Annotated in this window: 58 protein-coding genes, 1 tRNA gene and 1 riboswitch (1 of these 60 cut by a window edge); of the genes, 42 read left to right on the forward strand and 17 right to left on the reverse strand. The window is 66.8% G+C overall.

Features of this window, described 5'->3' with window-relative positions; genetic code table 11:
- Together Q7V45_RS13040 and Q7V45_RS13045 are read right to left on the reverse strand one after the other, a co-directional pair.
- Positions 1 to 1,368: hydantoinase/oxoprolinase family protein (locus Q7V45_RS13040; protein WP_304852578.1), on the reverse strand; the 1,368-nt coding region annotated here is incomplete at its 3' end.
- Positions 1,369 to 1,482: 114 nt separating this feature from the next.
- A complete protein-coding gene (locus tag Q7V45_RS13045; protein WP_304852581.1) occupies positions 1,483 to 1,740 on the reverse strand; it encodes an accessory factor UbiK family protein in 258 nt (85 codons plus the stop codon).
- Between the two features lie 69 nt (positions 1,741 to 1,809).
- Between Q7V45_RS13045 and Q7V45_RS13050 the strand changes: the two genes are divergently transcribed.
- The 5 genes from Q7V45_RS13050 to Q7V45_RS13070 all read left to right on the forward strand — a co-directional run bounded on the left by Q7V45_RS13050 (position 1,810) and on the right by Q7V45_RS13070 (position 5,000).
- The gene (locus tag Q7V45_RS13050; RefSeq protein WP_304852584.1) at positions 1,810 to 2,544 is read left to right on the forward strand and encodes an enoyl-CoA hydratase/isomerase family protein; all 735 of its coding nucleotides are present in this window, start codon (positions 1,810 to 1,812) and stop codon (positions 2,542 to 2,544) included.
- A gap of 4 nt (positions 2,545 to 2,548) precedes the next feature.
- The gene (gene proC / locus Q7V45_RS13055; protein WP_304852586.1) at positions 2,549 to 3,346 is read left to right on the forward strand and encodes a pyrroline-5-carboxylate reductase; all 798 of its coding nucleotides are present in this window, start codon (positions 2,549 to 2,551) and stop codon (positions 3,344 to 3,346) included.
- Entirely contained in the window at positions 3,343 to 3,978 is a 636-nt protein-coding gene (locus tag Q7V45_RS13060; protein WP_304852588.1) for a TetR/AcrR family transcriptional regulator, read from the forward strand. Before proC ends, Q7V45_RS13060 begins: the two co-directional genes overlap by 4 nt.
- Positions 3,979 to 4,106: 128 nt before the next feature.
- Positions 4,107 to 4,541: a phasin family protein gene (locus Q7V45_RS13065; protein ID WP_304852590.1), complete on the forward strand. Its 435-nt coding sequence runs from the start codon at positions 4,107 to 4,109 to the stop codon at positions 4,539 to 4,541.
- 120 nt (positions 4,542 to 4,661) lie between these two features.
- Positions 4,662 to 5,000: a tRNA-binding protein gene (locus Q7V45_RS13070; RefSeq protein WP_304852592.1), complete on the forward strand. Its 339-nt coding sequence runs from the start codon at positions 4,662 to 4,664 to the stop codon at positions 4,998 to 5,000.
- A 181-nt stretch (positions 5,001 to 5,181) separates the two neighbouring features.
- Here Q7V45_RS13070 and Q7V45_RS13075 read toward each other — a convergent pair whose 3' ends face one another.
- The 4 genes from Q7V45_RS13075 to Q7V45_RS13090 form a co-directional block, all read right to left on the reverse strand.
- Positions 5,182 to 6,285, reverse strand: a complete 1,104-nt coding sequence (locus tag Q7V45_RS13075; RefSeq protein WP_304852594.1) for a branched-chain amino acid aminotransferase — start codon at positions 6,283 to 6,285, stop codon at positions 5,182 to 5,184.
- A gap of 64 nt (positions 6,286 to 6,349) precedes the next feature.
- A complete protein-coding gene (locus tag Q7V45_RS13080; RefSeq protein ID WP_304852596.1) occupies positions 6,350 to 7,705 on the reverse strand; it encodes an ATP-binding protein in 1,356 nt (451 codons plus the stop codon).
- Positions 7,702 to 8,406, reverse strand: coding sequence for a response regulator (locus Q7V45_RS13085; protein WP_304852598.1), 705 nt, complete (start codon positions 8,404 to 8,406; stop codon positions 7,702 to 7,704). The genes Q7V45_RS13080 and Q7V45_RS13085 overlap by 4 nt, the downstream gene beginning before the upstream one ends.
- A 6-nt stretch (positions 8,407 to 8,412) precedes the next feature.
- Positions 8,413 to 8,910, reverse strand: a complete 498-nt coding sequence (locus Q7V45_RS13090; RefSeq protein ID WP_304852600.1) for a MarR family winged helix-turn-helix transcriptional regulator — start codon at positions 8,908 to 8,910, stop codon at positions 8,413 to 8,415.
- A gap of 99 nt (positions 8,911 to 9,009) precedes the next feature.
- Between Q7V45_RS13090 and Q7V45_RS13095 the strand changes: the two genes are divergently transcribed.
- Positions 9,010 to 9,651: a glutathione S-transferase family protein gene (locus Q7V45_RS13095; protein WP_304852603.1), complete on the forward strand. Its 642-nt coding sequence runs from the start codon at positions 9,010 to 9,012 to the stop codon at positions 9,649 to 9,651.
- 133 nt (positions 9,652 to 9,784) lie between these two features.
- Entirely contained in the window at positions 9,785 to 10,717 is a 933-nt protein-coding gene (locus tag Q7V45_RS13100; protein WP_304852605.1) for a branched-chain amino acid aminotransferase, read from the forward strand.
- Between the two features lie 7 nt (positions 10,718 to 10,724).
- Here the strand turns inward: Q7V45_RS13100 and Q7V45_RS13105 are convergent, their stop codons facing one another.
- Positions 10,725 to 11,243: a hypothetical protein gene (locus Q7V45_RS13105; protein ID WP_304852607.1), complete on the reverse strand. Its 519-nt coding sequence runs from the start codon at positions 11,241 to 11,243 to the stop codon at positions 10,725 to 10,727.
- Between the two features lie 78 nt (positions 11,244 to 11,321).
- Positions 11,322 to 11,439: riboswitch (TPP riboswitch) on the forward strand.
- Here Q7V45_RS13105 and thiO point away from each other — a divergent pair.
- The 5 genes from thiO to Q7V45_RS13130 all read left to right on the forward strand — a co-directional run bounded on the left by thiO (position 11,435) and on the right by Q7V45_RS13130 (position 14,945).
- Positions 11,435 to 12,439, forward strand: coding sequence for a glycine oxidase ThiO (gene thiO / locus Q7V45_RS13110; RefSeq protein ID WP_304852609.1), 1,005 nt, complete (start codon positions 11,435 to 11,437; stop codon positions 12,437 to 12,439). Its footprint overlaps the riboswitch before it by 5 nt.
- Positions 12,408 to 12,605, forward strand: a complete 198-nt coding sequence (gene thiS / locus Q7V45_RS13115; RefSeq protein ID WP_304852611.1) for a sulfur carrier protein ThiS — start codon at positions 12,408 to 12,410, stop codon at positions 12,603 to 12,605. Before thiO ends, thiS begins: the two co-directional genes overlap by 32 nt.
- A 3-nt stretch (positions 12,606 to 12,608) precedes the next feature.
- On the forward strand, positions 12,609 to 13,385 hold the full coding sequence (locus tag Q7V45_RS13120; RefSeq protein WP_304852614.1) for a thiazole synthase: 777 nt from the start codon (positions 12,609 to 12,611) through the stop codon (positions 13,383 to 13,385).
- Between the two features lie 4 nt (positions 13,386 to 13,389).
- Positions 13,390 to 13,989, forward strand: coding sequence for a thiamine phosphate synthase (locus Q7V45_RS13125; protein ID WP_304852616.1), 600 nt, complete (start codon positions 13,390 to 13,392; stop codon positions 13,987 to 13,989).
- Complete coding sequence (locus tag Q7V45_RS13130; protein ID WP_304852618.1) at positions 13,986 to 14,945, forward strand: HesA/MoeB/ThiF family protein; 960 nt, start codon at positions 13,986 to 13,988, stop codon at positions 14,943 to 14,945. The genes Q7V45_RS13125 and Q7V45_RS13130 overlap by 4 nt, the downstream gene beginning before the upstream one ends.
- Positions 14,946 to 15,012: 67 nt before the next feature.
- Here Q7V45_RS13130 and Q7V45_RS13135 read toward each other — a convergent pair whose 3' ends face one another.
- The 6 genes from Q7V45_RS13135 to guaD form a co-directional block, all read right to left on the reverse strand.
- Positions 15,013 to 15,483: a molybdenum cofactor biosynthesis protein MoaE gene (locus Q7V45_RS13135; protein ID WP_304852620.1), complete on the reverse strand. Its 471-nt coding sequence runs from the start codon at positions 15,481 to 15,483 to the stop codon at positions 15,013 to 15,015.
- A 4-nt stretch (positions 15,484 to 15,487) separates the two neighbouring features.
- Positions 15,488 to 15,739 (reverse strand): molybdopterin converting factor subunit 1, encoded by a 252-nt coding sequence (moaD, locus tag Q7V45_RS13140; RefSeq protein ID WP_304852622.1) that lies wholly within the window; start codon positions 15,737 to 15,739, stop codon positions 15,488 to 15,490.
- Complete coding sequence (pgsA, locus tag Q7V45_RS13145; RefSeq protein ID WP_304852624.1) at positions 15,736 to 16,323, reverse strand: CDP-diacylglycerol--glycerol-3-phosphate 3-phosphatidyltransferase; 588 nt, start codon at positions 16,321 to 16,323, stop codon at positions 15,736 to 15,738. The genes moaD and pgsA overlap by 4 nt, the downstream gene beginning before the upstream one ends.
- Entirely contained in the window at positions 16,323 to 18,209 is a 1,887-nt protein-coding gene (gene uvrC, locus Q7V45_RS13150; RefSeq protein ID WP_304852625.1) for an excinuclease ABC subunit UvrC, read from the reverse strand. The genes pgsA and uvrC overlap by 1 nt, the downstream gene beginning before the upstream one ends.
- Before the next feature lie 284 nt (positions 18,210 to 18,493).
- Positions 18,494 to 19,219 (reverse strand): PhoH family protein, encoded by a 726-nt coding sequence (locus Q7V45_RS13155; RefSeq protein WP_304852627.1) that lies wholly within the window; start codon positions 19,217 to 19,219, stop codon positions 18,494 to 18,496.
- Between the two features lie 286 nt (positions 19,220 to 19,505).
- Entirely contained in the window at positions 19,506 to 20,825 is a 1,320-nt protein-coding gene (guaD, locus tag Q7V45_RS13160) for a guanine deaminase (RefSeq protein WP_304852629.1), read from the reverse strand.
- Positions 20,826 to 20,902: 77 nt separating this feature from the next.
- On the opposite strand from guaD, the gene Q7V45_RS13165 reads away from it, so the two are divergent.
- The 12 genes from Q7V45_RS13165 to Q7V45_RS13220 all read left to right on the forward strand — a co-directional run bounded on the left by Q7V45_RS13165 (position 20,903) and on the right by Q7V45_RS13220 (position 32,158).
- Positions 20,903 to 21,745, forward strand: a complete 843-nt coding sequence (locus Q7V45_RS13165; RefSeq protein WP_304852631.1) for an alpha/beta hydrolase — start codon at positions 20,903 to 20,905, stop codon at positions 21,743 to 21,745.
- A 190-nt stretch (positions 21,746 to 21,935) separates the two neighbouring features.
- Entirely contained in the window at positions 21,936 to 22,994 is a 1,059-nt protein-coding gene (locus Q7V45_RS13170) for a hypothetical protein (protein WP_304852633.1), read from the forward strand.
- A 222-nt stretch (positions 22,995 to 23,216) separates the two neighbouring features.
- Positions 23,217 to 24,263 carry a hypothetical protein gene (locus Q7V45_RS13175; protein ID WP_304852635.1) on the forward strand — a complete coding sequence of 349 codons (1,047 nt, stop codon included), beginning with the start codon at positions 23,217 to 23,219 and terminating at the stop codon, positions 24,261 to 24,263.
- Between the two features lie 154 nt (positions 24,264 to 24,417).
- Entirely contained in the window at positions 24,418 to 25,209 is a 792-nt protein-coding gene (locus tag Q7V45_RS13180) for a sulfotransferase domain-containing protein (RefSeq protein ID WP_304852637.1), read from the forward strand.
- Positions 25,210 to 25,403: 194 nt separating this feature from the next.
- On the forward strand, positions 25,404 to 25,862 hold the full coding sequence (locus Q7V45_RS13185; RefSeq protein WP_304852639.1) for a DUF2147 domain-containing protein: 459 nt from the start codon (positions 25,404 to 25,406) through the stop codon (positions 25,860 to 25,862).
- 143 nt (positions 25,863 to 26,005) lie between these two features.
- Complete coding sequence (locus tag Q7V45_RS13190) at positions 26,006 to 26,185, forward strand: hypothetical protein (protein WP_304852641.1); 180 nt, start codon at positions 26,006 to 26,008, stop codon at positions 26,183 to 26,185.
- Positions 26,186 to 26,492: 307 nt separating this feature from the next.
- Complete coding sequence (locus Q7V45_RS13195) at positions 26,493 to 27,548, forward strand: sensor histidine kinase (RefSeq protein ID WP_304852644.1); 1,056 nt, start codon at positions 26,493 to 26,495, stop codon at positions 27,546 to 27,548.
- Positions 27,548 to 27,958 carry a response regulator gene (locus Q7V45_RS13200; protein WP_304852646.1) on the forward strand — a complete coding sequence of 137 codons (411 nt, stop codon included), beginning with the start codon at positions 27,548 to 27,550 and terminating at the stop codon, positions 27,956 to 27,958. Before Q7V45_RS13195 ends, Q7V45_RS13200 begins: the two co-directional genes overlap by 1 nt.
- A 768-nt stretch (positions 27,959 to 28,726) precedes the next feature.
- A complete protein-coding gene (locus Q7V45_RS13205; RefSeq protein WP_304852648.1) occupies positions 28,727 to 30,247 on the forward strand; it encodes a pentapeptide repeat-containing protein in 1,521 nt (506 codons plus the stop codon).
- Positions 30,248 to 30,289: 42 nt separating this feature from the next.
- The gene (locus Q7V45_RS13210; protein WP_304852650.1) at positions 30,290 to 30,787 is read left to right on the forward strand and encodes a pentapeptide repeat-containing protein; all 498 of its coding nucleotides are present in this window, start codon (positions 30,290 to 30,292) and stop codon (positions 30,785 to 30,787) included.
- A gap of 68 nt (positions 30,788 to 30,855) precedes the next feature.
- Positions 30,856 to 31,410, forward strand: coding sequence for a pentapeptide repeat-containing protein (locus Q7V45_RS13215; RefSeq protein ID WP_304852652.1), 555 nt, complete (start codon positions 30,856 to 30,858; stop codon positions 31,408 to 31,410).
- 49 nt (positions 31,411 to 31,459) lie between these two features.
- The gene (locus Q7V45_RS13220) at positions 31,460 to 32,158 is read left to right on the forward strand and encodes a hypothetical protein (protein WP_304852654.1); all 699 of its coding nucleotides are present in this window, start codon (positions 31,460 to 31,462) and stop codon (positions 32,156 to 32,158) included.
- Between the two features lie 39 nt (positions 32,159 to 32,197).
- On the opposite strand, the gene Q7V45_RS13225 is transcribed toward Q7V45_RS13220, so the two are convergent.
- The 3 genes from Q7V45_RS13225 to Q7V45_RS13235 all read right to left on the reverse strand — a co-directional run bounded on the left by Q7V45_RS13225 (position 32,198) and on the right by Q7V45_RS13235 (position 34,159).
- Complete coding sequence (locus Q7V45_RS13225; protein WP_304852656.1) at positions 32,198 to 33,289, reverse strand: hypothetical protein; 1,092 nt, start codon at positions 33,287 to 33,289, stop codon at positions 32,198 to 32,200.
- Positions 33,290 to 33,672: 383 nt separating this feature from the next.
- Positions 33,673 to 33,748: transfer RNA gene (locus Q7V45_RS13230), tRNA-Ala, on the reverse strand.
- Positions 33,749 to 33,805: 57 nt separating this feature from the next.
- On the reverse strand, positions 33,806 to 34,159 hold the full coding sequence (locus tag Q7V45_RS13235; RefSeq protein WP_304852658.1) for a TIGR02300 family protein: 354 nt from the start codon (positions 34,157 to 34,159) through the stop codon (positions 33,806 to 33,808).
- A gap of 155 nt (positions 34,160 to 34,314) precedes the next feature.
- Here Q7V45_RS13235 and aroA point away from each other — a divergent pair, with 155 nt between their 5' ends.
- From aroA to Q7V45_RS13265, 6 genes are all read left to right on the forward strand, one after another.
- Complete coding sequence (aroA, locus tag Q7V45_RS13240) at positions 34,315 to 35,658, forward strand: 3-phosphoshikimate 1-carboxyvinyltransferase (protein WP_370692599.1); 1,344 nt, start codon at positions 34,315 to 34,317, stop codon at positions 35,656 to 35,658.
- Complete coding sequence (locus tag Q7V45_RS13245; protein WP_304852660.1) at positions 35,655 to 36,287, forward strand: d(CMP) kinase; 633 nt, start codon at positions 35,655 to 35,657, stop codon at positions 36,285 to 36,287. Before aroA ends, Q7V45_RS13245 begins: the two co-directional genes overlap by 4 nt.
- 148 nt (positions 36,288 to 36,435) lie before the next feature.
- Positions 36,436 to 38,166, forward strand: coding sequence for a 30S ribosomal protein S1 (gene rpsA / locus Q7V45_RS13250; protein WP_304852662.1), 1,731 nt, complete (start codon positions 36,436 to 36,438; stop codon positions 38,164 to 38,166).
- Between the two features lie 153 nt (positions 38,167 to 38,319).
- Positions 38,320 to 38,655 (forward strand): integration host factor subunit beta, encoded by a 336-nt coding sequence (gene ihfB / locus Q7V45_RS13255; RefSeq protein ID WP_304852664.1) that lies wholly within the window; start codon positions 38,320 to 38,322, stop codon positions 38,653 to 38,655.
- Between the two features lie 61 nt (positions 38,656 to 38,716).
- Positions 38,717 to 39,118, forward strand: a complete 402-nt coding sequence (locus Q7V45_RS13260; RefSeq protein ID WP_304852666.1) for a LapA family protein — start codon at positions 38,717 to 38,719, stop codon at positions 39,116 to 39,118.
- Positions 39,115 to 40,110 (forward strand): ornithine cyclodeaminase family protein, encoded by a 996-nt coding sequence (locus tag Q7V45_RS13265; RefSeq protein ID WP_304852668.1) that lies wholly within the window; start codon positions 39,115 to 39,117, stop codon positions 40,108 to 40,110. Before Q7V45_RS13260 ends, Q7V45_RS13265 begins: the two co-directional genes overlap by 4 nt.
- On the opposite strand, the gene Q7V45_RS13270 is transcribed toward Q7V45_RS13265, so the two are convergent.
- Positions 40,097 to 41,314: a CaiB/BaiF CoA-transferase family protein gene (locus Q7V45_RS13270; RefSeq protein ID WP_304852670.1), complete on the reverse strand. Its 1,218-nt coding sequence runs from the start codon at positions 41,312 to 41,314 to the stop codon at positions 40,097 to 40,099. The two genes, Q7V45_RS13265 and Q7V45_RS13270, sit on opposite strands and share 14 nt — an antisense overlap.
- Before the next feature lie 289 nt (positions 41,315 to 41,603).
- Between Q7V45_RS13270 and Q7V45_RS13275 the strand changes: the two genes are divergently transcribed.
- The 12 genes from Q7V45_RS13275 to Q7V45_RS13330 all read left to right on the forward strand — a co-directional run.
- Positions 41,604 to 42,077: a MarR family winged helix-turn-helix transcriptional regulator gene (locus tag Q7V45_RS13275; protein WP_304852672.1), complete on the forward strand. Its 474-nt coding sequence runs from the start codon at positions 41,604 to 41,606 to the stop codon at positions 42,075 to 42,077.
- 58 nt (positions 42,078 to 42,135) lie between these two features.
- Positions 42,136 to 42,966 (forward strand): xanthine dehydrogenase family protein subunit M, encoded by an 831-nt coding sequence (locus Q7V45_RS13280; RefSeq protein ID WP_304852674.1) that lies wholly within the window; start codon positions 42,136 to 42,138, stop codon positions 42,964 to 42,966.
- Entirely contained in the window at positions 42,963 to 45,671 is a 2,709-nt protein-coding gene (locus tag Q7V45_RS13285; protein WP_304852676.1) for a molybdopterin cofactor-binding domain-containing protein, read from the forward strand. The genes Q7V45_RS13280 and Q7V45_RS13285 overlap by 4 nt, the downstream gene beginning before the upstream one ends.
- On the forward strand, positions 45,668 to 47,098 hold the full coding sequence (locus Q7V45_RS13290; protein ID WP_304852678.1) for a 6-hydroxynicotinate reductase: 1,431 nt from the start codon (positions 45,668 to 45,670) through the stop codon (positions 47,096 to 47,098). Before Q7V45_RS13285 ends, Q7V45_RS13290 begins: the two co-directional genes overlap by 4 nt.
- Complete coding sequence (locus Q7V45_RS13295; RefSeq protein WP_304852680.1) at positions 47,095 to 48,102, forward strand: UPF0280 family protein; 1,008 nt, start codon at positions 47,095 to 47,097, stop codon at positions 48,100 to 48,102. Before Q7V45_RS13290 ends, Q7V45_RS13295 begins: the two co-directional genes overlap by 4 nt.
- Positions 48,099 to 48,686 (forward strand): amino acid synthesis family protein, encoded by a 588-nt coding sequence (locus tag Q7V45_RS13300; protein ID WP_304852682.1) that lies wholly within the window; start codon positions 48,099 to 48,101, stop codon positions 48,684 to 48,686. The genes Q7V45_RS13295 and Q7V45_RS13300 overlap by 4 nt, the downstream gene beginning before the upstream one ends.
- Positions 48,683 to 49,063, forward strand: a complete 381-nt coding sequence (locus Q7V45_RS13305; protein WP_304852684.1) for a hypothetical protein — start codon at positions 48,683 to 48,685, stop codon at positions 49,061 to 49,063. The genes Q7V45_RS13300 and Q7V45_RS13305 overlap by 4 nt, the downstream gene beginning before the upstream one ends.
- 76 nt (positions 49,064 to 49,139) lie before the next feature.
- Positions 49,140 to 50,345, forward strand: coding sequence for an ABC transporter substrate-binding protein (locus Q7V45_RS13310; protein ID WP_304852686.1), 1,206 nt, complete (start codon positions 49,140 to 49,142; stop codon positions 50,343 to 50,345).
- A 100-nt stretch (positions 50,346 to 50,445) separates the two neighbouring features.
- A complete protein-coding gene (locus Q7V45_RS13315; protein WP_304852688.1) occupies positions 50,446 to 52,320 on the forward strand; it encodes an ABC transporter permease in 1,875 nt (624 codons plus the stop codon).
- The gene (locus tag Q7V45_RS13320; RefSeq protein ID WP_304852690.1) at positions 52,317 to 53,066 is read left to right on the forward strand and encodes an ABC transporter ATP-binding protein; all 750 of its coding nucleotides are present in this window, start codon (positions 52,317 to 52,319) and stop codon (positions 53,064 to 53,066) included. Before Q7V45_RS13315 ends, Q7V45_RS13320 begins: the two co-directional genes overlap by 4 nt.
- An 11-nt stretch (positions 53,067 to 53,077) precedes the next feature.
- On the forward strand, positions 53,078 to 53,779 hold the full coding sequence (locus Q7V45_RS13325; protein WP_304852697.1) for an ABC transporter ATP-binding protein: 702 nt from the start codon (positions 53,078 to 53,080) through the stop codon (positions 53,777 to 53,779).
- A 4-nt stretch (positions 53,780 to 53,783) separates the two neighbouring features.
- A protein-coding gene (locus Q7V45_RS13330) for a hydantoinase/oxoprolinase family protein (protein WP_304852692.1) crosses the window boundary here: on the forward strand, positions 53,784 to 55,444 show its 5' portion. It continues 385 nt past the right edge of the window; only the first 1,661 of its 2,046 coding nucleotides appear in the window; it begins with the start codon at positions 53,784 to 53,786; the stop codon falls past the right edge of the window.

Genomic DNA, 55,444 nt, shown 5'->3' on the forward strand with positions numbered 1-55,444 from the left:
GCCGAGCTCCTCGGCGATGCGCGCGGCATGCAGCGGGCCCGCGCCGCCGAACGGCACCAGCGCATAGTCGCGCGGATCGCGGCCGCGCTCGGTCGAGACGAGCTGGATGGCGCGCACGATGTTGGCGTCGGCGAGCTGCAGGGCCGAGGACGCGGCCTGCTCGACGCTCAGGGCAAAGCGTTCGGCCAGCGGCTCGAAGGCGCGGCGCGCGGCCTCGCCATCGAGCTGCATGCGGCCGCCGAGGAACGCGCCCGGTCGGATCGTGCCGATCACGATATGGGCGTCGGTCGTTGCCGGCTCGGTGCCGCCACGGCCGTAGCAGGCCGGACCGGGATCGGCGCCGGCGCTTTGTGGGCCGACCCTCAGCATGCCGCCATCGTCGACCCAGGCGAGCGAGCCGCCGCCGGCGCCCATCGAGACGATGTCGAGCACCGGCGTGCGGATCGGCAGGCCGTCGATCTCCGTCTCGGCCGCCAGCGACGGCCGGCCGTCCTGCACCAGGCAGACGTCGGTCGAGGTGCCGCCCATGTCGAAGGTGATGAGGTCCTTGAAACCGGAGCGGGCCGCCTGGCGCGTGGCGCCGACGACGCCGGCCGCGGGACCGGAATAGAGGGCGGTGATCGCGCTCTGGCGCATCGCCTCGGCGGGCAGGCGCCCGCCGTTGGACTGCATCACCGTGAAGCGGCCCTTGAAGCCCGCCTCCGCGAGCTTGCTCTCGAACCGATGCAGGTAGCCGTCGATCACCGGCTGCACATAGGCCGAGAGCAGGGTCGTCGAGGCGCGCTCGAATTCGCGGAACTCGCGCGCCACCTGATGGCTGCAGGTCACGAGCACGCCCGGCAGCGCCTCGCCGATCAAGGCGGCCAGCCGCTTCTCGTGCACCGGGTCGGCATAGGCATTCAGCAGGCAGATCGCGATCGCGCGGTAGCCGCCGTCCCGGAGGGCGGGCAGCAGCTCGGCCTTCACCTTCGCCTCGTCGAGCGGCGTCTCGACGGAACCGTCCGCGCGCAGCCGTTCGACCGCCTCGAAGCAGTCCTTGCGGCGCACCGGCGGCACGGGCTTCGCATAGAAGAGATCGTAGATGTTGCGCCGGTCGTGGCGCTGCATGAACAGCAGGTCGCGGAAGCCCGCCGTCGCGACGAAGGCCACGGTCGCGCCCTTGCGCTCCAGCACGGCATTGGTGGCGACGGTCGAGCCGTGGCCGAGATCCTCTATGCGCGCGAGATCGATCCCTGAAGCCGTGAGCGCCGCGAAGGCGCCGACATCGGGCGACTTCGGCGTGCTCGGCACCTTGGTGACGACCAGCCGGCCGCCCTCGACGGCGACGAGGTCGGTGAACGTTCCGCCAACCTCGACACCGACGCGCATGAGAATCCTTTCAGCTTGTGCCGGCCCCGCGCACATTGTCATCCCGAGCGTAGCGAGGGACCTTTGCTCATGGCCCTAAAGGTCCCTCGCTACGCTCGGGATGACAAGGGGACGTTAACTGGCGTTGCCGGCGAGCCTGGCCTGCAGATCGGCGATCTGCTTCCTCAGCTCCTCGTTCTCCTCGCGCGCCTTGGCGGCCATCGCCTTCACGGCGTCGAACTCGTCGCGTCGCGGAATGTCCATGCCGTCCAGAATCTTGGCGATCTGGTCGCGGAAGCGGGCCTCGACCTCGTCCTTCATGCCGGTCAGCGCGCCCATGGCGCCGTTGGCCACCTTGGTGAGGTCGTCGATGAACGGATTGCGGGTTTGCATGGCAGGTCTCCTGATGCGGCGAGTATGGGCGGCTGGTAGCATCCGGCGCAAGAAGCACTGGAGGACGCCGTGGGTCTGGTCAAAGTCGAGTCGAGCGAAGGCATCACCACCATCACCATGATGCGCCCGGAAAAGCGCAACGCGCTGACCCAGGAGCTGTGCGACGGGCTCTACGAGGCCTATCGCGCCTTCGAGGAGGGCGACGACCAGGTCGCCGTGCTGCAGGCCGACGGCCCGGCCTTCTGCGTGGGCGCCGACCTCCACAGTCCGCCCGCCGCCATGTGGAAGGCCGTGCCGCATGTCAGCCACGCGCTCACCAAGCCGGTCATCGCCGCCACCCAGGGCTGGGTGATCGGCGGCGGTATCTGCCTCGTGATGACGTGTGATCTCATGGTGTCTGCCGATACCACGAAGTTCATGTACCCTGAGGCGAAGGTCGGCGTGTTCGGTGGTCTGATGCCGGGCATCGTCTCGCGCATGCCGCACAAGGTTGCGATGGAGTTGCTGCTGCTCGGCGAGGAAATCTCGGTGAAGCGCGCCTACGACGTGGGCTTCGTGAACAAGGTCGTGCCGCTGGGGCAGGAGCGTGCCGAGGCGCGCCGCATGGCCAAGGTCATCGCCGAGTCCGCGCCCCTGGTGATCCGCACCCTGCGCGACTTCGCCAACCAGACGCTGCCGCGCGGCCCGGCCGAAGTCTTCGTGCCGGAGCGCTACAAGCTCGAGACCATCGCCAATTCCGAGGATCGCAAGGAGGGGGCCGCTGCCTTCCGCGAGAAGCGCTCCGCCAAATTCAAGGGACGCTAGGGCAATGGGCAAGCTGCTGCTGGTCGGGTGCGGCAAGATGGGCGGTGCCATGCTGGACGGCTGGCTGGCGCGCGGCCTTCCGGCCGCCGACATCGTCGTCGCCGAGCCGGTCGAGGCGATCCGGCCCCGGCACGCCGGCGTCCGGGTGGTCTCGTCCTCGGCCGAAATGCAGGAGACGCCCGAGATCGTCGTGCTGGCGGTCAAGCCGCAGTCGATGGACGAGACGCTGGTCGATCTCCGGCGGTTTGCCGGGCAGGGGTCGGTCTTCCTGTCGATCGCCGCCGGCAAGACCCTGGGCTATTTCGCCGCCCGTCTCGGCCATGCGGCCAGGATCGTGCGCTCCATGCCCAACACGCCGGCGGCGGTGCGGCAGGGCATCACTGTCGCCACCGCGGCGGCGAGCGTGACGGTGGCGGAAAAGAAGCGCTGTCACGAGTTGCTGGAAGCGGTCGGCCAGGTCCTGTGGGCCGACGACGAGGCGCTGATGGATCCCGTCACCGCCCTGTCCGGCAGCGGCCCGGCCTATGTCTTCCTGCTGGTCGAGGCGATGGCGGAAGCAGGTGTGAAGGCCGGGCTGCCGGCCGACATGGCCATGCAACTCGCCCGCGCCACGGTGGTCGGAAGCGGGGAACTGCTGAAGCAGTCTCCGGAGCCAGCCTCGCAGCTGCGCGTCAACGTCACCAGTCCCGGCGGTACGACCGCCGCAGCCCTGCAGGTCTTGATGGCTACCGACGGCATCCAACCGGTCTTCGACAAGGCCCTGGCGGCCGCCTCGCACCGTTCGAAGGAGTTGGCAGGGTGACTGAAGCTCCCAACCAGGCTCGTGACAAGGCTCTCGAGGCCTTCCTCGGCCTGATCGCCGAGAAGGGCTATGCCGACGTGTCACTGCGGGAAGTGGCCGAGGCAGCCGGGCTGGGCTTCGCTGAACTCTATGGCCTCTACCCCGACAAGCTCTCGCTGGCAGCGGCCTTCATGGCCCGTATCGATGCGCAAGTGATGGCGGGAACGCCGTCTTCGATCGATCCGGAGGAGACGCCCCGCGACCGGCTGTTCGACGTGATGATGCGCCGCTACGACGCGCTCCGGCCCCACCGAGCGGCTTTGCGCGCGCTCCGCCGCGCGGGCACGCGCGACCCGATGCTGGCGATTTCGATGGGGCCACCTTTGCGTCGCTCCATGGCGGCGATGCTGGAGGCTGCGTCGGTCGCCAGCGACGGGTTACCCGGTGCGCTGCGGCAGAACGGGTTGCTGGTCATCCATTACGCCGTGTCGCGGGTGTTCGACCGGGACGAGACCCAGGACCTTTCCAAGACGATGGCGGCCTTGGACAACCGCCTGAAGACGGCGGAGCGGTGGTCGCAACTCTTTGACAGATATGTGAAATCGCCGCAGGGAGGCGTTCCGCCGGGCGCTCCGGTTTCGCCCGAGGCGTGAATATTTTGTGCAGTGCACAAAAACATCCCTTGACTCGCTGCAATGCATCCCTAAATTGAGCTTCATTGTGCACCGCAGCAAAGCGGGGCACCCCAGCTCAGCCTTGCTTCGTCCCTCAGGAGATATCCATGTACGCCAACGGTGCCTTCAAGAACCCCTTCGCCGACTTCGACTTCAGCAAGATCTCCGGTGAGTTCAAGCTCCCGACCATGAACGTCGAGACGTTCGTCGAGACCGCTCGCAAGAACTTCGCGACCATGACCTCGCTCAACACCGCCGCCGTCGAGCAGATGAAGACGATCGCGCAGCGCCAGGGCGACATGGTCCGCGCCGCGATGGAAGACTTCTCCAAGCACGGCAGCGAAGTGCTCGCCGCCGCGACCGTCGAGGAGAAGGCCGCCAAGCAGATCGACTTCATGAAGAAGACCTACGAGTCGGCGATCACCAACTCGAAGGAACTGGCCGACCTCTACACCAAGGGCCAGGCCGACGCCGTGACGGCGCTGAGCGCCCGCGTCGCCGAGCTGACCGAAGAGGTCAAGGCCGCGATCGCCAAGAAGTAAGCGCTTTAGAGTAAGCGTGGGTCGGCCTGTCGCCGATCCGGAGAAGGGGCCGCGTACGTGGCCCCTTTTCTTTTGCGCGCTCTTTGTCTTTTGATCCTGCCGCTCTAGGGTCAGCGCACCATGACGACCATCACCTATGAAGATTTCGAGCGTGTCGACATCCGTGTCGGCACCATCGTCGAGGCGGCGCCGCTCGAAGGCGCGCGCAAGCCCGCCTACCGCCTGCTGATCGATTTCGGCGGCGCGATCGGGACGAAGAAGTCCTCGGCGCAGATCACCGTGCACTATACGCCGGAGGAGCTGGTCGGCCGTCAGGTCGCGGCGGTCGTGAACTTCCCGCCGCGCCAGATCGGCCGGTTCATGTCCGAAGTCCTGACGCTCGGCTTCCCGGCCGCCGACGGCAGCGTCGTGCTGATCGCGCCAACCAAGCGGGTGCCGAACGGCGGCAAGTTGTTCTGAACCCTCACCTCATGCTGAGGAGCGCCCTGCAGGGGCGCGTCTCGAAGCATGGGCACGAGCACCCCGTCTGTTGCCCATCCTTCGAGACGCGCCGCTTCGCGGCGCTCCTCAGGATGAGGTAAGTGCTTGAATTGATTCAATTCATTCCCGGCCAGCCTCTCAGGATGAGGTCGGTGGCGGCCTAGAAAACCTTGTGGATCCAGCCGTGCGGGTCGGCCGTGCGGCCGCGCTGGATGCCGACGAGGGCGGCCTTCAGCTCCTCGGTCCTGGCGCCGGAGCCGCCATTGCCGATCCTGAATTCGCCGTCCTTGCTGCGCACCGTGCCGATCGGCGTGACGACCGCGGCGGTGCCGCAGGCGAAGGCCTCGCGCAGCCGGCCGCTGGCCGCATCCTTGCGCCACTGCTCGATCGAATAGCGCTCCTCGCTCACCTTGATGCCCTTGTCCCTCGCCAGCGTGAGCAGCGAGCTGCGCGTGATGCCGGGCAGGATCGTGCCGCCGAGCGGCGGGGTGATCATCGAGCCGTCGTCGAACACGAAGAAGATGTTCATGCCGCCCAGCTCCTCGATCCAGCGCTGTTCGACGGCATCGAGGAACACGACCTGGTCGCAGCCGTGGCGCGTCGCTTCGGCCTGTGCCTGCAGGCTGGCGGCATAGTTGCCGCCGCACTTGGCGGCGCCGGTGCCGCCCGGTGCCGCGCGGGTGAAATCGTCGGAGACCCAGACCGACACCGCCGGCGCATCGGTCTTGAAGTAGGCGCCGACCGACGAGGCGATGACGATGAACAGATAGTCCGACGAGGGCTTCACGCCGAGGAAGATCTCGTTCGCGAACATGAAGGGCCGGATGTAGAGGCTGCCGTCGCCGTCGGGAATCCACGCCCGATCGATCTTGACCAGCTGGTCGACGGCTTCGAGGAACACCTCCTCCGGCAGGGCCGGCATGGCGAGCCGCTCGGCCGACTGCTGGAAGCGGCGGGCGTTCTCCAGCGGGCGGAACAGCGTCGCGCCGCCATCGGCCGTGCGATAGGCCTTCAGACCCTCGAAGATCTCCTGGGCGTAGTGCAGGACGGCCGAGGCCGGATCCATCGGGATCGGCGCGCGCGGCTCGACCTTCGCATCGTGCCAGCCCTTGGACTCATGGTAGCGGATGGTCACCATGTGGTCGGAGAAGACGCGGCCGAAGCCCGGATTCTTGAGCAGCTCTGCGCGCTTCTCGGCGGGAAGCGGCGACGGATGGGCGACGTGCGTGAACTGGAGCGGTGTCTTGGACATTGTCTTGGGCATTTCTCTCTGAAGTATTTCCTTCACTCTATCACAGGCGGCCGCGCCGCAAGTGCCGGCGCGCTGCTCACAGCGGAATTCGCACGATCGCGCGCAAACCGCCCAGCGGCGAGACCGCCAGCGTGACGTCGCCGCCGTGACTGCGCGCCACGTCGCGGGCGATGCTGAGGCCCAGCCCCACCCCGCCGGTCGCGGCATTGCGCGACTGGTCGAGCCGCAGGAACGGCCGGAACACGTCCTCGTAGTTCTCGGCCGGAATGCCGGGTCCGTTGTCGTCGACTGTGATCTCGACGGACGTCCGGCCGCGCACGGCCTCGATCCTGATCTCGCTGGCATAGCGCTGGGCATTGGACACGATGTTGGTCAGGCAGCGCTTGATGGCGATCGGACGCAGCTCGACGTTCATGTCGCCCTTCCAGGAGAGCTCGAGGCTGGCCTTGCCGTGGCGCGCACCGGCCGCGACATCCTCGAGAATCTCCGAGAGGTCGGACATCACCGGATCCTCGTCCCCCTCGCCGCGCGCGAAGGCAAGGTACCCTTCGATCATGCGCTGCATGTCGTCGACGTCGTCGGAAAGCTCGCGGGTTTCGGGCGAGTCCGGCAGCAGCGCCAGCGATAGCTTCATGCGGGTGAGCGGGGTGCGCAGGTCGTGGCTGACGCCGGCCAGCATCTCGGTGCGCTGCTGGATCGAGCGCCGCAGGCGGATGCGCATCGTGTGGAAGGCGGTGGCGGCGTTGCGGACTTCGCGCGTCCCGCCGGAGAAGGCGAAGTCGGGCACGTCGCGTCCCTTGCCCAAGGCGTCGGCCGCCACGCCGAGATGCTCGATGGGCACGAGCTCGCGCCGCATGAACCAGATGGCGAGGCCGAACAGGACCAGGGCAAGGCCGAGCTGGGCCAGGACATAGGCGAAGCTCGAGCCGAAGGTGAGGCGCACATGCGGCACCAGCACGTCCATCACGTCGCCGTCCGAGAGCTGGATCTCGACCAGGAGCTGGCCGCCGCCGATATTGTTGTCGAGGAAGAAGGGCCGCTTCAGGTCGGCCTCGAGCGCGCCCTGCACCTCGCGCGCCACGATGTCGAAATATTCCGGCTCCTTGAAGGGCCGCACGATGCCCTTGCGGAACGACACGAACAGCAGCAGGTCCTGGGCGGAGCGGCGCAGGATCCAGTCGCGATGCTCGTCGTCGGGGAAGTCCGAGCGCAACGAGATCAGCAGGCGCAGGTCGCGCACCAGCAGGATGGCCAGGCGGTTGGTGACGTTGTCGCCGCGCTGGCTGTAGAACCACCAGGCCGAAAGGGCCTGCAGCAGCAGCATCGGCACGACGATGATGAGGAGAGCGCGCGCGAACAGGGTCTGCGGCGAATGCTTGTCCGACCATTGCGCGATGCGCTCGAAGATGTCGCCGATGGTGCTCCACTTCATGCGTCGACCAGCCGGTAGCCCTGGCCGCGCACCGTGCGCAGGTAGCGCGGAAACGACGGGTCGGGCTCGATCTTGCGCCGCAGCCGCGTCACCTGCACGTCGATGGCGCGCTCGTTCACGGACGCTCCGATGATCCTGCACAGCGTCTCGCGGCTCAGCACTTCGCCGATGCGGCCGGTGAAGGCGCGCATCAGGGCGATCTCGGCGTCGGTCAGCGGCACCCGGTTGCCCTTGTCGGTGAGTTCTCCCAGTGCGAGGTCGAACTGCATGGGGCCGAACGTCACCTGCCGCTGCGCTTCGGGGGCGGCGACCATGCCGGCCGACCGGCCTCGGCGTAACACGCTCTGGATGCGCAGCAGGAGTTCACGCGGCTCGAACGGCTTGCCGAGATAATCGTCGACGCCCCGCTCCAGGCCGGCGATGCGATCCTTCGTCTCGACCATCGCCGTCAGCATCAGGATCGGCACGTCGTCGGTGCGGCGCAGCTCGGTCGCGAACTCGAGCCCGGTCTCACCGGGCATCATGACGTCGAGCACGATCAGGTCGAAATCGAGCGAACTCAGCCGCTGGCGCGCCTCCGCGGCGCTGGCCGCGGTCGAGACGCGAAAGTCGTTGCGCGACAGGAACGACTTCAGGAGTTCGCGCAGGCGCGTATCGTCGTCGACGACCAGGATGTGAGGCTTGTCGGTCGACGCATCCATGGCGCGCTAGCGGCCGCCGCCGCGCAATCGCTTGTCGACGACCTGCCGCTCCGGCGGGTCGAGCAGCCCCAGCAGGACCTTGCGGAAGCCCTCCACCGCCTCGGCGCCGGTCTCGCGATAGGCCCGGGCGAAGCGCTGGCTCTGGCGGTCCGTCAGGTCGCGCTCGAGTTCCTGACCCTTCGGCGAGAGCCACAGCAGGCGCTCGCGGCGGTCGCGCGCGCCGCTCTTCTGTTCGACATAGCCCTGCTCGATCAGGTCCTTCAGCACGCGGCTGATCGACTGTTTGGTGACCTTGAGGATCGAGAGGAGGTGCCCGACCGTCTGGCCGGGATGGCGACCGATGAAGTACAGCGCGCGGTGATGGGCGCGGCCGAGCTGGTAGCGCCGGAGCTGCTGGTCGGATTCGAAGGTGAAGTCGCGATAGGCATAGAACATCAGCTCGATGCCCTGTCGCAGCTCTTCGTCACGGAGGAAAAGGGGATTGGCTGGGGCTCTGGATTCCACGCCATCTTTATAGTGCGGGCGGGCTCCGTTGACACCCCGCGCAAGCGGATGTTAGCGCGACCCTCCATCCCGAAACCTCCCGAACCGCAAGAGGGCGCCATGCTGACCGTTCACCATCTCGGCGTGTCGCAGTCGGAACGGATCGTCTGGCTCTGCGAGGAACTCGACCTTTCCTACGAGCTGAAGGTCTACGACCGTGACGCGGTCACACGGCTCGCTCCGCCGGACTACAAGGCGCTCCACCCGCTCGGCGCGGCGCCGGTGATCCAGGACGGCGACGTGCTGCTGGCCGAGTCCGGCGCCATCGTCGAGTACATCGTCGCAAAGTACGGCAAGGGCCGGCTCGTGCGGGCGCCCGACCATCCCGACTTCGCGCCGTTCCTCTACTGGTTCCACTTCGCCAACGGCACGCTGCAGCCTGCGACGGGGCGCAACATGATCCTCGGACGGCTCGATCTTCCGGCCGACAATGCCGTGATGAAGGCCATGAAGGCCCGCCTCGACCTTGCCCTCGGCCTCGTCGAGGCGCGGCTCGGGACGGCGGAGTATCTGGCGGGGGATGAGCTCACCACAGCTGACATCATGGCCGTCTTCTCCCTGACGACCATGCGCTACTTCCTGCCCTACGATCTCGCGCCGTACCCTGCGATCCGCGCCTATCTGCAGCGCGTTGCCGCCCGTCCGGCCTACCGGCGGGCGATGCAGAAGGGCGATCCGGGAATGCCGCTCCTCCTCACCTGACGCCGCACAAGGCGAATGTCGCGCAGGGTCAGTGTGATTGACAAGGTCAGTAATATTGACCTATCTAGCCCGATAGTTGTTCTGGGGGTCTCCCCGGAGACCTATTTGGAATCAATCGATGGAGGATAAAGCAATGTCCTTAACCATGGATGACCGGGACGGTTTCATCTGGCTGGACGGCAAGCTGGTGCCGTGGCGCGACAGCCGCATGCACGTGCTCACCCATGCGCTGCACTACGGCTCGGCCGTCTTCGAGGGCGAGCGCATCTATGACGGCCGCGTCTTCCGCCTGTCCGCCCACAGCGCCCGCCTGATCCGCTCGGCCACCCTGCTCGACTACGACATCCCCTGGTCGCGCGAGGAGATCGACGAGGCGACCCGTGCCGTCGTGAAGGCCAACAACCTCACCGCGGGCTACATCCGCCCCATCGCCTGGCGCGGCTCGGAAGTGCTGGGCGTGTCGGCGATCGGCACGACGGTCCATCTCGCCATTGCCCCCTGGGCCCAGGAAGGCCGCCTCTCGGTGCAGGCGCGCGATACCGGCATCAACGTGACCATGGCGAAGTACCGCCGGCCGTCGCCCGAGACGGCACCCGGGCATGCCAAGGTGGCGGGACTCTACGTGATCTGCGGAATCGAGAAGGACCGCGCGCTCAAGGCCGGCTTCGACGATGCGCTGATGCTCGACTGGCAGGGCCGCATCGCGGAGACGACCGGCGCCAACATCTTCCTGGTGATCGACGGAAAGCTCGTCACGCCGACGCCGCACAATTTCCTCGATGGCATCACGCGCCGTGCGGTGATGGGCATGGCGCGGACGCGCGGCTGGACGGTGGAGGAACGCGACGTGATGCCGGAGGAACTCGGCAACGCGAGCGAGGTTTTCCTCTGCGGCAGCGCGGCCGAGATCGTGCCGGTCGGCTCGATCGACCAGCATCACTTCCAGGCGGGTCCGGTCGCCAAGACGCTGATGGCCGACTTCCAGAAGCTGGTGCGCGCGCCCGACAGCGAAGGCTTCGGCGAGGCCACGCATCTGATGACGCCGGCATCCTCGCTGGCGGCGTGAGGTTGCTTCAGGGATCGTAGACGGCGACGAAGAGGACGGTTTCCCAGGCGTCGGCCCGCAAAGTGCGGCGGCGGGCGGCAAACCAGCAGCGGACGCGGCCATAGGCAATGCTTCGGCTGAGTTCATGGCCTCGCCGCAGATGGCCGATTCGCACCGTGGATCGGTCGGGTAAGTCTGCTTCGGCGCGGACCGCGTCCTCGCGATCGGGATCGTCGGGTTCGAGGACGAGGCGGATTTCGGTTCCGACGGCCAAGTCGCCGATCTTCTCCGAGTCGCTCGAGATGGCCGAATAGGAGCCGCGCCAGCCGGGCGGCAGCGCCGCCTTTGCTTCCTTGTCGGCTTGCAGGGCTGCCAGAATGCCGTTCTTCACGTCCTGATGCAGCTCACGCTGCTTGATCCCGGCTGGCGCGGTCTTCGGACGGTCAAGACCCAGGGCCGTGCGGATCTCGCGGATCAGGGGGCGGAACAGCCAGCCGATGACGGTGCCGACGACGGTGAAGATGGCCTCAAAGAACGAGCCAATCATACAATCTCCATGGGCAGCCATGAATCATAGGCGATGCTGAGCCCGCTTGACATTGGGGTCTGCAATCCCCTTTTCTCGATGACGTCCGAGGGGTGCCTGACCTCCGTGTAGGAAGCGGGCTGAGACAGCCTTAACGGCTGAACCCTTTGAACCTGATCCGGGTCATGCCGGCGAAGGAACGGGAGTCAGCTGTGGGTTCACCTGTCGTATCGATCATCGGAGCTGGCGTTGCGGGCCTGGCCTGCGCAACGGAGCTTGCCGACCGCGGTGTCGCCGTCGAATTGCTGGAGCGCAGCGCCCGGCTGGGCGAAAGCGCCTGTTCCTGGATGGCCGGCGGCATGCTGGCGCCGTGGTGCGAGCGGGCGACCACCGACGAGATCGTCGCCCGTCTGGGTGAGCCGTCGATCGACTGGTGGCGGCGCCACTATCCCGGCACCGTCAGCCAGGGCAGCCTGGTCCTCACGCCGCCGCGCGATGCCGCCGACCTCACGCGCTTTGCGGCGCGGACCGAGCGCTACGAGTGGATCGACGGCGACCGCATTGCGGCCCTCGAACCCGACCTCGCCGGCCGGTTTCGCCGTGCACTGTTCTTCCCCGACGAAGCCCATCTCGAGCCACGCAAGGCGCTGGCGTCGCTCGCCGCCGGCCTCGAAGCGCGCGGCGTTCCGATCCGGTTCGGCATCGGCGGAAAGCCGCCGGAAGCCGGGCCGGGCCTCGTGGTGGATTGCCGGGGCCTTGCGGCGCGTGACGAGCTTCCCGACCTGCGCGGCGTGCGCGGCGAGATGCTCGTGGTGCGGACCCGCGACGTTTCGTTGTCGCGTCCGGTACGGCTGCTGCATCCGCGCATTCCGCTCTACATCGTGCCGCGCGGCGACGGGGTATTCATGATCGGCGCCACGATGATCGAGAGCGAGGAACGACGCGCCGTCAGCGTGCGTTCGGCCATGGAGTTGCTGAACGCGGCCTACACGCTGCACCCGGCCTTCGGCGAGGCCGAGATCGTCGAACTGGGCGCCGATCTGCGGCCGACCTTTCCCGACAACCTGCCGTGCATCCGCCGCACAGGCCGCGTGCTGCACGCCAACGGACTTTTCCGGCATGGTTTCCTGCTCGCGCCGTGGCTGGCGCGTCAGGTTGCCGACGCTGTGCTTCTGGAGACGAGAGATGCGGATATACCTGAACGACGACATGCATGAGGTTGCCCCCGGCACGCTCGCGGCGGCGCTCGAAACGCTGGGCTTCGGCGGCCGCAAGATCGCGACCGCGGTGAACGGCCGCTTCGTCGCCGCGTCCGCGCGTCCGCGTACCGAACTGGCCGATGGCGACAGGATCGAAGTCGTCGCGCCGATGCAGGGAGGATAGGCGATGTCCTCGTTCTACGGCGTCGAGCTGAAGTCGAGGTTGCTGCTCGGCACCTCGCGCTATCCCTCGCCGGCGGTCCTCGAACGTGCGGTAAAGGCGTCGGGCGCGGAAGTCGTGACCGTGTCGCTGCGGCGCGAGAGCGGCACGGGCCGCGCCGGCCAGGCCTTCTGGTCGCTCATCCAGTCGATGGGCGTGCGCGTGCTGCCGAACACGGCGGGCTGTCATTCGGTGAAGGAGGCGGTGACGACCGCCCACATGGCGCGCGAGCTGTTCGACACGCCGTGGATCAAGCTCGAAGTGATCGGCGAGGCCGACACGTTGCAGCCCGACGTGTTCGGCCTGGTCGAAGCGGCCCGCATTCTCTCCGAAGAGGGTTTCGAGGTCTTCCCCTACACGACCGAGGATCTGGTGGTCGCCGAGCGGCTGGTCGAGGCGGGCTGCCGGGTGCTGATGCCGTGGGGCGCGCCGATCGGTTCGGCGCGTGGCCTGAACAACGTCTACGGCCTGCGCTCGATGCGCGCGCACTTCCCCGAGATCCCGCTGGTGGTCGATGCCGGACTGGGCGTGCCCTCGCATGCAGCGGCGGCGATGGAGCTGGGCTACGACGCCGTGCTGCTCAACACGGCGGTTGCCGAAGCGGGCGATCCGGTCGAGATGGCGCGCGCCTTCGCGCTCGGCGTCGAAGCCGGTCGTGCCGCCTATCTTGCGCGCCCGATGGAGCCGCGCGACATGGCCGTGCCGTCGACGCCTGTGATCGGCAAAGCGGCGCTTGGAGATTAAAGAGATGCTCGATCCGTTCTATCCCGTGGTGCCCGATTCGAACTGGGTGCTGAAGCTGGTGCCCGTCGGCACGAAGCTCATCCAGCTGCGCATCAAGGACCAGCAAGAGGCCGAGATCCGGCGGCAGGTGCGCGAGGCGAAAGCCGTCTGCGCGCAGTACGGCGCCGATCTGATCGTGAACGATTACTGGCAGGTCGCGATCGACGAAGGCTGCACCTGGGTCCATCTCGGCCAGGAGGATCTGGTCGATGCCGACGTGAAGGCGCTGCGTCGCGCCAACGTCAAGATCGGCGTCAGCACGCACGACCATTCCGAGCTCGACAAAGGCCTCGCCATCGATCCCGACTATGTCGCGCTGGGCCCGATCTGGCCGACCAAGCTGAAGCAGATGCCGTGGGCGCCGCAGGGCACCGAGCGACTGGCCGAATGGAAGAAGATCATCGGCGACCGGCCGCTGGTCGCTATCGGTGGCCTTACCCTCGAACGTGCGCTGCTGTGCCTGAAGTCGGGCGCCGACATCGCCTCGGTGGTGGGCGACATCGTGAACCATGCCGATCCGATCGGTCAGGCCAAGGCCTGGATCGCCGCGACGAGAAAGCCGTGACCGACCGCTACGCCCGCCAGGCCGTGCTGCCCGAGATCGGTGAAGCGGGGCAGGCGCGTCTCGCCGCCGCCTCGGTGCTGGTGGTCGGTGCGGGCGGCCTCGGCTGCCCGGTTCTGCAGTATCTCGCCGGTGCTGGCGTCGGACGTCTCACGATCGTCGATCACGACACGGTCGAGGAGACGAACCTGCACCGCCAGCCGCTCTACGGCATGCCGGACATCGGCAAGCCGAAGGCCGAGGCGGCGCGCGCCACCCTGCAGCGTTTCAATCCGCATGTCCGCATCGACGCGGTCGCCGAGCGGCTGACGCCGCAGAATGCGGCGCGTCTGGTCGCCGAGGCGGACATCGTGGTCGATGCCGCGGACAGCTTCGCCGTGACCTACATGCTGAGCGACGTCTGCTTCGCGGCGGCCAGGCCGCTGGTGAGTGCGTCGGTGATCGGCATGACGGGCTATGCCGGCGTCTTCTGCGGCGGCGGCCCGAGCTATCGCGCGGTGTTCCCGGAAGTCTCGGTCGACGGCGGCACCTGTGCCACGGTGGGCGTGATCGGCACCGCGGTGGCGATGATGGGCAGCCTGCAGGCCCATCTCACGCTGCATCATCTGCTCGGCCTCGAACCCGGCGTGCTGGGCCGCGTGGTCACGTTCGACGCCAAGCGCTTGGCCTTCGGTGGCTTCTCCTTTGCCGGCAGTCCCGAGCCCGAGGACCAGGTGGCGTTCATCGCGCCCGACCAGGTGCGATCCGACGACATCGTGGTCGACCTGCGCGGCCTCGACGAGGCGCCGGTCTCACCCTTCGCCGGCGCGCGGCGGCTGGTCGTCGATACGATCGACGATTTGGGCACGCCATCGGGACGTGTCGTCCTGGCGTGTCGCAGCGGCCAGCGGGCGCTTATGGCGGCCGACCGGTTGCGCGAGCGTGGTGTCACGAATCTCGCCCTTGTTGCCCTGGGCTGAAGCGGCCCTGATCGGAAGAGGCATGCATCCTCTCGCCGATGAAGCGGGGGTGAAATAGGGCTGTGGCCTAGGTCTTCTCCCAGCGCGCCGCCGCTGCATCGTCGCCTTCGTGGGCGCCGACCCATTGCTCGCCCTTCGGCGTGTCTTCCAGCTTCCAGAAGGGGGCCTTGGTCTTCAGCCAATCGACGAGGAATTCGCAGGCCTCGAAGGCGGCCTCGCGATGAGGCGAACCGACGGCCACCAGCACGATTCGTTCGCCCGGCTCCATGCGGCCATAGCGGTGCACGATCAGGCTCGCCTCGAGCGGCCAGCGCCGGCTCGCCTCGGCCTCGATCTCCTGCAGCGATGCTTCAGTCATGCCGGGATAGTGTTCGAGCGTCAGCGCGTCGATCCGGTCGCGATGATAGCCCTCGCGCACATGCATCTCGCGCACGAGACCGACGAAGACCGCGAGTCCGCCGATGCGCTTGTTGCCGTCGGTGAGGCGGGCCAACTCGGCGCCGACATCGAAATCGGCTTCCTGGACGCGCACGCTCATGACGTCAGCCGCCGGTGAAGGGCGGGAAGAAGGCGATTTCGCGCGCGCCGGCGAGCTTCACGTCGAAGGTCGCGGTGCGCTGATCGACGGCGGCCCCGAACGCCGCGCCTTCGGCGAGCGCCTCGGCATGGCCCGGGCTGCGGCTGCGCAGCCAGACGACCAGATCGCCCACCGTGTCGATCCCGTCGGGCAGAGTCACCTCTTCTTCGGGAACACCGACGGTGCGCTTCATCCAGGCGAAATAGCGGATCTTCACTTCTGCCCGCCCGAGGATGGGGGGTCTTCCGCCATGTGGCGCAGGCCGGTGCGGAGATAGTCGTAGCCGGTGATGAGCGTGAGCGCCGCGGCGATCCAGATCAGCACGATGCCGGCCTGCGTGACCCAGTGCGCGGCGGAGTCGCCGACCAGCAGCGCGGCGATCGCCACCATCTGCACCGCCGTCTTCCATTTGGCGAGCGCGCTGACCGGCAGGCCGACCCGCAGTTCCGCGAGGAACTCGCGCAGGCCGGAGACCAGGATCTCGCGCGCGAGGATGATGAGGGCGGCCAGCACGTTCACGCCCGCCAGCGTGCTGTTGTCGACCAGCATGACCAGGGCAGCGGCGACCAGCAGCTTGTCGGCGATCGGATCGAGGAAGCGGCCGAAACGCGAGATCTGGTGGTAGCGCCGTGCGAAATAGCCATCGAACCAGTCGGTCACAGCGGCGGCCACGAACAGCGCCATGGACAGCCACTGCGCCCAGCCACGATCGAGCCAGAAGCAGGCCACGACCAGCGGAATCGCGACGATGCGCGAGAGGGTGAGCATGTTGGGAAGGTTGAACAGCATCGAACCTGACATTACCGGCCGCCCCGGAAGTGGTCATGGATTTTCTGGGCGAGCGCGTCGGAGATTCCCGGCACCGACTTGATGTCTTCCAGAGTCGCGCCCGAAACGGCGCGGGCGCTGCCGAAATGATTGAGCAGCGCACGCTTGCGGCCGGCGCCGATGCCCGGCACCTCGTCGAGCGCCGAGCGTGTCATGTCTGCCGCACGGCGCGTGCGGTGAGTGCCGATCGCAAAGCGATGCGCCTCGTCCCGCAGCCGTTGCAGGAAGTAGAGAACCGGATCGCGCGGCTCGAGCGAGAAGGGCGGCCTGCCGGCCATGAAGAAGCGCTCGCGGCCCGCATCGCGGTCCGGCCCCTTGGCGATGCCCACCAGGGCGATGTCCTCGAGGCCCAGTTCGGTCATCACCTGGCGGACCGCTTCGAGCTGGCCCTGGCCGCCGTCGATCAGGAGCAGGTCCGGCCAATGCTCGTCGTCGCGCTCGGGGTTCTCCTTCAGCGCGCGGCCGAAGCGGCGGGTCATCACCTCGCGCATCATCGCGAAGTCGTCGCCCGCAGCACCTTCGGTCTTGATGTTGAACTTGCGGTAGGCGTTCTTGTTGAAGCCCTCCGGGCCCGCCACGATCATGGCGCCGATCGCCGCCGTGCCCTGGATGTGGCTGTTGTCATAGACCTCGATGCGCTCGGGCGCCGCGTCGAGCCCGAACACGCGGGCCACGCCCTCGAGCAGGGTGCGCTGCGTGCCCCGTTCGGCCATGCGGCGGCCCAGCGCCTCGCGGGCATTGTTCACCGCCTGGTCGAGCGCATCCTTCTGGTCGCCGCGCTTGGGCTGGCGGATCTCGACCTTGTGGCCAGCCGACAGAGCGAGGGCGCTTTCCATGAGCTCGCGCTCGGGGACATCGTGGCTGGTCAGAATCAGCTTCGGCGCCTGCCGGTTCTCATAGAACTGGCCCATGAACGCCTCCAGTACCGGGCCCTCGTCGAGTTCCCGGGCGTGGCTGGGGAAATAGGCGCGGTTGCCGAGATTCTGGCCGGCCCGCAGGAAGAAGACCTGGACGCAGATCTGCCCGCCTTCGGCGTGGGCCGCGAAAATATCGGCTTCGTCGATCGACGGCAGGCTGATCGACTGGTGCGACTGGATCTGGGCCAGCGCGCGAATGCGGTCGCGCAGAATGGCGGCGCCTTCGAATTCGAGATTGGCCGAGGCCTGCTCCATGCGCTTCGACAGGGTCTGCTGGACCTCGCGGTTGCGCCCGCCCAGGAAACCCCGGACGTCGTCGACGATGGCGTCGTATTCCGGCTTCTCGATGCGGCCGACGCAGGGCGCCGTACAGCGCTTGATCTGATACTGCAGGCAGGGGCGCGTGCGGGTCGAGAAGACGCCATCCGAGCAGGAGCGCAGTGGAAAGGCGCGCTGCAGCGCGTAGAGCGTGCGGTTGACGGCGGTGGCCGACGCGAACGGCCCGAAATACTCGTTAGCCGGACCGCGCGTCCCGCGATGCTTGGCGAGCTGCGGCCAGTCGGTGTCGCGACGGATCACGATGTAGGGAAACGATTTGTCGTCGCGCAGCAGCACGTTGAAGCGCGGCATGAAGCGCTTGATCAGGTTGTTCTCGAGAAGCAGCGCCTCGGCTTCGCTGTCGGTGACGGCGAATTCCATGGTCCGCGTTGCCGAGACCATGCGGATCAGGCGCGTCGCCAGCCGGGTCGGCTGGGTATAGGCGGCCACCCGGCTGCGCAGCGAGCGCGCCTTTCCGACGTACAGAACCTCGCCGTCGGCCGCGATCATGCGGTAGACGCCCGGCTTGCGCGGCAGGGTCCGCACGAAGTCCGCGATGATCCGCATTCCGTCAGAAAGCGAACCCTCGCTGGGGGGCAGGTCGATGTCGGTTTGGTCGGTCATCTGGGACGCGGAAAATGGCCCCGCACCGTCGTCTGCACAAGGCAGTCGGGCGCATGTGGGGAAGTCTGTGCAGAAGCCGTACGTCCTCCGGCCGTTACGCCAGCGTCACTGTATTGACTCAATGTAGGAGGGGTGGCAGTCGCCCGCCACCCCTCGTTCAACCCTATGTTATATTTGCCTTTTTGACCGCTCTGGCTCGAGTGAGAAAACGCTGGCTAACCCTTTTGTTCCCTTTTCGATCCAATCGGCCGCAGCGCTTCGATATGTGGATAAGTTCGGTGGCTTTACAACACCGACAACATGCGCCCGACGAGCGGATGGCGGACCACGTCTTCCTGAGTGAGCCGCACCACGGCGACGTCGTCGAGCCCGTCCAGCCGGGTCCCGATCGAAGCCAGACCGGACAGTTCCGGCAGCAGGTCGGTCTGGTCCGGATCGCCGGTCATCACCATCGTGGAGTGCCAGCCCAGCCGGGTCAGCAGCATCTTGAGCTGGCCATAGGTACAGTTCTGGGCCTCGTCGATCAGGACGAAGGCATTGTTCAGCGTCCGCCCGCGCATGAAGGCCACCGGGGCGATCTCGATCGTGCCATCTTCGAGGTGCTGGGCGAGACGCTTGGGCCCCATCCGGTCGTTGAGCGCATCCCACAGCGGGCGCAGGTAGGGATCGAGTTTCTCGCGCATGTCGCCCGGGAGAAATCCCAGGTTCTCGCCGGCTTCCACGGCCGGCCGCGACAGCACGATCCGCGAGACCGTGCCGCTCTCCAGGGCTTCGACGGCGGCGGCGATCGCCAGGTAGGTCTTGCCGGTGCCGGCGGGACCGAGCGCCACGGTAAGGGGTTTGCTGTCGATGGCCTCCATCAGGACCCGTTGGTTGTCGCTCCTCGGCCGGATCTTCTTGATGTAGCTCTGGTCTCGGTCATTGGCCGGAGTGTGGTCGAAGACGACGCTGTGAATACGGGCGCTGTCGATGGCGTGCAGCTTGGCTCGGCGTGCGGCGCGTTTGGCCATATTCATACTCCGGTGTCATGGTCAGGGGAGTGGAACCGATCGCCCAAAACAAAAACGCCCCCGGCGAGCGGAGGCGTTGGCGATCGATGGTCTGACTGAAGGGTGAGGTCGATAGGGCACGCGGTGGATGTTCCACCGGTGAACCAGTTTCCGTCGGGGGACATGTCCTCGAACGGATAAAAACCCTCCCTCAGTTACCGAAGAAAGCGTAGCCGCAATACAGCCCTTCAGCCACCATATTTATGGGCTGTCGCCGAAAATTAACCCCAGGGAAAGCAATCCGTCTTCAACGACGGTGGACCAGCCGACCGGCGACATAGGTGGCCTGGACCGCCCGGTCGTCGCCCAGGATCATCTGGACGAAGAGCTGTTCGGCGAAGTCGCGGGCCTCGTCCATGCGGAAGGCGATCAGGGGCGTGGAGCGCATGTCGAGCACCACGAGATCGGCTTCCATGCCGGGGGCGATGCTGCCAACCTTGTCTTCGAGATGCAGGGCCGCCGCCGAGCCGCGCGTGGCGAGGTAGTAGGCATGGGCGGCCGACAGGGGGTGGCGATTGAGCTGCGAAGCCTTGTAGGCCTCGTTGAGCGTCTGCAGGATCGAGAAGGACGTGCCGGCGCCGATATCGGTCCCGAGACCGACGCGGACGGGGCGGTCGGCGTGCTTGGCGCGCGCAATGTCGAACACGCCGCTGCCCAGGAAGAAGTTCGAGGTCGGGCAGTGGGAGATCGCGGCATCGGCGGCATGCAGACGCTGCAGCTCGTCGTCGCCCAGCCAGATGCCATGGCCGAACACTGCGCCCCGGCCACACAGCCCGTGGTGATCGTAGACGTCGAGATAGTTGCCGCGGTCCGGGAACAGTTCCCTGATCCAGGCGACCTCGGCCTCGGTCTCCGCGATATGCGTCTGCATCAGACAGTCGGGATGCTCGCGCCACAGCGCGCCGGCGGCGGCGAGCTGCTCGGCCGAACTCGTGCCGGCGAAGCGCGGCGTGATGGCATAGAGCAGGCGCCCGCGCCCGTGCCATTTGCGGATCAGGGCCAACGAGTCGTCGTAACCCGACTGGGCGCTGTCGCGCAGCCCGTCCGGCGCATTGCGGTCCATCAGCACCTTGCCGGCCGCGAGTCGCAGGCCGAGCGCTTCCGCCTCCTCGAACAGGATGTCAGCAGAGTGGGGATGCACGGAGCAGTAGACGCAGCTCGTCGTGACTCCGTTGCGCAGGTTCTCCTGCAGGAAGGCCCGCGCCACGCGCCGCGTGTAGGCGCGGTCGGCGAACTTCAGCTCGGCCGGGAAGGTGTAGCGTTCGAGCCAGTCGAGGAGCTGCGCTCCGTGACTCGCGATCATCGGCGTTTGCGGGAAATGCACGTGGGTGTCGATGAAGCCCGCGGAGATCAGCGCATCCCTGCCGAAGTCCCGGATCTCCGTTCCGGCCGCCAGCAGCGGGGCGACGCGCGCGGCCGGTCCGAAGTGCGTGATGCGCCCGTCCTCCATCGCCACGATCGCATCGGGCTCGTGGACGAGCGTCCGCTCGAGTCCGTCGCGGAACGGATCGCCGGTGAAGGTGAGGGCGGGGCCGCGCAGGGCGGTCGGTCGGGCAGCAGAAGACATCAAGGCAACGTTCGCACCGAACGGCAAAGCGGGGAAGGGCTGTGCTACAGGGGACGCCTGCAACGGGAGATTCGGCGATGAGTGAGATCGTGTGGCGCGGCATGACGCGGGCTGAACTCGACAAGGCCTACGACAATACCAATGCGGTCGCCGATTCAGGCCTGCGCCGCGACGGCTGGATCGAGCGCAGCGAACGCTTCCGGGCGTGCCACGCCGAGGGGCTCGACCTCGCCTACGGCCCACGGCCCCGCAACAAGCTCGACCTGTACCGCTGCGGCGCGGCCAAGGCGCCGCTGTTCGCCTTCATCCATGGCGGCTACTGGCAGCGCAACGCCAAGGAGGTCTTCGCCTGCATGGCCGAGGGACCGCTCGCGAACGGGATGGACGTCGCGTTCCTGGGCTACACCCTGGCGCCCGAGGCCACCCTGTCGGCCATCGTCGAGGAAATTGCCGAAGCGGTGCGCTGGCTGCGCCGGGAAGGGCCGCGTCATGGTGTGGCGCAGGACCGGCTGGTCGTGTCGGGCTGGTCGGCGGGCGGCCATCTCACGGCGACGACGTTGACCATGGACGAGGTCGATGCCGGACTTGCCATCAGCGGCGTCTACGACGTCGAGCCCTGCCGGCTGAACTATCTCAACGAAAAACTGAACCTCACGGCGGAGGAAGCGGCGCGCACGAGCCCGCTCCTGCATCTGCCGAAGAAGAGCGCCCCCGTCGTGTTGGCGTATGGCACTGCCGAGCTGCCGGAACTGCAGCGCCAGTCGGTGGCCTATCACGAGGCGCGTCGCGAGGCGGGTCTCGCGAGCGAGTTGTTGCCGCTCGCCGGACTCAACCACTTCTCCATCATGGATGAACTCGAGGCGCGCGGCGGGGCGCTCGCGCGGGCGGCCGCGGGTCTCGCGTTTCCGTCCGCTTCCTGACGAAAGCGAGGCATTTTCCAGGCGGCCATGCGCTTCGCGCCGCATCCTACGGCGCGGCGTCACATTCCTTTTCCGGGCGGTGGAATGTTAGGTTGATCGCTCTGGAGGTGAGGCAATGAACGTCGATCGAGAGGCAGCTGGCGCTGCCCCGAAAGGCGAGCGAGAGCTCCGTTCGAAAACGACAGGTTGGGTGGCGCGCATCGTCCTGGTGACCGCATCGGTCCTGGTGTCGCTGGCGCTGCTCGAAGGGGGGTACCGGCTGGTGCTGTGGGGTCCCGAGGGGCTCGCGAACTGGCCCAACCTCGCTCACCAGCGCATGGGAATCGGCCCCGGCGGTGAAAGATGCCAGTACGTCTACAATGCGGAGATCGGGTGGACGTCGCCGGCAAACTGCGTGTCGGGCGCCTACAACTCCGATGCCGACGGTTTCCGCCGCTCATCTCCCCAGGCGTCCCTCGCCGAACCTTCCATCCTCGTCACCGGCTCGTCGTTCGCCAAGGGCGACGAGGTCAACGACAACGAGGCCTGGCCCGCCTATCTGCAGGACATGGTCGGCCGGAAGGTGGTGAACGCGGGCGTCAGCGGATATGCGTTCGACCAGATGGTGCTCAGCACCGAGCAACTCGTCCCGAAGGTAAAGCCGCTTTTCGTCATCGCCAGTTTCACGCCCGGCGATATCAGGCGGGCCGAACTGAAGGTCGCCTGGAGTCGCGAGAAGCCTTACTTCACGGTGAAGGCCGGAAAGCTCGATCTGCACAACGTGCCGGTCCCCGGAAAGCCCGGCGAGCCGATCCGCTTCCCCGTGGCGGCCGAGTGGCTCGGGCGCTCGGCATTGGCGGAACTCGTGATGGAACGGCTCCGGGTGCAGCGGGGCTGGTATTTCAGTGAGGTTCGGGGGGCCCCGGCCGGCACCGGCGAGGCGATTGCCTGTCAGCTGATGCCGCGGCTCGCTGCCCTCGGCGTACCGGTGGTCGTCATGGCGCAGTACAGCCGCGGTTACTGGAAGGACAATGGGCTGTACGGCACGGCAGATCACCGCGCCGTCCGGAGGGTGCTGGGGTGTGCGGCCGCGGCGGGGCTCATCCCGTTCGATCTCGCAGACACGTTGAAGGCGGCCGTCGACACAGGCGGTGCTGACGCGCTCTACCGCTCCGATCACCATTCGGCCGAGGGCAATCGCGTGGTGGCGGACCTCGTGATGCGCGAACTCGTCAACCGGCGGCTCCTGACGCAGATGGCGGATCGGTGACTCCGGTGGCGTCAGTTTCATCGCGGCGCGACCGCAGGAGCCATGAGAGGCGCAAAGCATAACGCCCTTCCCGCCCCTGATTTCAAGGCGACCGGAAGCTCCCGAACTCGCAAAAGTGAGAAGTGTTCGCGATTGCAGCCGCCGCCGCGATGTGGCTTTTATGGCTTGTCTACCCGAAATCCTGCATTTGGTCTGAAGTTTGACAAGTGGTGGCCAGCGTAAATGTTCGAACGGATGCTGCGAGCTTTGGCGCGACACGCTCATCGTCCTGTCAAGATACTTCCAGTCGTGGCCTGCGTGCCAGGCGCTGATGTCTGGTTTCTTCGTTTTACGTTCGCGTTCCTCTCGCATCTCCGGCAGGGTGGCCATGTCGTCGACCGGCTGAGCGGACAGTGCATCGGTGATCCTGCAGGTCCATCGTTCAACTTCGACCATGTGAGCGGGGGACCGCTTCTCTGGGCGCCCGATCTGGTACCCTCGCGCCACCTTTTTATCGGACATACGGTTTGTCCTGGATTCAACAGAATTTCGTCGGAATTCGACTGGTGGGCGAGCGCAGCGTTCTCTGCACCGGGTTATGACTATCTCCACGATGGAGTGAATTACGGACATGTGCCGGTCGATCTGGGGCCGCACGCCTTTGTTCCGGCGTCTGTCGGCGATGTGGACGCCGCGGCCTGGACTCACACCGGGCAGCGCATGGTCTTCGTCTACTGCGACCCTATCGAGCAAGCCGTGGGCGGTTTCAGCTACATCCGGAATCAAGCGCGCTCGGCCCGCAGCCAAATCGGCGAACGACCGCCAGCAGATTGGCCGTTCCATGAGTATTTGTTTCAGCGTGCGCTACCCTCTTACGCCAAAATATTCGTTTCCTATCAGGCCATGGCGCAGGCGGTGCCAGGCGCGGTCCACATCGTGGGAGAAGACGCGTTGCGAGCGGAGCCCGCTCGCATCCTGTCTTCCGTCTTGTCGCACCTGAACCTTGATCATTGGCAATCGGCCATGATCGACGCCGTTGTCCACCTGTCGCGGCGCGAGCACGTCATGGCAATCGAGAGTGAGTTCGGGCTGAGCCTGATCCGTTCCCGCGGCAGCCGCAAGACGGCGACATGGTCCGTGCCGGAGACGGTCGTCAGGGCCGCCAGGGATCCGAGCCTGCGGCGCGAAGCCTTGACCTTGCTGGCTTCGATGGGCGTGAACACGGCGTACTTCCGAGCAACGCTACCATCGCCGTTTCAAGCGGATGCCGCCGCCACTGGTGGCGCATAGTCACGTTCAATGGTGTACCACTGCATCGTACGGATGAGAGGCCTCAAGGCAGGACATCCGGTCACCGTCGTTCATTGGCGGGGCTGATGCCAGGATTCTGGCATGGCCTTCGCAGGGGCATGGTTGGATTCGTCGCCTGGGTGGGGAGGATGTCGTGAAGCAGAACATTGTGGTTGCGACGCATCACAAGACCGGCACCGTCTGGATGTCCACAGTGTTCAAGGCGATTGCTCGCAGGCTGAACGCAAACTACGTCGACTTCTGGTCGCACTATGGACGGCTGGATCGCGTCCTGAAGACGCCCTTCATTCTCATGAATCACAACTCGATATTCTCGCAGCATGCGAAGGAGCTTCGCCGGGAAGATGTCCGAATCCTCCATCTCATTCGTGACCCGCGCGACGTGCTTATTTCGGCCATGCACTACCATAAGAATGCCGACGAGCCTTGGCTCCGTGAAAAGGTGTCAGGCAGCAAGGATGCCCCGTATCAGCAAAGGCTCAATTCGCTCGCGACACTCCACGAGCAATATCTGTTCGAGTTGGAGAACGCGACCGGCAGCACCATCGAAGCCATGCTCGATTGGCAGTATGACAGACCGAATTGCCTGGAGGTCCGTTACGAAGATCTGTGGGACGACCGGTCTATGTCTCTCTGGCGGCACATTTCATCTTTCTTGGGATTCGAAGGTTCCGAACAGGACGTGAGCCAGGAGTGTTTCTGGGAGAACTGTCTGTTCGGCAAGGCTTCCAGAGCCAATCGGCGTCATGCTCGTTCCGGCGAGGTGGCGCAGTGGAAGCGCGAGTTCACTCCGGAATTGGCACGGGCTTTCCTTTCCCGCTTTCCCGACGCCTTGCAGATGCTTGGATACGAGCATGGCGATCACTGGATCGAAAGCCTCACCGCATCCTCGATGCCCCAGGCACAAGCTTGTACGGCGACCTAGATTCGAGCTCGAGTGGTCAGACGTAATTCCGTCGAAAGCCGAGTCCGGCGGCACAACGAAGAGCGAGAACTGCCGAGATGAGGCCCACAAGGCCGCGGCGTTATCTCCCCTGAACTGTTCCGCCCACCTGCTGGCAACCGCAACCAGGCACGGGCGTTCCTGTGGTGACGCACTCCCTACATCACAGGTTAATCATGAAAATTAAGGCAATTCTGCTCGCGTGCGGCTTGGGCGGCGGGCTCCTGGCTCCCGCCGCGATGGCCGGAGCGCCGCAAGGCGTCTGGCTGATCGACGGGGAGGCCGCGGTTCAGATATTCGATTGTGAGGGGATGCTCTGTGGCCGGGTCCTCTTTTTGGAAGCGCCGGATGATCCTCAGGGTGCACTCAAGCGCGACAAGAGAAATCCCGATCAGGCGCTGCGCGAGCGCGAACTCTGCGGACTTGACGTCATCTGGGGCTTGCGGCCTACCGGGTCCGACAACTGGGACGGCGGCCGCTTCTACAACCCCGACAGCGGCCAAACCTACGACGTGAAGATGACACTCACGGCGCCTGATACACTCGAGGCACGCTTCTATCAGGGCGCTTCATTTCTTGGCCAAACCAAGATGCTGAGTCGCATCGCACGTGGCACTTCGAAAGGTTGGTGCTGAGGTCGGCCGGAGGTGGTTTTCGTATGCCGCCATCGACCCTCGAACAATCCAGCCACTCCGGTAGAGGGGTGTGCGGGCCGCGGCCGCGCCGCTCGAGAGAGCCGCAAGGCATCATCCGAAACGAGCCTTGACCAGGAGCCAGCATGATCGAACATCTCCCGCCCCCAACGCGTGGGTGCGAGCGAACGTCCATCAGCGTCGCGCTGCGTCGCGGTGTTTGGCAGGTACTGCTCAACCGGGTCTTCTACGGCGACTATCTCAACCAGCAGGATGCGTTGGCTGCCGCGCGGGGGCTGGCGACGGCGAGATCCGAAATGTCGTGAAGTACGCGGCGGTCGTCCGTTATGGGATGCCTTTCGGTTACGCTACTGCTGGGCCGAGGCCCATTGTCTATCCTTGTCGGACGGGTCCCGGAGCGTTAAAGCTGCGACGTCGAGCGTGGTTTAGTTCGGATGAGGCGACCGAACAGCAAGAGCGGGCCGTTCGGCTACGTCCCGTTTCACGAATTTGCGCGCCCCCCGGAACCTTTTACCCGCTGTCCCCTTCGTACGGTGACCCTGCCTTCCGGCATCGTCTGTTTTTCCTGGGGTTGGCCTCTTGGACGCGAACCCCGAAAGCGGAGCATGCCTCATGGTCGAGTTGCGTAGTCTGGATCCGGAATCAACGGCTCTCAGCCTGATGCTCGCGGTGATCGCGTCCTCCAATACCCCACTTCTACTGCTCGATGGCGACTTGCGTGTCATTGCCGCCAGTACTTCCTTTTGCCGAGCTTTCCAGCTCGAACCCGCAAGCGTTCCGAAAAGCCAGTTCTCTGGCTTGGGACGTGGCGAATGGAATGTGCCCCAGCTCATGTCTCTGCTCGAAGGAACCGCTTCGGGAGCAGCGGAGGTCCATGCGTATGATTTCGATCTCAAACGGGAGGGGCAGGCTCCCCGACTGCTGGTGATGAATGCTCACAAGCTCGATTACGTCGACAAGGAGCAGATCCGTCTGCTGCTGGCGGTGGCTGATGTAACCGAGGCTCGGGCCAGCGAAAAGCTCAAGGACAACCTTCTGCGCGAGAAGGCCATCCTCTTGCAGGAAGTCCAGCACCGCGTCGCGAACAGTCTGCAGATCATTGCCAGCATCCTCATGCAGAGCGCGCGGAAGGTGCAATCGGACGAAACCCGTGGACACCTCCACGACGCCCATAGCCGGCTGATGTCCATTGCCGCCGTCCAGAAGCATCTCGCGGCGTCACGGTTGGGGGAAGTCGAGATTCGCACCTATCTCGTCCAGCTGTGCAAGAGCCTCGGCGCATCGATGATTTTCGACCCCAAGGCACTGTCGATCGAAGTCATCGTCGACGAAAGCACCACGAATGCCGACGTTTCGGTCAGTTTGGGGTTGGTGGTCACTGAGCTGGTGATCAACGCGCTCAAACACGCGTTCCCGGGGCATCGCGCCGGGGCGATCGTCGTTCGATACAGCTCTCAAGGGCCCAACTGGACGCTGTCGGTCGGCGACAACGGGGTCGGAATGCCCGCCGAACCGTACAGCGGCAAGCCCGGCCTCGGCACTAATATCGTTGAGGCCCTGGCAAAGCGTCTGGAAGCCGAAGTCGAGATTTCGGACGCACACCCGGGCACTCTCGTCTCGATCGTCCACGTGGAGCCTGCGCCCGATGGGGCGGGGCAGAGCACCTGATGGCTCACAGCGCATCCCCGCCCGCTGGCGGCACCGTCGTATTGGTCGTCGAAGACAACCATCTCATCCTGATGAGTGCCCTCGATCTCGTTGCGACGGCTGGTTACGAAGGCGTCGGTGCCGCGAACGCCGATGAGGCCATTGCCATCCTGGAAAAGCGGGCGGATGTGAAACTGGTTTTCACTGACATTGAAATGCCCGGCACAATCGACGGGGTGAAGCTCGCCCATTACATCCGGAACCGCTGGCCGCCCATTCATCTGATCGTGGCCTCCGGGAGGGATATCCTCGATGAGAGTCAGCTTCCGACCGGGTCGAAGTTTTTCTCCAAACCCTACGACAACACCACGATCGTCGAGGAGATGGGGCGAATGCTTGCTGCAATCGACGCTGGCAAGCCCGTCCCCTAGGAATTGCGAGCCGATCACCGGGCGGCAGGCCTTGCAGGCGTCGCGGGCGAGCTGCTGACGCCAAATAGCTGGGGAAAGTCTCAAAGGGACGAGCCAGGCTAGCAGATAAGTTGACCGGCAGTTTGTTCTGTAAGGCGGGTCTGTAAAGCGCCAGTCATGACCAAGAAGCCGACCGCCTTTGTCGCTATCACGGCTAGCCGCGCTTCCGCGTCGCCTCCGACATGTCCTGGACCCAAAGTCCCAAACTTAACCTCTGTGATCATGCAGTAGGTGACGAGTGTTTCATAAAGGCAGTGGTGCTGCGCTATCAGCACGGCTCAAAGCCGCCTTGTCGACGCCCATCAACGCTTCCTCGATGACTCGCTTCGCTCCCCATCATGGCGGCAATGGCGCCGCTGACGGCCGGGCTGGCGCTCGACGCCCACATCATCGCGCACATGATCACCGACGACGTCGCTCGCAGGCGCGGTCGCAGCCGCCGTGTGCGTCGTGCTCGCGCTCCTCTGGTTCCAGCTACCGTGGCTCGGCCGCTAGCGTTGAATTTTCAAGGGCACACCGTGAAATCTCGCACCGCGGGCGAATCTTGACGGCCGGATAACGCACCTTTAATTCTTCGGGCGGCTCTGGCGCGGGGTGCGTGCGAGTCGCTAACCTTCTTGAGTTTCGCTGCTCGACACGCATGCAAGGCGACATGCTTTCCAGGGGTGGTCAATGCCTTGGTGTGTCCGGTCTTTTGGCCCCCGTGTTCGCGCCGGGCTTCTTTGCCTGGTGCTGCTCGGCGCAGGGACCGTCGGCGTCGCGCAGGAAGGCGGCAATTATGCCAACCAGAATCTGAGCGGCCGCGATTATTCTGGCCGCGTGCTGAACGGTGCGGATTTCAGCGGCGCGAAGCTTCGCGGCGCCAATCTTCGCGGCGCAAGCCTCAAGCGCGCCACTCTTGTGGGCGCGGACCTGTCCGGCGCCAACCTGGCGGGTGCCGACCTCAGCGAAGCCGACCTCCGCGGCGCGCTCGGCGCGCTTGCCGTCGACAACGTGAACCTGACCGGCGCCAATCTCGCCGGGGTGGAGCTTAGAGGATCGCTCTCGGCCACGAAGCTCCAGAACGCCAATCTCGCTGGCGCCAATCTTGCCAACGCGCTCGCCACCGGCCGTGTCGATCTGTCGGCCGCGACCTACGACGACAGCACGAAGTGGCCGAAAGGCCTCGATCCACGGGCCGCCGGGGCCAAGCTGGCGGCCCCGCCGGCGCCGACAGCCGTTGCCGGCGCCCCGACAAACGACCGAGTCGAATTGTCGGAGCGCCCCGGAGTGGCGGCGACTCGGCCTCCTGAATCGACACTATCGGCAGGCCCGCCGACGACGCCCGGGGCGACAGGAAAGAACCTGCGCGGGCAGTCGTTCGCCCATCAACAGCTCGTCAATGCTGCGTGGGACAACGCTGATCTGGAGGGCGCCGACCTGACCTTCACCAACCTGCGAGGATCGACGCTCCGGGAGGCAAATCTCCGCGGCGCTACACTTAGGAACACGAATTTCGGCGGGGCCGACCTCTCCGGCGCGGACCTGCGCGGAGCCGATCTGTTCGGCGCCAAGTTCGTCGATGCGAAGTTGAGAGGCGCCAAGCTCGAGGAACAGGATCTGTTCCTGGCCGGAGCAACCGTGTTCTACGAGAAGATCAAGGATCTGCCATTCGGCCTGCGCGAGTACGCCACCGGCCTCGCCGCGCCCGACCGCCACAACGGCCGCCTGACCTTCCAGCGCGCCGACCTGCGCCATGCGCGCATCGTCGGGAATGTCGACGGCGTCGATTTCCGCGGCGCCGACCTGCGCGGCGCCGACCTCCGGCTGGTCGACAATCCCGAGGGGGCGATTTTCCAGGGCGCGGTTTACGACAGTCGCACCCGCTGGAAGATCAATCCCGACCAGATGCGCGCCCGCCGCGGCGAGGACATCCCGATCACCGTGAAGTGGTTCGTGGGCGACTGGATCATCGACACCCGTCGCGAGGGCGAACCCGTCGCCGCGAATCTCGGGCTCCTCAAGCTCGCCCGCGACGGGGGCTTCACCTGGAACCCGGGCGAGGGCCAGGGCGAGCGGATCGAGGGACGCTGGACGGCGCAGGCGGCGATCGAGCAAGCGGGCGCGCCGAAGCTCACGCTCGAGCGGGGCGAGCTTGGCACCGACTGGGTCGCGGCCACCGGCGGAGCCGACGAGTTGGTGCTGCAGAGCCAGGACGGCACGCGCAAGCGTTTTGCTTTCAGGGACGATCCGGCAGCGGGCTCGCGCTAACGCGCGCGCCACCGACAAACTCGAACGAGGAGAAAGTAGTCGATGAAGCTGGCAAGACGACCCGCCGTTGCGGTGGCCCTCGGCACCCTCGCGCTGCTCGTCTCGCTAACGGCCTTCGCGCAGGACCGGAGCTTCAAGGACCAGGATCTCGCCCGCAAGGATTTCCGCGGGCAGCGGCTCGACGGCGCTGATTCCTCCGGCGCCACGCTCGGCAACGTCGATTTCACCAGGGCGAGTCTGCGCGGCGCCAATTTCCAGGACGCCGACATCCGCGGCACGATCTTCACCGGGACCGATCTCATCGGCGCGGACCTGCACAACAGCGTCGGGCCCTTCACCGCCGTCAACGAGACCAACTTCAGCAACGCCAACTTCGAAGGTCTCGACATCAACAACACCTATCTCTACGCGTCGAATGTCCGCGGCGCCACGGCTCTCCATTCGGACGAGGGCATGTTCGTCGGCGCGATCTACGACGACGGCGCGAACTGGCCGGACCGGGCCGACACGGCCAAGGCACGCGCCAAGCGCGCCCTGTAGCGCATCACAACCGATCTCAGGAATAGGAGAGCAAGTCGATGAAACTGCCAAGACGACAAGGGTTCTCGATGGCGCTGGGCGCGCTCATGCTGCTGGCATCCTCGAGAGTCTCCGCGCAAGGAAGGAGCTTCAAGGACCAGGACCTGGCCCGCAAGAACTTCCGCGAGCAGCAGCTCGACGGTGCCGATTTCTCCGGCGCGACGCTCGGCAATGCGGACTTCAGCCGCGCCAGCCTGCGCGGCGCCAACTTCCAAGACGCCGATTTACGCAGCACGATGTTCAGCGGCGCCGATCTCACGGGTGCGGACCTGCGCAACAGCATCGGTCCGTTCATCGCCCCCGGCGAGACCAACTTCAGCAATGCCAACCTTGAGGGCCTCGATCTCAAGGACGCGCGCTTGTTTGCCCCCAATTTCCGCGGCGCCAATCTGCGCAACACCACCGGTTGGGGCTCGGTCACAAGAGGCAGCTTCCGCGGCGCCGACCTGCGTGGCGCGAATCTCCGTGGCGCCGAGGCGCTCCATCCGGACGAGAGCATGTTCGTGGGCGCGATCTACGATGACAACACGAGCTGGCCCGACTGGGCGGAGAAGGCAAAGGCGCGCGCCAAGCGCGCCCAATGAGGGCGCGAGCGAGAGTAAAGGTCGAGGCAAAAAACCGATGAGGAAGAGCATGAAACGGCGCGGCATCCAACGTCTGGCAGCGTGGCCCCTCGCCGGAGTGGCGATCGGCTCGGCTCTGGTCGCGCTGGCCGGGGGCATTGCCCAATCGCAGCCGGCGCCGCAGCCGCCCGCCGGGCCGGCGGTGGCGCCCCGGCCCGCCGATCCCGCGGGGGCTGCCGCAGCTGAGCGCAAGGCGCGCCTCGAGCAGCTTGCCCAGAGCAAGCAACGTAACGAAATCACGCCGATCGAGGACGAGGAGCTGGCCGATCTGCGGCGCCTCGACGAGCTGCAGCGCAAGGCCGACGCCACGCTGCAGGAGAAGGCGGAACTCGGCCGGCTGGTCCAGGCCGACGAGGTGCGCGCCGTCGAGCGCATGGCCGAGCGTCTGCGGCGCGAGCGGCGTATGGTCGAGTGCCAGGTGTTCGAGCGGGGCATCGAGCTGCTGCAGGACGAGCGCTCGCTCGAGCAGCGCAGGCTGGCGCGTGTGCACGCCGATAGGTCCCTCGTCCTCGACCGTCTCGACCGGGTTCAGGAAGACGTGCTGGCCGAGCACCGCCGGCTCGACGATCTCCAGGAAGCGATCAAGCTTGAGCAGCGTCGGCTGGTGCGCCTGCAGGACGAGCGGCGGAGCGAAATGAAGCGTCTGGAGCAGGTCGTCGAGCAAAGAAAGGCGGCCGAGCGCGCCCCGCCCGCGAACGAGCCGCGCTGACCCCACGATCCGCCGTCGGCGCGCCGCGCGCCGACGAGTTCACCGCGCGTTGCGGCGCTCGGCCTCGCGCTGCAGGCGGAGGTTCTCGAGCCGCTGGTTCTCCAGCCGCTGTTCCTCCTTCTGAGTGTCGAGCCTGCGCTGCAAGGCGAGGCTCTCCTGGCGGTTGCGTTCCTGTTGCTGCTGGTAACGCAGGTTCTCTAGGCGCTGGTTCTCCACCTGCTGCTCGTGCTTCCGGGTTGCGTCGATGCGCTGCAGCCGCAAATTCTCGAGCCGCTGGTTCTCGATCTTGCGCTCCTGATCGAGGCGCTCGAGCCGCTGTGTCTCGATCCGCCGCTCGTTGTTGACGCGCTCGATGCGCTGGTTCTCGAGGCGCGTCGCCTCGCGCTGGGCCTCGCGGCGGCGCTCCTCCTGATCGTTGTCCCATTTCTGCTGCGCCTTGCGCTGCTCCTCCCTGCGCTGCACCTCGAGGTTCTCCTGGCGGATGCGCTCGGCCTTGCGGTCGGCCTCGCGGCGCTCCTCGATCCCGCGCCAGTAGGTGTCGTGGGCGTCGAAGCGGCTGATCGGCAAGCCAGCGGGCGCTGTGGGGGCAACGGTGGCACGGGCGGCCGACAGATTGTTCTGGCGGATGCGCTCCTGCTGCTGCTGGTACCTTATGTTCTCCAGCCGTTGATTCTCCTTGATCTGCTCCAGCCGCAAATTCTCCAGCCGCTGCGCTTCCTTCTGTCTTTCGATGCGCTGGTTCTCGATGCGCTGCTCCTGCTGCCGCTGCTCGAGTTTGCGGGTCTCCTCGCGCTGGGCTGCCTTCTGGCTCTCGACCCTGCGGTCGTAGGCCACCGCCTCGTCGCGCCGCTGCTGCTCCTTCTGCTGGTCGCGCATCGCGTCCTGGCGCTGCTGGTCGCGGATCGCCTGCTCGCGCGCCTCTTGCCGGCGCCGCTCTTCGCGCAGAGCCTCCTGGCGGGCCGCATCGCGCAGAGCCTGCGCCCGACTCTCCTCGGCCGCCCGCTCTGCCGCACGGTTCTCCTCGCGGATGATCTCGATCCTGTACTGGGATTGCTGGGCGAGGCTCGGCACGGTCGCCAGCAGCGTGAACGTCGCAAGGCCCGCCGCGAGAGCAGTTTGTGGCCTGAACATAAGGTGTCGCCCCCAACGCAATCGGTGAGCCCGGCGGCATCGATACCAAGCAGGCAAGGCGTCTTGCAAGATGCCGGACGGGGGCCGGATGTTGTGGGTGCCGCGACGACACGACCAAAATTCATCAACTAACGTTCGCAACACAGGGAGCCGGCACTGGACTCCCTGGCTGACAGGAAACTAAGTGAGTTTCGGTAAAAACAAGAACCGCGGTGGGCGATGCCTCGTACCGGCGGCGGCCTAAACCGCTGGTTGGCGAACAGCCCGCGGTGACCTTCGGAAGCTTGGCAGCGGGGTTCCGCCACCACCAGCCGCCCGGTTACCCACTACTTACCCAAAAAAACAAAGGGCCCAGCCGTTGCCGGCCAGGCCCTTGTCTTAGTTGGTGGAGCCAAACGGGATCGAACCGTTGACCTCTACAATGCCATTGTAGCGCTCTCCCAGCTGAGCTATGGCCCCGAAATCCTTGGGAAGGCGCGAGGTTATAGTTCCTGCCTCGCGCGCTGGCAACAGCCTCTAGCGGTCGCCCTCCTCCTTGTCCTCCACTTCGACATCGACCTCGATATCGTCCTCGTCGTCGAGATCGTCCGCCGCCAGCGCCTCGTCGCCGTCCACGTCGGGCAACTCGTCGCCGTCCAGGTCGTCCACCTTCTTCTTGGCTGCCGCCGCCTTCGCTGCTGCGGCTGCTGCGGCCGCTGCCGCTGCCGCCGTCGCGGCAGCCGCGCCGCGGCCCCGGCGAACCTTCACGAAGTCTTCGCGATCATGCTCACGGCCGCACTTGGGGCATTTGATCGGGCTCTTGCCCAGGTCGTAGAAGCGCGCTGCACAGCTCTGGCAGGTGCGTTTGGTGCCCCAGCTCGCTTTGACCACGCTGAATCTCCTGCAAATAAGCTGGAATCGGCCGAATGGGCCGCGAGGGAGCGCGTATGTCACGCGTCTTTCACCCTGTCAAAACCAAATTCGGGCATGCTACGAGGGCGCCGCGCCGCAATCGCCTTCCGCCCACTTTCGCTGTGGAGACCACCCTGTCCGCTCATGCCGCTCCGGCGAAGCTCATCGCCCGCCCCGTGGACCGGTTGCAGGGCCGCGTCCGGGCCCCCGGCGACAAGTCGGTTTCCCACCGCTCCCTGATGTTCGGCGCCCTCGCGCTGGGCGAAACCCGGATCACCGGCCTGCTGGAGGGTGAGGACGTGCTGGCGACGGCGGCCGCCTTGCGGGCGCTCGGCGCCCAGGTCGAGCACGAAGGCGGCGGTGCATGGCGCGTGCGCGGCTTTGGCGTCGGCGGTGCACGCGAGCCGGACAATGTGCTCGACCTCGGCAATTCCGGGACGTCGGCGCGCCTGCTTTCCGGCATCCTGGCCAGCCATCGCTTCACCAGCTTCATGACCGGGGACGCCTCGCTGCGCCGCCGGCCGATGCAGCGGGTCATCGGGCCGCTGTCGCAGATGGGCGCCCGCTTCGAGGCCCGTGAGGGTGGTCGCATGCCGCTCGCCATCGTCGGTACCGACGAGATGGTGCCGATCGAGTACCGCCTTCCGGTCGCCTCGGCGCAGGTGAAGAGCGCCATCCTGCTGGCGGGCCTGAATACTGCGGGCGAGACCACCGTGATCGAACCCGAGGCCACACGCGACCATACCGAGCGCATGCTGCGCCATTTCGGCGCCGAGGTGCGGGTGGGGCCGGCGGACGGTGGCGGCAAGCGCATCACCGTGGTCGGCTGGCCCGAACTCAAGGCGCGCGACATCGTGGTGCCGGGCGATCCCTCGTCGGCGGCTTTCGCCGTCGTGGCGGCGGTCATCCGGCCGGGCAGCGACGTCACGGTCGAGAATGTCGGTCTCAACCCGCTGCGCGCCGGCCTCTACGACACGCTGCGCGAGATGGGCGCCGACATCACGGCCGAGAACCAGCGTGAGGTCGGCGGCGAGCCGGTGGCCGACCTCCGGGTCAAGGGCGGCGAACTGCACGGTGTCGAGGTCCCGCCCGGGCGCGCGCCGTCGATGATCGACGAGTATCCGATCCTGGCCGTGGCTGCGGCCTGTGCCCGCGGCACCACGCGCATGCTTGGCCTGGCCGAGCTGCGGGCCAAGGAGAGCGACCGGCTGGCCAGTGTGTCGGCCGGTCTCGCGGCCAACGGCGTTCGCCATGAGATGGGCGCCGATACGCTCTTCGTGCACGGCACCGGGGCTGTGCCGGTCGGCGGCGGGACGGTCGTCACCCACCTCGACCATCGCATCGCCATGTCGTTCCTCGTCCTGGGCCTGGCCTCGCGTGACGGGGTCGCCGTCGACGACGGATCGCCGATCGACACCAGTTTCCCGGGCTTCGCCCGGCTGATGGAAGCGCTCGGGGCCAGGATCGAGGCGGCGTGACCAAAGGGCCGGTCATCGCCATCGACGGGCCCGCGGGGGCGGGCAAGGGCACGCTCGCCCGCCGACTGGCCACCCATTTCGGCCTGCCGCACCTCGACACCGGGCTGCTCTACCGGGCCGTCGGGCTGAAAGCGGAGAAGACCGGCGGCTCGCCGGCCGAGATCTCGGCCGGCCTGGAGCCGTCGGACCTGGCCGATCCCGAGCTGCGGACCGACGAGGCGGGCCAGGCCGCGTCGAAAGTCGCCGTAATCCAGCAGGTTCGGGCCAACCTGCTGGATTTCCAGCGGAAATTCGCAGCCCAGGCGACGGGCGCGGTGCTCGACGGGCGGGACACCGGCACCGTCATTTGCCCCGATGCGCCCGTGAAATTATTCGTCACGGCCAGCGTCGAGGCGCGGGCGGAACGGCGGTACCGGGAGTTGCGCGCCAAGGGTGTCGACACTATAAAGCCGCGCGTTCTTGCCGAGATGGCGGAGCGGGACCGTCGCGACAGCGAACGGGCGGCAGCACCACTCAAAGCCGCACCCGATGCTTACCACCTCGATACCAGCGACATGGATGCCGACGCGGCCTTCGCCGCCGCTTTGGCATTCATCGAGCGCAAGGGCTTTCGATCCACCGGGCCGTAAGTCGCCGCCGGCGGATCGAAGACTTCCAGCGGCGACTGCGCCGGGACGTGTCGTCCCTGCGTCGGTGTTTCAAAGGCACTGGATCCGCCGGACTTAACCGGTTGGCCGACGGGGCAAGTGTCCCGGGATCGATGATGGAGAGTTGCATATGGCAAAGGGCAGCGCCCTGCGTAGACCCGCGAACGACACGTCGAGCGACGAGTTCGCATCACTTCTCGACGAATCGCTGGGCGGTTCGACGAGCTTCGAAGGTCAGGTCGTCAAAGGCCGCATCATTCGAATCGCCAACGATTTCGTTACCATCGACGTGGGCTTGAAATCCGAAGGGCGCGTTGCCCTGCGTGAGTTCGCCAACGGCACCGGGGCCCCCGAGGTCAAGGAAGGCGACGTCGTCGACATCTTCGTCGACCGCATGGAGAACAAGGAGGGCGAAGCCGTCCTGTCGCGCGACAAGGCGCGCCGCGAGGAAGCCTGGACCATTCTCGAGAAGGCGTTCACCGACCAGGAGCGTGTCATGGGCACGATCTTCGGCCGTGTTAAGGGCGGCTTCACGGTCGACCTGTCGGGCGCCGTGGCCTTCCTGCCGGGCAGCCAGGTCGACGTGCGTCCGGTGCGCGATGTCGGTCCGCTGATGGGCCAGGCCCAGCAGTTCGCCATCCTCAAGATGGACCGTCGCCGCGGCAACATCGTCGTGTCGCGCCGCGCCGTCATGGAAGAGACCCGCGCCGAGGACCGCACGCGCCTGATGGGCGCGCTGTCGGAGGGCCAGGTGCTCGACGGCGTCGTCAAGAACATCACCGACTACGGCGCGTTCGTGGATCTGGGCGGCGTCGACGGCCTGCTGCACGTCACCGACATCGCCTGGAAGCGCATCAACCACCCGTCGGAAGCCCTCACCATCGGCCAGCAGGTCAAGGTGCAGGTCGTCCGCTTCAACCCCGAGACGCAGCGCATCTCGCTGGGCATGAAGCAGCTCATGAGCGATCCGTGGGACGGCGCGGGGGCCAAGTACCCGGTCGGCCTCAAGCTCAAGGGCCGCGTCACCAACATCACCGACTACGGCGCGTTCGTCGAGCTGGAGCCGGGTGTCGAGGGGCTGGTCCACGTCTCCGAGATGAGCTGGACCAAGAAGAACGTGCACCCCGGCAAGATCGTCTCGACCTCGCAGGAAGTCGAAGTGATGGTGCTGGACGTCGACATGTCCAAGCGCCGCATCTCGCTCGGCCTCAAGCAGTGCATGGCCAACCCGTGGGAGAGCTTCGCCGAGCAGTTCCCGGCCGGTACCGAGCTCGAGGGCGAGGTCCGCAACATCACCGAGTTCGGCCTGTTCGTGGGCCTGCCCGGCGATATCGACGGCATGGTCCATCTCAGCGACCTGAGCTGGGACAAGGCCGGCGAAGAGGCGATCCGCGACTTCAAGAAGGGCGACCAGGTCAAGGTCAAGGTCCTCGACGTCGACATGGACAAGGAGCGCATCTCGCTCGGCATCAAGCAGCTCGCCAACGATCCGTTCGAGAAGGTCGGTGCGGTCGCCAAGAAGGGCGATGTGGTCACCGTCATCGTGGCCGGCATCCAGGACAACGGCATCGACGTCACGGTGCAGGACGGCATCCCCGGCTTCATCCGCAAGACGGAGCTCAGCCGCGACCGCTCCGAGCAGCGTCCCGACCGCTACGCGATCGGCGACAAGCTCGACGCCAAGATCACCAACATCGACAAGGCCTCGCGCCGGGTCGTGCTGTCGGTCAAGGCCCGCGAACTCGACGAGGAGAAGAAGGCGATGGCCGACTTCGGTTCGTCCGACTCGGGCGCCAGCCTGGGCGACATCCTGGGCGCGGCTCTCAAGAAGAGGGCCGAGGCCGACGAGGACGACAAGTAGGTCGTTTTCATCAAGGTTTACGGCAAGGCCGACCCGCAAGGGTCGGCCTTTTCTTTTGGTTTCAAGGGCTTAGGCTTGACGACACCGTTATCCAGTTTAATATCAAGGACTTAACAACTGCTCTGGGCCCGAAACGCCCGCCATGGAAACGCGATGACCAAGTCCGAGCTGATTGCGCGCCTGGCGGCCCGGAATCCGCATCTCTACCAGAGGGATGTCGAGCGGATCGTCGCGACCGTGTTCGATGAGATTTCCAAGGCCCTGGCATCCGGACATCGCGTCGAGTTGCGGGGGTTCGGTGCGTTCTCCGTGAAGAAGCGCGACCCGCGCACCGGTCGCAATCCGCGCACCGGCGAGCAGGTCGCGGTGGCCTCCAAGCGCGTTCCCTATTTCAAGACCGGCAAGGACCTGCGCGACCGGCTGAACAGGGAGGCCGCGCGCGCGGCCGGCCTGCTGCCGCCGGAATCCGCCGACGACGACAAGAAGTAGCGCGCCGGACCGATCGTCCGCCTCGCGTCGCGGGGGCGTGGTGTGGCATGCTCCACCCCTCATGAAGATCCTCTCCCGCGTCCTATTCCTGCTCTTCATCCTGATCGGCGTCCTGGTCGCGGTCAGCAATACGCAGCCGGTGCAGCTCGCGCTGTGGCCGTTGCCGCATATCATCGTCATGCCGGTCTATCTTCTGGTCATCGCCATGCTGATGCTGGGCGTCCTGGCGGGGCTCAGCATGGGCTGGTGGGCCGCCCGTCATCATCGGCGTCGCGCCCGGGAGGCCGGCGGCGAGGCCGCCCGGCTGGACCGCGAAGTCGCCCGCCTCAGGGCCGCACACGTGGTGGCACAGCCGTCGGCGGCCGCCGGCCCGGCTCCGCGCGACCAGCGGGCCCTCGAGCGGCAGAGCGCCCTCGTGGCACCCGAACTCGGCACGCGTGCCACGCGGGGCCCGTTTTCATGAAGGTCCTGTCGGCGGCCGAGATCGACGCCGCCCTGGACGACCTCGCGCTGATCGACCGGCTCGACGGGCTGTTCCGGGCGGGCTGCGAGATGCCCGTCAGGCATCATCATCCGATCCGGGAACCGCTCGGTCCCGGTTCGGTCGATGCCATGCTGCTGCTGATGCCAGCCTGGACCACAGGGGCCTCGGGCCGGGTCGGCGTCAAAGTCGTGACGGTGTTCCCCGACAACGGCAGGCGTTCGCTGCCCTCGATCTACGGCCAGTACCTGCTGCTCGACGGCAGCACGGGCGCGACCCTGGCGCTGCTCGACGGCACGATGCTCACCAAAAGGCGCACCGCCTGCGCCTCGGGCCTCGCCTCGCGTTACCTGTCGCGCGCCGACGCCGCGCGGCTGCTGATGATCGGCACCGGTGCGCTGGCGCCCGAACTGATCCGCGTGCATGCGAAGGTGCGGCCCATCGACGACGTGGCGATCTGGGGCCGCACGGCTGCCCAGGCCGAGGCGCTTGCCGCCAGACTTTCGGTGTCCCTGCCGGCGGCGATCGGCCGTCCCGTGACCGTCCGCGCCGTCGGCGACCGCGAGGCTGCCGTTCGGGACGCCGATATCATCTCCTGCGCCACGCTCTCCACGACGCCCCTGGTCGAGGGCGGCTGGTTGCGCGACGGGCAGCATGTCGACCTGGTGGGCGCCTACACGCCGCAGATGCGCGAGAGCGACGATCGGGCCATGCAGCGGGCCCGCCTCTATGTCGATACCCGTGCCGGCGCGCTGAAGGAGGGTGGCGACATCGTCCAGGCGATCGCCAGCGGGGCCATCGGGTCCGCCGACGTGATCGCCGACCTGTTCGAACTGGCGCGCGGCCTGCAGACCGGCCGAGCGGCCGGCGACGCCACCTCGATCACGCTGTTCAAGTCGGTCGGCGCGGCGCTCGAGGATCTCGCCGCTGCCGAGTTGGCCGTGGAGATGGCCGTCGAGGCTACGGCTCGATAAGCGCGCCCGACGTCTTCAGGGCTTCGATGTCGTCGGCGCTGACGCCGGCCTCGGCCAGCACGGCGCGCGAGTCCTGTCCCTGCAGGGGCGCCATGGACCGGATGGACGGCGGGGTCCTGCTCATGGTCATCGGCGGCTCGACCATCATGATCTCGCCCTCCGACGGGTGCGGATACTTCCTGAAGAGCTTGCGCCAGACGAGGTGCGGATCCTCGAAGAGGTCCGCGGGCTTCGACACCGGGGCGTTCGGGATTTGCGCCTGGTCGAGCAGCCTGACCCATTCGGCCGTGGTCTTCGACGGCGCGAGCGCCTCGACCATGGCGTACATGTCGCCGATGTGCATCGAGCGGGCGTTCATGGTCGAATAGCGTGGGTCCTTCAGCACCTCCGCCCGGCCGATCAGCTCGAAGAAGTTGCGCCAGTGCTTGTCGTTGTAGGGCAGGATCGCCATCCAGCCGTCGAGCGTGCGGTAGGGCTTGCGCGTGCGGGCGAGCAGTCGCGTGTAGCCGACCTCGCCTTCGTCGCTGAAGGTCCGCTCCCACAGATGCTCGACCATCAGCCAGGCCGACATGGTCTCGAACATCGGTACCTCGACGAACTGGCCCTCGCCGGTCCGCTGTCGATGCATCAGGGCCGAAAGGGTCGAAAAGGCGAAGGTGAGACCCACCGTCTTGTCGGCGATGATGGTCGGCGGATAGCGCGGGACGTCGTCGCCGGCTGCGCGGCCCATCAGGTCGGCAATGCCGAAGCGGGCCTGGATGGCATCGTCGTACGCCGGCAGTTTTCCGTAAGGACCCTCTGCCGAATAACCGTAGGCGCCGACATAGACGATGTCGGGCTTCACCTTGCGGATCTCCTCATAGCCCAGACCCAGCGCCTCGATGGCCTGTGGGCGCAGGGCATGAACGAAGGCATCGGCCGTCGCCACGACCTTGAGCAGGGCGGCGCGCGCGTCCTTGTTCTTGAGATCGAGGCAGAGCGAGCGCTTGTTGCGGTTCACGTACAGATAGGTTGGTCCCATGCCCGGGGTCTTGCCGGGTTTGCCGATGTGACGCACCGCATCGCCTTCCGGTGCCTCGACCTTGATGACGTCGGCACCCTGGTCGGCCAGCAGCATCGTGCCGTAGGGGCCGAGGATGATGTTGGTGAGGTCGACGATCCTGATGCCTTCGAGCGCGCCGGGCATTGCCTTGTCCTGTGTCATGGCTGTGTCCGATCACACTGCCATCGCCGTGCCTGCGCGTCATCGTCCTTGCCATTGCGTCGCAGAACTCAGGCGGAAATCCTTGAATGCACGAGGATAATGCCCGGCAGCCGCGAGGCGCTCTCCGATCCTCGAAGCAACAGGTTGCAACAGCCCGGGCAGTTCGCGCTTTCCTGTTCCTAGTCGGTGAGTCAACGACTCGCGCATTCACCTTCGACAAAGAGTGTTATGTGACCGTTGTGCGACGCGCTTGGCCGGTGTAGCGAAGGGGCAGCAAGCCGGGGGGGCGATGCGAAGCAACGTTGCAAAGAAGCAGCTCGAGTCGAAGACTGCGTCGAGTGCGGCATCCAGGCCCTATCGCATCGAAGACCAGATCGGCTACCTGCTGCGACGCGCCCATCAGCGCGCGAGTGCCATCTTCCAGACCGGCATCGGCGATCCCAACATCACGCCGACCCAGTATTCGAGCCTGGCAAAGCTCGATGAATATACCGAGCTGTCGCAGAACCTGCTGGGCCGTCTCGTCGGCATGGACAAGGCCACCATGCAGGGCGTTGTGCGCCGGCTCAAGGAACGCGGCCTCGTCGATTCGCGGCCCGATCCGGGCGACGCGCGCCGTACACTGCTCAGCCTGACGACCGAGGGGCAGCGGCTGATCAACAGGCTGCTGGTGAATGGTCCGGCGGTTTCGCGGGAGACCCTTAAGCCTCTCAATGCCCAGGAACAGAAGCAACTCCTCGATCTTCTGTCGCGGATCATCTGAATCCGACTCATTCGTTTGACTCGCACGTGGCGTGTGTCATCGTACGTACACGAACGATATGGGCGACTATCTCCGACCCCGAGGCCTTGAAGAGGCGCTCCAGGCACTGACCCGGCCTTTCACGGTGCTGGCCGGTGGCACCGACTTCTATCCGGCGCGGGTCGGCCGCGCCGTTGTCGAAGACGTGCTCGACATTGCGGGAATCCCAGCTCTGCGCGGCATTTCCGAGACGTCCGCCGGCTGGCGGCTGGGCGCCACGACGACCTGGAGCGAACTGGTCGAAGCAGACCTGCCGCCGATGTTCGATGGGCTGAAGCAGGCGGCGCGCGAGGTGGGCGGCCGTCAGATCCAGAATGCCGGGACGATCGCGGGGAATATCTGCAACGCCTCGCCGGCGGCCGACGGCGTGCCGGCCCTGCTGGCACTCGACGCGGAGGTGGAGCTTGCGTGCTGCGACGGCTCACGGCGCCTGCCGCTCGCGTCCTTCATCACCGGCGTACGCACGACGGCGCGGCAGCCCGGCGAGCTCGTCGTGGCGCTCCATGTGCCGCGCTCGCGGGCCGAAGCGAGGAGCGCCTTCCTGAAGCTCGGCGCGCGGCGCTACCTCGTGATCTCGATCGCCATGGCTTCGACCTTGGTCGAAGTGGAGGACGGGAAGGTCAAGGCGGCGCGCGTCGCCGTGGGGGCCTGCTCTCCGGTTGCGCAACGCTTGCCGGCCCTGGAGCAGGCGCTGGTCGGGGCGACGGTCGACGCGCATCTCGGCGAACGGGTCGCGCCGTCCCATCTGGCGCCGCTGTCGCCGATCGACGATGTGCGCGGCAGTGCCGGCTATCGCAGCGAGGTGGCCTTGGTCCTGCTGCGCCGGCTGCTGTCGAAGGTCGCCACATGAAGCTCGAGTTCACTCTCAACGGACGCGCAGCAAGCTGGCAGGGCGAGCCGGTCACGCGACTGGCGTCGGCCCTGCGCGACGACCTCGGCGTGACCGGCACCAAGATTGGCTGCGATGCGGGCGACTGCGGTGCCTGTACGGTGCTGCTCGACGGCCGCCAGGTCTGCTCCTGTCTCGTCGCCATGGGCCAGATCGAGGGAAGAACCGTCGAGACGGTCGAAGGTCTTGAAACCGGACCGGACGCGATGGCCGCGCTCCAGCAATCGTTTCTCGATCATGGCGCGGCCCAGTGCGGCATCTGTACGCCCGGCATGCTGATGGCCGCGCAGGAGCTCGTGCGACGGAACAGCAAGCCGAGCCGGTCCGAGGTCGAGGATTTCCTGGGCGGCGTGCTCTGCCGCTGTACCGGCTACGGCAAGATCGTCGATGCGGTGATGGATGTCGTCGCGCCGGTGCCCGCGACCGCACCGGCGGCCGGTGGAGCCGTCGGGTCGCGAATCGTGCGGGTCGACGGTCCGGCCAAGGTCATGGGCCGCGACCTGTTCGGTGCCGATGCCATTCCCCGGGACGCACTCTGGATCCGCGTCATCCGCTCACCTCATGCACGGGCACGCTTCGAACTGGGCGATCTCGAACCGCTGCGCCGGCGTCTCGCGGCGGTGCTGACGGCGGCGGACGTGCCGTTCAACGGCTACGGCATCTATCCCGACATCAAGGATCAACCGGTCCTCGCGGCCGGGCAGGTCCGCTATCGCGGCGAGGCCGTCGTGGCGCTGGTCGGCGAACGGGCCGAAGTGCTGGCGATCCGCGACGACGAGGTGCCGATCACCTGGAAGCCCGAGCCGCCCCTTTCCGGCGTCGATGCCGCGACGGCAAAGGATGCGCCGCTGGTGCAGGCCGACAGACCGGGCAACCTGCTGCTGAAGGGCGGGGTGAAGAGGGGCGATGCGGCGGCAGCTTTCGACGCCTGCGCGGCTGTGGCCGAAGGCACCTTCGAGACCGCGTTCGTCGAGCATGCCTACATCGAACCCGAGGCCGGCTGGGCGTGGCGGGTCGGCGACCGGATCGAGATCCACGCCACCACGCAGACGCCCTACATGGACCGCGACGAGATCGCCAACCTGATGCGGCTGAAGCCGGAGGCCGTGCGCATCGTGCCGACCGCCTGCGGTGGCGGCTTCGGCGGTAAGCTCGACCTCTCGGTCCAGCCGCTGCTTGCCATCGCGGCCTGGACGCTGGGACGTCCCGTGGCGCTGGTCTACACGCGGCCCGAAAGCATGGCGGCCAGCACCAAGCGTCATCCGGCACGCGTGAGCGCGCGTTTCGGCTGCGATGCCGAGGGCAAGCTGATGGCCTGCGACGTGACCGCCCTGTTCGACACCGGCGCCTACGCGTCCTGGGGACCGACCGTCGCCAATCGCGTGCCGGTGCATGCGATGGGTCCGTATGCCATTCCAAACGTGCGGACCTGGGGCGAAGCCTTCTTCACCAACGGCCCGCCGGCCGGCGCCTTCCGTGGGTTCGGCGTGCCGCAGGCCGCCATCGCTCATGAAGCTATGATGGACGAGCTGGCCGACCGGCTCGCCATCGACCGGCTGGAGTTCCGTCATCGCAACGCCTTGCGCGCCGGCGACACGACGGCGACCGGCCAGACGCTCGCCCATTCCGCGGGCCTTGCGCAGTGCCTCGAGGCGCTGCGGCCGCATTGGCGGAGGGCGCATGAGGAAATTGCGGCGTTCAACGCGACGGGCGGTGCGCGTCGCCGCGGCATCGGCATCGGCTGCATGTGGTACGGCATCGGCAACACCTCGATGTCGAACCCCTCACGCATGCGCGTGGGGCTGTCGCCGGCCGGCACGCTGACGCTCTACAGCGGCGCGCTCGACATCGGGCAGGGCAGCAACACCATCATGGTGCAGATCGCCGCCGATGCGGTCGGCCTGCCGGTGGAGCAATTCAAGCTGGTGACGGGCGACACCGATCTCACGGCCGATGCCGGCAAGACCTCGGCCTCGCGCCAGACCTTCGTGTCGGGCAAGGCGGCGGAGAAGGCGGGACAGGATTTGCGCCAGCAGATCCTGCGGCTGGCCAATGCCGGTCCCGACGCGGTCCTGTCGCTCGAAGGTGCGACGCTTTCCGTGCGCGACGGGGCCGAGGTCCGGACCATCGATCTCGCCACATCAGGGCCGCTGATGGGCGAAGGCACCTTCGATCCGCCGACCACGCCGCTCGATGCCGACGGGCAGGGCGTGCCCTATGCGACCTACGCCTTTGCCGCGCAACTGGCCGAGGTCGAGGTCGATGTCGAGCTGGGCACGGTGAAGGTCCTGCGCATCGTGGCCGCGCACGATGTCGGGCGGGCGATCAATCCAACCCTGGTCGAGGGCCAGATCCAGGGCGGCGTGGCGCAGGGGCTGGGCCTCGCGCTGATGGAGGAATACCTGCCAGGCCGCACCGAGAACCTGCACGACTATCTCATCCCGACCGTGGGCGACGTGCCCGAGATCGAATGCCTCCTGATCGAGGATCGCGAGCCGTTGGGCCCTTCGGGCGCCAAGGGGATCGGAGAGCCGGCCCTTGTGCCGACGGCGCCCGCCATCCTGGGCGCGGTCCATCACGCGACAGGTGTGAGGGTCCATCGCGTCCCGCTGCTGCCGCACCGCCTGCGCGAGGCGATCGTGGCGCTCGAAAGGAATCGGACATGAGCGACAACATCTCGCTCTCGGAGGCCGAACGCAGCGCCGGCATCGTGCGCTGCGACGCCTGTCCCGTCCTGTGCCGCATCCGGCCCGGCCGCGCCGGCGCCTGCGACCGCTATGCCAACGAGAACGGCGCGCTGATACGGGTCGATCCCCTTGTGCTGCTGGCCAAGCCCGATCTTGCCCGCGTCGCCTTCGTCGAGGGCAGCGAGGCCTGGCGCGGCGAACTTGGGAAGGGCGAGGGCGCCTTCGTCACCGGCATCGGCGCCACCACCACCTATCCCGACTACAAGCCCGCCCCCTTCATCGTCTCGTCGAAGCATGATGGCGTCGACATGGTGACGGTCGTGACCGAGGGGATCTTCAGCTACTGCGGCGTCAAGGTGAAGATCGACACCGACCGCTATCTCGGCCCCGAGCAGGCGACGGTGCGCGTCAAGGGAGAGGCGGTGGGCCATGTCACCACGGCCGAATACGGCTCGCAGATGCTGTCGCTGGGCGGCGTCCACCATCTCACCGGCGGCAGCAAGAAAGAGGGCGTCGTCACTTGCGACACGCTGCTGGCGCTGTGCAATCGCGAGGCCGTCGAACTCACCATCGACGGCGGCTCGACGGTGGTGGTGCAGGCCGACAAGCCGCCGGTGGTGAACGGCACGCTCGAGGAGCGCATGCGGGTCGGCTGCGGTTCGGCCGCCATCGGCATGTTCGCGCCACAATGGAAGGACCATGTCGACGAGGTGATCGTGGTCGACGACCACATCACCGGCGTGCTGAGCGAGCACCAGGGCGGCGCCTTCCTCGACATGAAACCCGCCGGCATCCGTGTGCGCGGCCGCCGCTCGACGCCGGGGCGCTACTTCCAGGTGGCGGAGCCGGGGCTGGGCTGGGGCGGCACGAACGTCAGCGATCCGCTGGAGATCATCGAGAGGATCGATCCGAAGCAGGCCTGGCCGGGGCTCAAGCTGCTCATGGTCTCGACGACCGGCGAGCATTCGGCATGGTTCACGCTCGACGAGGCGTTGAAACCGCAGCCCGCCGAGATGCCCGCGCCGGTGCGTCACGTCGTGGAACGCATCGCCGAGAATTGCGAGCCCGCTCTGTGCACCGTTCTGTTCATGGCCGGTGCCGGCGGGTCGCTGCGGGCCGGCGTCACCGAGAACCCGGTGCGGCTCACGCGCTCGGTGCGTGACACGCTGACCAAGGTCACCCTGGGCGGCGCGCCGGCCTTCATCTGGCCGGGCGGCGGCATCACCCTGATGGTCGACGTGGCGCGCATGCCGGAGAACTCCTTCGGCTACGTGCCGACGCCGGCGCTGGTCGCGCCCATCGAGTTCACCCTGCGCGCCGACGACTACGCAGCGCTGGGCGGCTACGCTTCGCGCGCGGTCACCCTCGAAGAAGTTTTGGCCCATCACAAGGTGCGGGTCGAATGAGCGCCGTGGCCGCCCGCCTCGGCGACGGACGTCTGCACCTGCAGCATGGTCCGATCGATCTCATCGTCGAGGCGTTCGGCGCAAGCGACGAGGTCGAGCGCGCCTATGGGCAGGCGGTCGAGCGCTTCGGCGACATCCTGCCGACATTGGTCGGCGAGCTTCGCGTGTTGCGCCGGCCGGTCGGCGCGGCCCATCCGCTGCTGCAGGGTCCGGTGGCGCGGCGCATGGCCGAAGCCGTGTGGCCGCATCGCGCCCGCTATATCACGCCGATGGCCGCCGTCGCCGGCGCCGTCGCCGACGAGATGCTGGAGGCGCTGGTCCGTGGCCGCAGGCTCGACAAGGCCTATGTAAACGATGGCGGTGACATCGCGATCCATCTGACGCCGGGTCAGAGCTTGCGCGCCGGTATCGTCGCGGATTCAACCTCTTCCCCATTCAGATGGGGAAGCGCCCCGTCATACGGGGCGATGGGGTCATGCGCGGCGCCACCGCAAGGGCTGACCCCTCCGTCGGCTGGCGGCTTGGTTACAAGCCGCGATACGCCGCCACCTCCCCATTTGAAGGGGGAGGCAGGCGACAAGACATTGGACGGCGTGGCTCTTCTCACGCTCGAGCGGCCGGTGCGCGGGATAGCGACCTCGGGCCGGGGTGGGCGGTCGTTCTCGCTGGGCATCGCGGAGTCTGTGACCGTGCTGGCCGCCACGGCGGCGGCGGCCGATGCCGCGGCAACGATGATCGCCAACGAAGTGAACGCCGATCATCCGGCCATCGAGCGCCGGCCCGCATGCTCACTCGATCCGGACAGCGACCTCGGCGAGCTGCCTGTGACGGTGGCGGTCGGTGACTTGCCAGCGGAGATCGTGGCGGTGGCCCTCGATCGCGGACTCGCGGAAGCCCGGCGGCTCAGGCTCTGCGGCCTGATCGACAGCGCAGCTCTGTCGTTTCGGGGACAATGGCGAATTGAAGCGGGCGGCACGCCGCTTGCTCTATCGGAGGCGGGATGAGCAATCTGGTGAAGGTGCGGAAATACGTGGCGACGGTCGAGGAGACGCTCCACGACTTTGGCCCGGTCCTGGCGCGTCCGGTGACCAAGGCCGTGGTCGGCGGAGTCATCGCCAATCCCTATGCCGGCCGCCACGAGGCCGACATCCAGCCGATGATGAAGGCGCTGGAACCGCTCGCGGTCGATCTCACGGAACGCGTGATGAAGATGCTGGGCGCCAAGGGCTCCGAGCTGGAAGCCTACGGGAAGGGCGCCATCGTCGGGCTGAACGGCGAGCTGGAACATGCCGCGCTGTGGCATCAGCCCAGCGGCTTCGGCATCCGTCACGCCATGGGCGGCGCCAAGTCGATCGTGCCCTCGACCGTGAAGGTCGCGACGGCCGGTGCGCGAATCGATATTCCGCTGCATCACGTGACGGCGGCCTATGTACGTAGCCATTTCGACGCCATCGAATTCTGCGTGCCCGACGGGCCACGCCCGGACGAGATCGTCTTCATCGTCGCCGCCTCGATCGGGGGGCGGCCCCATGCGAGAGTCGGCGGACTGATGCCGGCCGAGATCAAGCTGGGAGACGGGCAACGATGAACGACGATGCGCTGGCCGCGGCCCTGAAGGCGATGGATGACTATATCGGCGGCCTCAACCGCGGCGACGAGCCGGCCGTCAACGACGCCTGCAATTTCCCGCATGTGCGGCTGGCCGGCGGCAAGGTCGTCGTCTGGCCGAACCGTGGCGACTACAAGCTCGGCGATTTCGTCGCCCGGGCCGGCGACGGCTGGCACCACAGCACCTGGGACGAGCGCACGCCGATTCATGTCGGCCGTGACAAGGTCCATCTCAAGGTGAAGTTCAGCCGCTGGCGCGAGGACGGTTCGCTGCTCGGCGTCTTCGAGACGATCTACATCGTGACCCTGCAGGACGGTCACTGGGGAATACAGGCACGGTCGAGCTTCGCCGACTGAGCGCTTGTGGGAGAGGGGCCGGCCTCGCTAGGGTCGGTTCACAGGGAATGTTTCACTTATTGAGAAGGGGGATGTCATGCTGACCCGCAATCGCCTGCTCGCCGGCACCGCCGCGCTCGTGGCGCTGTCGCTCGTCGGACCGGCTGCCGCGCAGGCACCGATCAAGATCGGCGAACTCAACAGCTACAAGGTCTTTCCGGCCTTCCTCGAACCCTACAAGAAGGGCATCGAGCTGGCGGTCGAGGAGGTCAATGCCGCGGGCGGCGTGCTCGGGCGCAAGATCGAGGTCGTGAGCCGCGACGACAACGGCAATCCCGGCGATGCTGTGCGTGTCGCCGAGGAGCTGCTGAGCCGCGAGGGTGCCGCGTTCCTGATCGGCACCTTCCCGTCGCATGTCGGCCTCGCCGTCGCCGACTTCGCCAAGCAGCGCAAGGTTCTGTTCATCGCCGCCGAGCCGCTGTCCGACAAGATCGTCTGGGACCAGGGCAATGCCTACACGTTCCGCCTGCGCACCTCGACCTACATGCAGACGGCGATGCTCATTCCCGATGCCGTCAAGCTCAAGAAGAAGCGCTGGGCGATCGTCTATCCGAACTATGAGTACGGCCAGTCGGCGACGGCTGCCTTCAAGAAGCTGCTGAAGGAGAAGCAGCCCGACGTCGAGTTCGTCGCCGAGCAGGCGACGCCGCTGGGCAAGATCGATGCGGGCGCCGTGGCGCAGGCCCTGGCCGACGCCAAGCCCGACGCGATCTTCTCCTCGCTGTTCGGTCCCGACCTCGCCAAGTTCGTGCGCGAGGGCCAGACCCGCGGCCTGTTCAAGGGCGTCGAGGTCTTCAACCTGCTGGCGGGCGAGCCGGAATACCTCGATCCGCTCAAGGAGGAGTCGCCCGAGGGCTGGTACGTCACCGGCTATCCGTGGAGCGAGCTCAAGACACCCGAGCACACCAAGTTCCTCAACGCCTACCAGGCCAAGTTCAAGGATTATCCGCGGCTGGGCTCGGTGGTCGGCTATGCGACGGTGATGTCGGCGGCCGAGGCGATCAAGAAGGCGGGCTCGCTCGACCAGGGGAAGCTCGTTGCCGCCATGAAGGGCCTCACGCTGATGACGCCCTTCGGCATGATCGAGTACCGGCCGATCGACCATCAGTCGACCATGGGCGCCTATGTCGGCCAGATCGGCGTGAAGGACGGCAAGGGCTACATGAAGAACTGGCGCTTCGTCGACGGCAAGGACGCCCTGCCGAGCGACGCCGACGTCCAGAAGATGCGGCCGAAGAACTGACGGCAAGCTGTCATCCCGAACGAAGTGAGGGACCTTTGGGCTACCCTGAAAGGTCCCTCGCCGTGCTCGGGATGACATTCTCGCCTTCCTCGGCCATCGCGTGACCCTCGCTTCCATCCTCATCCAGCTGCTGAATGGGCTGGCGGCCGCCGCGTCGCTGTTCCTGGTGTCGGCCGGCCTGTCGCTGATCTTCGGCGTCACGCGGATCGTGAATTTCGCGCACGGCTCGCTCTACATGCTGGGCCTCTACGGCGCCTACTCGCTGATCGAGTTCTTCGGACGCACGCCGCTGGGATTCTGGGGCGCCGTCGTGTTGGCCGCTCTTGCCGTCGGGCTGGTCGGTGTCCTGATCGAGGTACTGGTGCTGCGGCGCATCTATCGCGCGCCGGAGCTGTTCCAGTTGCTGGCGACCTTCGCGGTCGTGCTGGTGATCAAGGACATCGCGCTCTTCACCTGGGGCGCCGAGGATCTGGTCGGGCCGCGCGCGCCTGGCCTGTCGATGGCGGTCGAGATCATGGGGCGGCGAATCCCGGCCTATGACCTGCTGCTGATCGCCATCGGTCCCGTCGTGCTGGCACTTCTCTGGCTGCTGCTGACGCGCACGCGCTGGGGGGCGCTGGTGCGCGCCGCGACCCAGGACCGCGAGATGGTCGGAGCGCTGGGCGTCGACCAGGCCAAGCTCTTCACCTCGGTGTTCTTCGTGGGCTCGGTCCTCGCAGGGCTGGGCGGCGCGCTGCAGATCCCGCGCGAGCCGGCCAATCTCGAACTCGACCTCGCCATCATCGCCGATGCCTTCGTGGTCACGGTGGTGGGCGGGCTGGGCAGCATCGGCGGCGCCTTCCTGGCCGCCATCATCATCGGCGTCGCCAAGGCCTTCTGCATCGGCATCGGCACCGTGACCTGGTTCGGCTTCGAGATTTCCTTCTCCAAGCTCACGCTGGTGGTCGAGTTCCTGATCATGGCGCTGGTGCTGGTCGTGCGGCCCTACGGGCTGCTGGGCAAGCCGCAGGCCGCGCAGCGGGCGGCCGAACCGGCGCCGCGGCTGCAGGTGCCGTCCTGGACCTTCGCGCTGGTCTGGCTGGCGCTGCTCGCCCTCGTGCCTTTGGTTGCCGACCGCTACACCACGATCCTGCTGACCGACATCGTCTGCTTTGCACTCTTCTCGGTCTCGCTCCATTTCATCATGGGCCCGGCCGGCATGGTTTCGTTCGGCCACGCAGCCTATTTCGGCATCGGCGCCTATGCGGCGGGCCTGCTGATGAAGCGTTTCGGCCTGCCGATGGAAGCCGCCCTTCTGCTGGCGCCGCTGGTCGCCGGCCTGTTCGCCATCGTCTACGGCTGGTTCTGCGTGCGGCTCTCGGGCGTCTACCTCGCCATGCTGACGCTCGCCTTCGCGCAGATCAGCTGGTCGATCGTCTTCCAGTGGGATTCAATGACGGGCGGCAGCAACGGTGTCTTCGGCGTCTGGCCGTCGGCCTGGCTCGCCGACAAGACCACCTACTACTATCTCGCACTCGTCCTGTGCGGCGCCGGCATCGTCTTCCTGTGGCGCGTGCTGTTCTCGCCGTTCGGCTATGCCCTGCGGGCCGGCCGCGACTCGCCGCTGCGAGCCGAGGCGATCGGCATCGACCTGCGTGGCTTCCAATGGGCGGCCTTCGTGCTGGTGGGCGCGCTGGCCGGTCTCGCGGGCGCGGTCTACGCCTTCTCCAAGGGCAGCATCTCGCCCTCCAGCATCTCGATCGCGCAATCGACCGACGGGCTCATCATGGTCCTGCTGGGCGGCGTCGAAACCCTGACGGGCCCGGTGGTCGGCGCGGCGATCTTCACCTGGCTGCGCGACGTCGTGGCCCGCAACACCGAATTCTGGCGCGCCGTGATGGGCGGCGTGATCCTGCTGATCGTGCTCCTGTTCCCGCAGGGGCTGGTCGGCGGCCTGAAGGCGCTGGTCGCGCGCTGGCGGGAGCAGCGGGCATGAGTCCCACGATCCTGCAGGTCGAAGGGTTGCACAAGGCGTTCGGCGGCGTCCAGGCGGTGGCCGACGTCTCCTTCGCCGTGTCGGCCGGCGAGATGCTGGCGCTGATCGGGCCCAACGGGGCGGGCAAGAGCACCTGCTTCAACATGCTGAACGGCCAGCTCACGCCCGACTCCGGCATCGTCCGCCTCGAAGGCCGCGACATCGTCGGTCTGCGCCCGCGCGCCATCTGGCGGCTGGGCGTCGGCCGCACCTTCCAGATCACCGCCACCTTCGCCTCGCTCAGCGTCCGCGAGAACGTGCAGATGGCGCTCTATTCCCATGCCGGCCGGCTGCGCTCGCTGCTGTCGCGCTTCGGCGCGGCGTTCGGTGGGGAAGCCGATGCGCTGCTCGACCAGGTCGGCATGCTCGACCAGGCGGAGCGGACCTGCGGCGTGCTGGCCTATGGCGACCTGAAGCGGGTCGAGCTCGCCATCGCGCTCGCCAACGAGCCGCGCCTGCTGCTTATGGACGAGCCGACCGCCGGCATGGCGCCCAAGGAGCGCGTCGCGCTGATGGAGCTGACGGCGCGGCTGGCGCGGGCGCGCAACATCGCGGTCCTGTTCACCGAGCACGACATGGACGTGGTGTTCAGCCAGGCCGACCGCATCATCGTGCTCGACCGGGGCGTGCTGATCGCCGGCGGCACGCCGCCGGAAGTCCGGGCCAATCCCAATGTGCGCGCGGTCTATCTCGGGAGCGCGCATTGACGGCCCCGCCGATGCTCGAGGTCAAGGACCTGCACGCCTTCTATGGCCGCGCCCATATCCTGCACGGCATTTCGCTCGAGGTGCGCGCGGGCGAGGTCGTGGCGCTGCTCGGCCGCAACGGCGCGGGCAAGTCGACGGCGATGAAGGCCATCATGGGGCTGGTGCCGCCGGCCCGCGGCGAGGTGAGCTTCGCCGGCCAGCGCATCGAGCGCCTGCCGCCGTACCGCATCGCGCGCCTTGGCCTCGGGTACGTGCCCGAGGAACGACGCATCTTCACCGAACTGTCGGTGATGGAGAATCTCGAAGTCGGGCGTCAGGCCGCGCGGGCCGGCGTGCCGCTCTGGACGGAAGACAAGCTCTTCGCGCTCTTTCCGAACCTGGCCCGCATGCGCGAACGGCCGGGCGGGCGCATGTCAGGCGGCGAGCAGCAGATGCTCACCATTGCCCGTACCCTGATGGGCAATCCGAGCTGCGTGCTGCTCGACGAGCCGTCGGAGGGGCTGGCGCCCATCATCGTCGAGGAGATGGCCAATTCCATCCGGGCGCTGAAGGGCGAGGGTGTGTCGGTGATCCTGTGCGAACAGAACCTGCATTTCGCGCTGGGCGTCGCCGACCGCGCCTACATCATCGAAAAGGGCCAGATCCGCTTCGGTGGTTCCATGGCCGAGCTGGCGGCCAACGAGTCCCTCCGCGAACAATATCTTTCGGTTTGAACCCATGTCCGCCAAGAGCTCATTTACCGTCGGCATCGATGTCGGCGGCACCTTCACCGACCTGCTGGCGATCGATCCGGCCACCAACGAGGTGAGGCTCGCCAAGGTGCCGACCACCGTCGACAATCAAGCGATCGGCTTCATGGAGGCGCTGGCGGCGGCGGGACTGGATCCGGCGCTGCTCCAGGCGGTCGTGCATGGCACGACGACGACCACGAACGCGCTGCTCGAACGCAAGATCGCCAAGGTCGGGCTCATCACGACGAAGGGCTTCCGCGACGTGCTGGAGCTGGGCCGCCGCACGCGGCCTCAGGCTTACGGCCTGCGCGGCACCTTCACGCCGCTGATCGACCGCGAGGTGCGGCTCGAAGTCCCCGAGCGCATGGATGCCGACGGCAAGGTCCTGACGGCGCTCGACGAGGCCGCCGTCGCCGACGCCGCCAAGAAGCTGTTGGTGGCGGGTTGCGAGGCCGTCGTCATCCATTTCCTGCACAGCTACATCAACCCGGCGCATGAGCGGCGCGCCGCCGAGATCGTGCGCGGGCTTTGGCCGAATGCCTATGTCACGGCGGGCCATGCCATCCTGTCGGAGTACCGCGAGTACGAGCGCGGCGTGACCGCGGCTGTGAATGCTTCCGTGCAACCGGTACTCGACCGTTACCTGTCGCGCCTGCGCACGGAGCTGAAAGCCAAGGGCTACGACCGCGATCTGCTGGTGATGCAGGGCAATGGCGGCACGATCTCTTCGCAGCTCATCGCCGAGGCGGCGGTGAACACGGTGATGTCCGGCCCGGCCTCGGGCGTGATGGCGGCGGCCTATACCGGTCGCGCCTCGGGCCATCCCAACCTGATCACCTACGACATGGGCGGCACCTCGACCGATGTCGGCCTGATCGAGAATGCCGTGCCGCAGGTGTCGGGCGAGCTCGAACTCGAATATGCGATGCCGATCCACGTGCCGATGGTCGACGTCCACACGATCGGCGCCGGCGGCGGTTCCATCGCCTCGGTCGATGCGGCCGGCATGCTGCGGGTCGGGCCGGAGAGCGCGGGCGCCCGGCCCGGTCCGATCTGCTACGGCCGCGGCGGCTCGGAGCCCACCATCACCGACGCCAACCTGGTGCTGGGCCGGCTCAATCCCGACAAGCTCTTGGGCGTCGACCATCCGGTGACGCTCGATCATGTGCGCGCGCTGGTGCTGGAGAAGGTCGGCCAGCGGCTCGGCCTCGATGCCGAGGCGGCGGCTGCCGCCATCCTGCGCATCGCCAACGACCGCATGGCCGGCGCCGTGCGTCTCGTGTCGCTGTCGCGCGGCCACGATCCGCGCGACTTCGCACTCTTCGCCTTCGGCGGCGCGGGCCCGCTGCATGCGACCGCGCTGGCGCGCGAACTCGGCATCCCGACCGTGCTGGTGCCGGCGCGGCCCGGCATCACCAATGCGCTGGGCTGCGTCGTGGCCGACCTGCGCCACGACTATGTGCGCACCGTGAACAAGCCTTTGTCCGCGGTCGACGACGCCACGGTGGCGCGCATCTATGCCGAGCAGGCGGCCGAAGGAGAGGCCACGATCGCGCGCGAGGGCGTGCCGGTGCGCGAGCTGCGCCGCGTCCTGTCGGCCGACATGCAGTTCCAGGGGCAGAGCCACATCCTGTCGGTCGGCGTCGA

The organism is Reyranella sp. (assembly GCF_030651995.1).
GTDB lineage: Bacteria > Pseudomonadota > Alphaproteobacteria > Reyranellales > Reyranellaceae > Reyranella.

Coding starts and splice junctions, on each gene's coding strand:
- Q7V45_RS13295 (WP_304852680.1), top strand. CDS start 47,095: ATGAGCGCCGTGGCCGCCCGCCTCGGCGACGGACGTCTGCACCTGCAG.
- Q7V45_RS13155 (WP_304852627.1), bottom strand. CDS start 19,219: ATGGCCAAACGCGCCGCACGCCGAGCCAAGCTGCACGCCATCGACAGC.
- Q7V45_RS13265 (WP_304852668.1), top strand. CDS start 39,115: ATGAAGGTCCTGTCGGCGGCCGAGATCGACGCCGCCCTGGACGACCTC.
- Q7V45_RS13215 (WP_304852652.1), top strand. CDS start 30,856: ATGGCGCTGGGCGCGCTCATGCTGCTGGCATCCTCGAGAGTCTCCGCG.
- Q7V45_RS13190 (WP_304852641.1), top strand. CDS start 26,006: ATGATCGAACATCTCCCGCCCCCAACGCGTGGGTGCGAGCGAACGTCC.
- Q7V45_RS13065 (WP_304852590.1), top strand. CDS start 4,107: ATGTACGCCAACGGTGCCTTCAAGAACCCCTTCGCCGACTTCGACTTC.
- Q7V45_RS13105 (WP_304852607.1), bottom strand. CDS start 11,243: ATGATTGGCTCGTTCTTTGAGGCCATCTTCACCGTCGTCGGCACCGTC.
- Q7V45_RS13185 (WP_304852639.1), top strand. CDS start 25,404: ATGAAAATTAAGGCAATTCTGCTCGCGTGCGGCTTGGGCGGCGGGCTC.
- Q7V45_RS13320 (WP_304852690.1), top strand. CDS start 52,317: ATGAGTCCCACGATCCTGCAGGTCGAAGGGTTGCACAAGGCGTTCGGC.
- Q7V45_RS13300 (WP_304852682.1), top strand. CDS start 48,099: ATGAGCAATCTGGTGAAGGTGCGGAAATACGTGGCGACGGTCGAGGAG.
- ihfB (WP_304852664.1), top strand. CDS start 38,320: ATGACCAAGTCCGAGCTGATTGCGCGCCTGGCGGCCCGGAATCCGCAT.
- Q7V45_RS13325 (WP_304852697.1), top strand. CDS start 53,078: ATGCTCGAGGTCAAGGACCTGCACGCCTTCTATGGCCGCGCCCATATC.
- Q7V45_RS13070 (WP_304852592.1), top strand. CDS start 4,662: ATGACGACCATCACCTATGAAGATTTCGAGCGTGTCGACATCCGTGTC.
- Q7V45_RS13175 (WP_304852635.1), top strand. CDS start 23,217: ATGTTCGAACGGATGCTGCGAGCTTTGGCGCGACACGCTCATCGTCCT.
- Q7V45_RS13290 (WP_304852678.1), top strand. CDS start 45,668: ATGAGCGACAACATCTCGCTCTCGGAGGCCGAACGCAGCGCCGGCATC.
- Q7V45_RS13085 (WP_304852598.1), bottom strand. CDS start 8,406: ATGGATGCGTCGACCGACAAGCCTCACATCCTGGTCGTCGACGACGAT.
- Q7V45_RS13225 (WP_304852656.1), bottom strand. CDS start 33,289: ATGTTCAGGCCACAAACTGCTCTCGCGGCGGGCCTTGCGACGTTCACG.
- Q7V45_RS13220 (WP_304852654.1), top strand. CDS start 31,460: ATGAAACGGCGCGGCATCCAACGTCTGGCAGCGTGGCCCCTCGCCGGA.
- Q7V45_RS13045 (WP_304852581.1), bottom strand. CDS start 1,740: ATGCAAACCCGCAATCCGTTCATCGACGACCTCACCAAGGTGGCCAAC.
- thiS (WP_304852611.1), top strand. CDS start 12,408: ATGCGGATATACCTGAACGACGACATGCATGAGGTTGCCCCCGGCACG.
- Q7V45_RS13275 (WP_304852672.1), top strand. CDS start 41,604: ATGCGAAGCAACGTTGCAAAGAAGCAGCTCGAGTCGAAGACTGCGTCG.
- Q7V45_RS13165 (WP_304852631.1), top strand. CDS start 20,903: ATGAGTGAGATCGTGTGGCGCGGCATGACGCGGGCTGAACTCGACAAG.
- Q7V45_RS13080 (WP_304852596.1), bottom strand. CDS start 7,705: ATGAAGTGGAGCACCATCGGCGACATCTTCGAGCGCATCGCGCAATGG.
- proC (WP_304852586.1), top strand. CDS start 2,549: ATGGGCAAGCTGCTGCTGGTCGGGTGCGGCAAGATGGGCGGTGCCATG.
- Q7V45_RS13195 (WP_304852644.1), top strand. CDS start 26,493: ATGGTCGAGTTGCGTAGTCTGGATCCGGAATCAACGGCTCTCAGCCTG.
- Q7V45_RS13280 (WP_304852674.1), top strand. CDS start 42,136: ATGGGCGACTATCTCCGACCCCGAGGCCTTGAAGAGGCGCTCCAGGCA.
- pgsA (WP_304852624.1), bottom strand. CDS start 16,323: ATGTCAGGTTCGATGCTGTTCAACCTTCCCAACATGCTCACCCTCTCG.
- Q7V45_RS13135 (WP_304852620.1), bottom strand. CDS start 15,483: ATGAGCGTGCGCGTCCAGGAAGCCGATTTCGATGTCGGCGCCGAGTTG.
- Q7V45_RS13100 (WP_304852605.1), top strand. CDS start 9,785: ATGTCCTTAACCATGGATGACCGGGACGGTTTCATCTGGCTGGACGGC.
- Q7V45_RS13125 (WP_304852616.1), top strand. CDS start 13,390: ATGCTCGATCCGTTCTATCCCGTGGTGCCCGATTCGAACTGGGTGCTG.
- Q7V45_RS13310 (WP_304852686.1), top strand. CDS start 49,140: ATGCTGACCCGCAATCGCCTGCTCGCCGGCACCGCCGCGCTCGTGGCG.
- Q7V45_RS13075 (WP_304852594.1), bottom strand. CDS start 6,285: ATGCCCAAGACAATGTCCAAGACACCGCTCCAGTTCACGCACGTCGCC.
- Q7V45_RS13095 (WP_304852603.1), top strand. CDS start 9,010: ATGCTGACCGTTCACCATCTCGGCGTGTCGCAGTCGGAACGGATCGTC.
- Q7V45_RS13200 (WP_304852646.1), top strand. CDS start 27,548: ATGGCTCACAGCGCATCCCCGCCCGCTGGCGGCACCGTCGTATTGGTC.
- guaD (WP_304852629.1), bottom strand. CDS start 20,825: ATGTCTTCTGCTGCCCGACCGACCGCCCTGCGCGGCCCCGCCCTCACC.
- rpsA (WP_304852662.1), top strand. CDS start 36,436: ATGGCAAAGGGCAGCGCCCTGCGTAGACCCGCGAACGACACGTCGAGC.
- Q7V45_RS13120 (WP_304852614.1), top strand. CDS start 12,609: ATGTCCTCGTTCTACGGCGTCGAGCTGAAGTCGAGGTTGCTGCTCGGC.
- Q7V45_RS13285 (WP_304852676.1), top strand. CDS start 42,963: ATGAAGCTCGAGTTCACTCTCAACGGACGCGCAGCAAGCTGGCAGGGC.
- Q7V45_RS13260 (WP_304852666.1), top strand. CDS start 38,717: ATGAAGATCCTCTCCCGCGTCCTATTCCTGCTCTTCATCCTGATCGGC.
- Q7V45_RS13305 (WP_304852684.1), top strand. CDS start 48,683: ATGAACGACGATGCGCTGGCCGCGGCCCTGAAGGCGATGGATGACTAT.
- Q7V45_RS13270 (WP_304852670.1), bottom strand. CDS start 41,314: ATGACACAGGACAAGGCAATGCCCGGCGCGCTCGAAGGCATCAGGATC.
- uvrC (WP_304852625.1), bottom strand. CDS start 18,209: ATGACCGACCAAACCGACATCGACCTGCCCCCCAGCGAGGGTTCGCTT.
- Q7V45_RS13210 (WP_304852650.1), top strand. CDS start 30,290: ATGAAGCTGGCAAGACGACCCGCCGTTGCGGTGGCCCTCGGCACCCTC.